The sequence below is a fragment of the Micromonospora sp. NPDC047134 genome, assembly GCF_040643455.1.
In the GTDB taxonomy this organism is placed as follows: domain Bacteria; phylum Actinomycetota; class Actinomycetes; order Mycobacteriales; family Micromonosporaceae; genus Micromonospora.
In genome coordinates this window covers 56,289-110,297 of the sequence record NZ_JBEYUI010000011.1, presented here as the reverse complement: position 1 = coordinate 110,297, position 54,009 = coordinate 56,289, and the positions used below count along the sequence as shown (strand labels likewise).

General features: G+C 72.4%; 58 protein-coding genes and 1 pseudogene (2 of these 59 running past the window's edge). 31 read left to right on the top strand and 28 right to left on the bottom strand.

Features of this window, described 5'->3' with window-relative positions; translation table 11 throughout:
* Positions 1–1,798: the 5' portion of a glycoside hydrolase family 9 protein gene (locus tag ABZ795_RS15730; RefSeq protein ID WP_327026881.1), read on the bottom strand. Its footprint begins 815 nt before the window's first position; 1,798 of the gene's 2,613 nt are visible here — the first part of the coding sequence; its start codon is at positions 1,796–1,798; its stop codon lies beyond the left edge, outside the window.
* A 213-nt stretch (positions 1,799–2,011) separates the two neighbouring features.
* Between ABZ795_RS15730 and ABZ795_RS15725 the strand changes: the two genes are divergently transcribed.
* Positions 2,012–2,740: a protein phosphatase 2C domain-containing protein gene (locus ABZ795_RS15725; protein WP_357530832.1), complete on the top strand. Its 729-nt coding sequence runs from the start codon at positions 2,012–2,014 to the stop codon at positions 2,738–2,740.
* A 133-nt stretch (positions 2,741–2,873) separates the two neighbouring features.
* Here ABZ795_RS15725 and ABZ795_RS15720 read toward each other — a convergent pair whose 3' ends face one another.
* Both ABZ795_RS15720 and ABZ795_RS15715 read right to left on the bottom strand, forming a co-directional pair.
* Positions 2,874–3,074 carry a DUF397 domain-containing protein gene (locus ABZ795_RS15720; RefSeq protein ID WP_357530831.1) on the bottom strand — a complete coding sequence of 67 codons (201 nt, stop codon included), beginning with the start codon at positions 3,072–3,074 and terminating at the stop codon, positions 2,874–2,876.
* Between the two features lie 43 nt (positions 3,075–3,117).
* A complete protein-coding gene (locus ABZ795_RS15715; RefSeq protein ID WP_357530830.1) occupies positions 3,118–3,960 on the bottom strand; it encodes a helix-turn-helix transcriptional regulator in 843 nt (280 codons plus the stop codon).
* Between the two features lie 143 nt (positions 3,961–4,103).
* Here ABZ795_RS15715 and ABZ795_RS15710 point away from each other — a divergent pair, with 143 nt between their 5' ends.
* From ABZ795_RS15710 to ABZ795_RS15700, 3 genes are read left to right on the top strand one after another with little or no spacing between them, the layout of a single operon-like run.
* Positions 4,104–4,730 carry a GPP34 family phosphoprotein gene (locus tag ABZ795_RS15710; RefSeq protein ID WP_327026877.1) on the top strand — a complete coding sequence of 209 codons (627 nt, stop codon included), beginning with the start codon at positions 4,104–4,106 and terminating at the stop codon, positions 4,728–4,730.
* Between the two features lie 40 nt (positions 4,731–4,770).
* Entirely contained in the window at positions 4,771–6,267 is a 1,497-nt protein-coding gene (locus tag ABZ795_RS15705; RefSeq protein WP_357530829.1) for an APC family permease, read from the top strand.
* Entirely contained in the window at positions 6,264–6,857 is a 594-nt protein-coding gene (locus ABZ795_RS15700) for a GNAT family N-acetyltransferase (RefSeq protein ID WP_357530828.1), read from the top strand. The genes ABZ795_RS15705 and ABZ795_RS15700 overlap by 4 nt, the downstream gene beginning before the upstream one ends.
* A gap of 55 nt (positions 6,858–6,912) precedes the next feature.
* On the opposite strand, the gene ABZ795_RS15695 is transcribed toward ABZ795_RS15700, so the two are convergent.
* The gene (locus ABZ795_RS15695) at positions 6,913–7,734 is read right to left on the bottom strand and encodes a SigB/SigF/SigG family RNA polymerase sigma factor (RefSeq protein ID WP_327026874.1); all 822 of its coding nucleotides are present in this window, start codon (positions 7,732–7,734) and stop codon (positions 6,913–6,915) included.
* Between the two features lie 312 nt (positions 7,735–8,046).
* On the opposite strand from ABZ795_RS15695, the gene ABZ795_RS15690 reads away from it, so the two are divergent.
* Positions 8,047–8,175 (top strand): hypothetical protein, encoded by a 129-nt coding sequence (locus tag ABZ795_RS15690; RefSeq protein WP_327026873.1) that lies wholly within the window; start codon positions 8,047–8,049, stop codon positions 8,173–8,175.
* A 55-nt stretch (positions 8,176–8,230) separates the two neighbouring features.
* Here ABZ795_RS15690 and ABZ795_RS15685 read toward each other — a convergent pair whose 3' ends face one another.
* The 4 genes from ABZ795_RS15685 to ABZ795_RS15670 all read right to left on the bottom strand — a co-directional run bounded on the left by ABZ795_RS15685 (position 8,231) and on the right by ABZ795_RS15670 (position 11,997).
* Positions 8,231–9,220 carry a pirin family protein gene (locus ABZ795_RS15685; protein WP_327026872.1) on the bottom strand — a complete coding sequence of 330 codons (990 nt, stop codon included), beginning with the start codon at positions 9,218–9,220 and terminating at the stop codon, positions 8,231–8,233.
* A gap of 11 nt (positions 9,221–9,231) precedes the next feature.
* On the bottom strand, positions 9,232–9,708 hold the full coding sequence (locus ABZ795_RS15680) for a MarR family transcriptional regulator (RefSeq protein WP_357530827.1): 477 nt from the start codon (positions 9,706–9,708) through the stop codon (positions 9,232–9,234).
* A gap of 187 nt (positions 9,709–9,895) precedes the next feature.
* On the bottom strand, positions 9,896–10,483 hold the full coding sequence (locus ABZ795_RS15675) for a general stress protein (RefSeq protein ID WP_357530826.1): 588 nt from the start codon (positions 10,481–10,483) through the stop codon (positions 9,896–9,898).
* Between the two features lie 137 nt (positions 10,484–10,620).
* Positions 10,621–11,997: a glycoside hydrolase family 6 protein gene (locus tag ABZ795_RS15670; RefSeq protein ID WP_357530825.1), complete on the bottom strand. Its 1,377-nt coding sequence runs from the start codon at positions 11,995–11,997 to the stop codon at positions 10,621–10,623.
* Positions 11,998–12,180: 183 nt separating this feature from the next.
* Here ABZ795_RS15670 and ABZ795_RS15665 point away from each other — a divergent pair, with 183 nt between their 5' ends.
* Positions 12,181–13,140: an FAD-dependent oxidoreductase gene (locus ABZ795_RS15665; RefSeq protein ID WP_357530824.1), complete on the top strand. Its 960-nt coding sequence runs from the start codon at positions 12,181–12,183 to the stop codon at positions 13,138–13,140.
* Positions 13,141–13,154: 14 nt separating this feature from the next.
* On the opposite strand, the gene ABZ795_RS15660 is transcribed toward ABZ795_RS15665, so the two are convergent.
* Positions 13,155–15,275, bottom strand: a complete 2,121-nt coding sequence (locus ABZ795_RS15660; protein ID WP_357530823.1) for a SpoIIE family protein phosphatase — start codon at positions 15,273–15,275, stop codon at positions 13,155–13,157.
* 189 nt (positions 15,276–15,464) lie between these two features.
* Between ABZ795_RS15660 and ABZ795_RS15655 the strand changes: the two genes are divergently transcribed.
* On the top strand, positions 15,465–16,307 hold the full coding sequence (locus tag ABZ795_RS15655; protein ID WP_357530822.1) for a hypothetical protein: 843 nt from the start codon (positions 15,465–15,467) through the stop codon (positions 16,305–16,307).
* Between the two features lie 52 nt (positions 16,308–16,359).
* Here ABZ795_RS15655 and ABZ795_RS15650 read toward each other — a convergent pair whose 3' ends face one another.
* The 6 genes from ABZ795_RS15650 to ABZ795_RS15625 form a co-directional block, all read right to left on the bottom strand.
* Complete coding sequence (locus ABZ795_RS15650) at positions 16,360–16,734, bottom strand: DUF6401 family natural product biosynthesis protein (protein ID WP_327026865.1); 375 nt, start codon at positions 16,732–16,734, stop codon at positions 16,360–16,362.
* 259 nt (positions 16,735–16,993) lie between these two features.
* Positions 16,994–17,209, bottom strand: coding sequence for a hypothetical protein (locus ABZ795_RS15645; protein WP_327026864.1), 216 nt, complete (start codon positions 17,207–17,209; stop codon positions 16,994–16,996).
* A 114-nt stretch (positions 17,210–17,323) separates the two neighbouring features.
* Entirely contained in the window at positions 17,324–17,581 is a 258-nt protein-coding gene (locus tag ABZ795_RS15640) for a hypothetical protein (RefSeq protein ID WP_327026863.1), read from the bottom strand.
* 106 nt (positions 17,582–17,687) lie between these two features.
* Positions 17,688–18,149: an SRPBCC family protein gene (locus ABZ795_RS15635; RefSeq protein ID WP_013732637.1), complete on the bottom strand. Its 462-nt coding sequence runs from the start codon at positions 18,147–18,149 to the stop codon at positions 17,688–17,690.
* A 49-nt stretch (positions 18,150–18,198) separates the two neighbouring features.
* Positions 18,199–18,615, bottom strand: coding sequence for a DUF2795 domain-containing protein (locus ABZ795_RS15630; protein ID WP_327026862.1), 417 nt, complete (start codon positions 18,613–18,615; stop codon positions 18,199–18,201).
* Positions 18,616–18,661: 46 nt separating this feature from the next.
* Entirely contained in the window at positions 18,662–19,642 is a 981-nt protein-coding gene (locus tag ABZ795_RS15625) for a YihY/virulence factor BrkB family protein (RefSeq protein WP_327026861.1), read from the bottom strand.
* 134 nt (positions 19,643–19,776) lie between these two features.
* Here ABZ795_RS15625 and ABZ795_RS15620 point away from each other — a divergent pair, with 134 nt between their 5' ends.
* The gene (locus ABZ795_RS15620; protein ID WP_327026860.1) at positions 19,777–20,178 is read left to right on the top strand and encodes a ChaB family protein; all 402 of its coding nucleotides are present in this window, start codon (positions 19,777–19,779) and stop codon (positions 20,176–20,178) included.
* Positions 20,179–20,246: 68 nt separating this feature from the next.
* Here ABZ795_RS15620 and ABZ795_RS15615 read toward each other — a convergent pair whose 3' ends face one another.
* Positions 20,247–21,680: an aldehyde dehydrogenase family protein gene (locus tag ABZ795_RS15615; protein ID WP_357530821.1), complete on the bottom strand. Its 1,434-nt coding sequence runs from the start codon at positions 21,678–21,680 to the stop codon at positions 20,247–20,249.
* 69 nt (positions 21,681–21,749) lie between these two features.
* On the opposite strand from ABZ795_RS15615, the gene ABZ795_RS15610 reads away from it, so the two are divergent.
* Positions 21,750–23,363 carry an NAD(P)/FAD-dependent oxidoreductase gene (locus ABZ795_RS15610; protein WP_357530820.1) on the top strand — a complete coding sequence of 538 codons (1,614 nt, stop codon included), beginning with the start codon at positions 21,750–21,752 and terminating at the stop codon, positions 23,361–23,363.
* A gap of 6 nt (positions 23,364–23,369) precedes the next feature.
* On the opposite strand, the gene ABZ795_RS15605 is transcribed toward ABZ795_RS15610, so the two are convergent.
* Together ABZ795_RS15605 and ABZ795_RS15600 are read right to left on the bottom strand one after the other, a co-directional pair.
* A complete protein-coding gene (locus ABZ795_RS15605) occupies positions 23,370–24,137 on the bottom strand; it encodes a polyprenol monophosphomannose synthase (protein WP_327026857.1) in 768 nt (255 codons plus the stop codon).
* Positions 24,138–24,262: 125 nt separating this feature from the next.
* On the bottom strand, positions 24,263–24,703 hold the full coding sequence (locus ABZ795_RS15600; RefSeq protein WP_327026856.1) for an SRPBCC family protein: 441 nt from the start codon (positions 24,701–24,703) through the stop codon (positions 24,263–24,265).
* A 264-nt stretch (positions 24,704–24,967) separates the two neighbouring features.
* On the opposite strand from ABZ795_RS15600, the gene ABZ795_RS15595 reads away from it, so the two are divergent.
* The 8 genes from ABZ795_RS15595 to ABZ795_RS15560 are packed head-to-tail and all read left to right on the top strand — an operon-like array spanning position 24,968 to position 33,463.
* Complete coding sequence (locus ABZ795_RS15595) at positions 24,968–26,539, top strand: HAD-IIIA family hydrolase (protein ID WP_357530885.1); 1,572 nt, start codon at positions 24,968–24,970, stop codon at positions 26,537–26,539.
* Positions 26,536–27,507: a glycosyltransferase gene (locus ABZ795_RS15590; protein WP_327026855.1), complete on the top strand. Its 972-nt coding sequence runs from the start codon at positions 26,536–26,538 to the stop codon at positions 27,505–27,507. The genes ABZ795_RS15595 and ABZ795_RS15590 overlap by 4 nt, the downstream gene beginning before the upstream one ends.
* Positions 27,498–28,715: a glycosyltransferase gene (locus ABZ795_RS15585; RefSeq protein ID WP_327026854.1), complete on the top strand. Its 1,218-nt coding sequence runs from the start codon at positions 27,498–27,500 to the stop codon at positions 28,713–28,715. The genes ABZ795_RS15590 and ABZ795_RS15585 overlap by 10 nt, the downstream gene beginning before the upstream one ends.
* On the top strand, positions 28,712–29,425 hold the full coding sequence (locus ABZ795_RS15580; RefSeq protein WP_357530884.1) for an SIS domain-containing protein: 714 nt from the start codon (positions 28,712–28,714) through the stop codon (positions 29,423–29,425). The genes ABZ795_RS15585 and ABZ795_RS15580 overlap by 4 nt, the downstream gene beginning before the upstream one ends.
* A gap of 10 nt (positions 29,426–29,435) precedes the next feature.
* Positions 29,436–30,857, top strand: coding sequence for a PfkB family carbohydrate kinase (locus ABZ795_RS15575; protein ID WP_327026853.1), 1,422 nt, complete (start codon positions 29,436–29,438; stop codon positions 30,855–30,857).
* Positions 30,854–31,549, top strand: a complete 696-nt coding sequence (locus tag ABZ795_RS15570; RefSeq protein ID WP_327026852.1) for an SDR family oxidoreductase — start codon at positions 30,854–30,856, stop codon at positions 31,547–31,549. Before ABZ795_RS15575 ends, ABZ795_RS15570 begins: the two co-directional genes overlap by 4 nt.
* Positions 31,546–32,496 (top strand): glycosyltransferase family 9 protein, encoded by a 951-nt coding sequence (locus ABZ795_RS15565; RefSeq protein WP_357530819.1) that lies wholly within the window; start codon positions 31,546–31,548, stop codon positions 32,494–32,496. Before ABZ795_RS15570 ends, ABZ795_RS15565 begins: the two co-directional genes overlap by 4 nt.
* Complete coding sequence (locus ABZ795_RS15560) at positions 32,480–33,463, top strand: DNA topoisomerase IB (protein WP_357530883.1); 984 nt, start codon at positions 32,480–32,482, stop codon at positions 33,461–33,463. The genes ABZ795_RS15565 and ABZ795_RS15560 overlap by 17 nt, the downstream gene beginning before the upstream one ends.
* A gap of 10 nt (positions 33,464–33,473) precedes the next feature.
* Here the strand turns inward: ABZ795_RS15560 and ABZ795_RS15555 are convergent, their stop codons facing one another.
* The gene (locus tag ABZ795_RS15555) at positions 33,474–34,223 is read right to left on the bottom strand and encodes a TetR/AcrR family transcriptional regulator (RefSeq protein WP_327026850.1); all 750 of its coding nucleotides are present in this window, start codon (positions 34,221–34,223) and stop codon (positions 33,474–33,476) included.
* 95 nt (positions 34,224–34,318) lie between these two features.
* On the opposite strand from ABZ795_RS15555, the gene ABZ795_RS15550 reads away from it, so the two are divergent.
* A complete protein-coding gene (locus tag ABZ795_RS15550) occupies positions 34,319–35,269 on the top strand; it encodes an ATP-binding cassette domain-containing protein (protein WP_357530818.1) in 951 nt (316 codons plus the stop codon).
* On the top strand, positions 35,262–36,026 hold the full coding sequence (locus tag ABZ795_RS15545; RefSeq protein ID WP_327026848.1) for an ABC transporter permease: 765 nt from the start codon (positions 35,262–35,264) through the stop codon (positions 36,024–36,026). The genes ABZ795_RS15550 and ABZ795_RS15545 overlap by 8 nt, the downstream gene beginning before the upstream one ends.
* 102 nt (positions 36,027–36,128) lie before the next feature.
* Here the strand turns inward: ABZ795_RS15545 and ABZ795_RS15540 are convergent, their stop codons facing one another.
* From ABZ795_RS15540 to ABZ795_RS15530, 3 genes are all read right to left on the bottom strand, one after another.
* Entirely contained in the window at positions 36,129–36,632 is a 504-nt protein-coding gene (locus tag ABZ795_RS15540) for a hypothetical protein (protein ID WP_327026847.1), read from the bottom strand.
* Between the two features lie 72 nt (positions 36,633–36,704).
* Positions 36,705–38,336, bottom strand: coding sequence for a RecQ family ATP-dependent DNA helicase (locus tag ABZ795_RS15535; RefSeq protein WP_357530817.1), 1,632 nt, complete (start codon positions 38,334–38,336; stop codon positions 36,705–36,707).
* A 75-nt stretch (positions 38,337–38,411) separates the two neighbouring features.
* Positions 38,412–38,534 carry a hypothetical protein gene (locus tag ABZ795_RS15530; RefSeq protein WP_327026845.1) on the bottom strand — a complete coding sequence of 41 codons (123 nt, stop codon included), beginning with the start codon at positions 38,532–38,534 and terminating at the stop codon, positions 38,412–38,414.
* 120 nt (positions 38,535–38,654) lie between these two features.
* Between ABZ795_RS15530 and ABZ795_RS15525 the strand changes: the two genes are divergently transcribed.
* From ABZ795_RS15525 to ABZ795_RS15490, 8 genes are all read left to right on the top strand, one after another.
* Positions 38,655–40,205, top strand: coding sequence for a glycoside hydrolase family 3 protein (locus ABZ795_RS15525; protein WP_357530816.1), 1,551 nt, complete (start codon positions 38,655–38,657; stop codon positions 40,203–40,205).
* Positions 40,206–40,258: 53 nt separating this feature from the next.
* Complete coding sequence (locus ABZ795_RS15520) at positions 40,259–40,624, top strand: hypothetical protein (protein WP_357530882.1); 366 nt, start codon at positions 40,259–40,261, stop codon at positions 40,622–40,624.
* 60 nt (positions 40,625–40,684) lie between these two features.
* Entirely contained in the window at positions 40,685–41,506 is an 822-nt protein-coding gene (locus ABZ795_RS15515) for a DUF1206 domain-containing protein (protein ID WP_327026843.1), read from the top strand.
* A gap of 105 nt (positions 41,507–41,611) precedes the next feature.
* Entirely contained in the window at positions 41,612–42,802 is a 1,191-nt protein-coding gene (locus tag ABZ795_RS15510) for a mechanosensitive ion channel domain-containing protein (RefSeq protein WP_357530815.1), read from the top strand.
* 243 nt (positions 42,803–43,045) lie between these two features.
* Positions 43,046–43,516 carry a phage holin family protein gene (locus ABZ795_RS15505; RefSeq protein WP_357530814.1) on the top strand — a complete coding sequence of 157 codons (471 nt, stop codon included), beginning with the start codon at positions 43,046–43,048 and terminating at the stop codon, positions 43,514–43,516.
* The gene (locus ABZ795_RS15500) at positions 43,513–43,833 is read left to right on the top strand and encodes a DUF3618 domain-containing protein (protein ID WP_357530813.1); all 321 of its coding nucleotides are present in this window, start codon (positions 43,513–43,515) and stop codon (positions 43,831–43,833) included. Before ABZ795_RS15505 ends, ABZ795_RS15500 begins: the two co-directional genes overlap by 4 nt.
* The gene (locus tag ABZ795_RS15495) at positions 43,830–44,102 is read left to right on the top strand and encodes a DUF4235 domain-containing protein (RefSeq protein WP_327026839.1); all 273 of its coding nucleotides are present in this window, start codon (positions 43,830–43,832) and stop codon (positions 44,100–44,102) included. The genes ABZ795_RS15500 and ABZ795_RS15495 overlap by 4 nt, the downstream gene beginning before the upstream one ends.
* Positions 44,103–44,365: 263 nt before the next feature.
* Positions 44,366–44,569, top strand: coding sequence for a cold-shock protein (locus ABZ795_RS15490; protein WP_007458127.1), 204 nt, complete (start codon positions 44,366–44,368; stop codon positions 44,567–44,569).
* A gap of 183 nt (positions 44,570–44,752) precedes the next feature.
* On the opposite strand, the gene ABZ795_RS15485 is transcribed toward ABZ795_RS15490, so the two are convergent.
* Together ABZ795_RS15485 and ABZ795_RS15480 are read right to left on the bottom strand one after the other, a co-directional pair.
* Entirely contained in the window at positions 44,753–44,947 is a 195-nt protein-coding gene (locus ABZ795_RS15485) for a hypothetical protein (protein ID WP_327027173.1), read from the bottom strand.
* Between the two features lie 50 nt (positions 44,948–44,997).
* Positions 44,998–45,981, bottom strand: a complete 984-nt coding sequence (locus tag ABZ795_RS15480; protein WP_357530812.1) for an aldo/keto reductase — start codon at positions 45,979–45,981, stop codon at positions 44,998–45,000.
* Between the two features lie 182 nt (positions 45,982–46,163).
* Between ABZ795_RS15480 and ABZ795_RS15475 the strand changes: the two are divergent.
* Positions 46,164–46,430 (top strand): annotated as a pseudogene (locus tag ABZ795_RS15475) (trans-aconitate 2-methyltransferase); the annotation flags it as partial.
* Positions 46,427–47,452 carry an adenosine deaminase gene (locus ABZ795_RS15470; RefSeq protein ID WP_357530811.1) on the top strand — a complete coding sequence of 342 codons (1,026 nt, stop codon included), beginning with the start codon at positions 46,427–46,429 and terminating at the stop codon, positions 47,450–47,452. The pseudogene ABZ795_RS15475 and the gene ABZ795_RS15470, both read left to right, overlap by 4 nt.
* Positions 47,453–47,692: 240 nt before the next feature.
* Here the strand turns inward: ABZ795_RS15470 and ABZ795_RS15465 are convergent, their stop codons facing one another.
* Positions 47,693–49,087 (bottom strand): HAMP domain-containing sensor histidine kinase, encoded by a 1,395-nt coding sequence (locus ABZ795_RS15465; RefSeq protein ID WP_357530810.1) that lies wholly within the window; start codon positions 49,085–49,087, stop codon positions 47,693–47,695.
* A 29-nt stretch (positions 49,088–49,116) separates the two neighbouring features.
* A complete protein-coding gene (locus tag ABZ795_RS15460) occupies positions 49,117–49,806 on the bottom strand; it encodes a response regulator transcription factor (RefSeq protein WP_357530809.1) in 690 nt (229 codons plus the stop codon).
* A 74-nt stretch (positions 49,807–49,880) separates the two neighbouring features.
* Between ABZ795_RS15460 and ABZ795_RS15455 the strand changes: the two genes are divergently transcribed.
* Positions 49,881–50,801: an ADP-ribosylglycohydrolase family protein gene (locus ABZ795_RS15455; RefSeq protein ID WP_357530808.1), complete on the top strand. Its 921-nt coding sequence runs from the start codon at positions 49,881–49,883 to the stop codon at positions 50,799–50,801.
* Positions 50,802–50,812: 11 nt separating this feature from the next.
* Here ABZ795_RS15455 and ABZ795_RS15450 read toward each other — a convergent pair whose 3' ends face one another.
* On the bottom strand, positions 50,813–51,637 hold the full coding sequence (locus ABZ795_RS15450) for a DUF1775 domain-containing protein (protein WP_357530807.1): 825 nt from the start codon (positions 51,635–51,637) through the stop codon (positions 50,813–50,815).
* Between the two features lie 217 nt (positions 51,638–51,854).
* Between ABZ795_RS15450 and thrS the strand changes: the two genes are divergently transcribed.
* Positions 51,855–53,855, top strand: coding sequence for a threonine--tRNA ligase (gene thrS, locus ABZ795_RS15445; protein WP_357530806.1), 2,001 nt, complete (start codon positions 51,855–51,857; stop codon positions 53,853–53,855).
* Positions 53,856–53,908: 53 nt separating this feature from the next.
* Here the strand turns inward: thrS and ABZ795_RS15440 are convergent, their stop codons facing one another.
* On the bottom strand, positions 53,909–54,009 hold the end of the coding sequence (locus ABZ795_RS15440) for a D-Ala-D-Ala carboxypeptidase family metallohydrolase (RefSeq protein WP_357530805.1). The gene runs 649 nt beyond the window's last position; 101 of the gene's 750 nt are visible here — the last part of the coding sequence; its start codon lies off the right edge, out of view; the stop codon is at positions 53,909–53,911.

The window sequence follows — 54,009 nt, the reverse complement described above, 5'->3', positions numbered from 1 at the left end:
TCTCGGCGAGGTAGCCGTCCGCGGCGTCGGTCACCGACTTGCGGATGCGGGTCAGCTCGGCCGCCGCCAGCCCGCTGGGCACGGTGGCCAGGTCGAGGCGGCCCAGGGCGGCCACGCTCTGCCAGCCGAAGCCCCGGGCGTCGAAGACGTCACCGGTGTGGTGCGGCGAGGCGGTCAGGTCGGCCAGGTAGGCGGCCTCACCGGTGGTCAGGTACAGCTCGGCCGCCGCCCAGTAGAACTCGTCGGTGACGTTGCTGTCGTCGTACGCGCCGCCGCCGTTGCCGTCGGTCGGGCTGGCGTAGCGGGTCGGGTTGGCCTTCGCCGCGGCGTAGGCGGTCTTGGCCGCGGTGCCGCAACGCTGCGCGAAGGCGGCGTCGTACGGGGCGAACAGCCGGGCGCACTGGGCCGTGACGGCGGCCAGGTTCAGGGTGGCGGCGGTGGACGGCGGGTGCAGCTCACGCAGCTCCGGGTCGTCCTCGGGCTGCAACGGCAGTCCGGTCCAGTTCTCGTCGTGGATCTTGTGGTGGGCCATCCCGGCGAGCGGCTTGCCGGCCGGCACCTGCATCCGCATCAGGAACTCCAGCTCCCAGCGGGCCTCGTCGAGGATGTCCGGTACCCCGTTGTCCCGCTCGGGCAGCCGCAGGGTGCCGTCGCCGAGGGCGGCACCGAACCCGGCGGTGGCCGCGTTCTTGGTCCGCTCGAAGGTGCTCAGCAACTGGTAGGTGGCGATGCCGCCGTTGACCACGTACTTGCCGTGGTCGCCCGCGTCGTACCAGCCGCCGCGCACGTCCAGCCGGTAGTCGCAGACCCCGGGCTGGCAGGGCACGTCGGTGTCGCCCTGGTTGGGGGCGACCCCCAGGTGGCCGGCCGGGCGGGCGTACTCCTCGCCGACCAGGTCACCGTCGATGGCGATGCCGCTGCGCTGGATGTAGAAGAACTGCAGGGCGTCGGAGCGCAGCTGCTCGTAGAGGGCGCCGGAGATGTCGAACGGGTGGCTGACCTCACCGTCCACCGTCAGGGTCAGGCCCTGTCCGGGGGTGCGGTACGAGGAGAAGTCCAGCGAGTGGACGTTCTGCGCCGAGGCCGGGTCGACCCCGCGGGGGGTGGTGTTGCCGCTGGCCACCACGGCACCGGAGGCGGACTTCAACTGCCAGGGCAGGGCCTCGGTGGCGTCGGTGACCACGGTGGCGTTCTTCGGCCCGTGCGGCAGGTAGCCGACCTGGTTGACCCGGACCCGGGGGCCGGTGTCCGGCTCGTACGGCTCGGGCGGGTTGCCGCCGCGCAGCGAGACGTTGTCCAGGCAGACGGTCTGCTGCTCGGCGGCCCCACCGACCTGGAAGATCAGCTGGGACCGGCTGTCGTCGGTCGGGGCCACGAAGGTCCGCTCGACCCGCTGCTGGGTGGGGGTGGCGGCCGCGATGACCGAGTAGTAGCCGGTGTAGGGGGCGCTGCCGAGTTGCAGCACCGCGGTCACCGAACCACCCGGGGTCGAGGTGACGTCGAAGCCCAGGGTGTATTCGGCGCCGGCGATCAGCGGCACTCCGTCGTGGCCGATGCCGGCGTCCCACGGGTTGGCCAGGCCACCGGCGACAGTGGTGCAGAGTTGGCCGTCGACCACGCCGAGGGGGCCGGTGCCGAAGGAGAACCAGGGCGAGGAGCCGTTGCTGAAGTCGCCGTTGGTGATTTGTTCGGGTGCGTCTGCCGGGGGGTCGGCGTAGGCGGTGCCGGCGGTGGTGCCGGCCAGCGCCACGGCGGTTGCCGCAGCGAGCACCGCTAGACGACGTCGGGGTGGCGTCACGGGGGATCCTTCCGACGAACAGGACGGGCAAATGGTGGGGGGAAACCTGGGAGCGCTCCCAGGTATCGGGCATGTTTCCAGGGACGGCCGATCGTGTCAATCGATCGCACCCGATCCTCATCGGGGCGTTCAGCAGTGAGATTTGCCGCGCCACGCCCGGTCGTCCCGATCTCCTAGAGACAACCCCGCCCTTCGCCTGGCAGGCTGCGTGCCATGACCCTGAAGCTGCGTTCTGCCGGAACGAGCGACTGTGGCCTGATCCGCAGTGGTAACCAGGACGCCCTGCACGCCGGCGCCTGGCTGGTGGCGGTCGCCGACGGCATGGGAGGCATGGCCGCGGGCGACCTGGCCAGCTCGATCGCCATCGAGGCGATGGCCCCACTGGACGTGGAGACTCCCGAGGATGCCCTGGTGGCCGCCCTGCAGAGCGGCATCCAGTCGGCCACCAGCCGGATCCGTCAGGCGGTCGCGGATGATCCGCAACGACAGGGGATGGGCACCACACTGACCGCGCTGCTGTTCGCGCGTACCGGCAGCTGCCTGGCCCTGGCGCATGTGGGCGACTCCCGGGCGTACCTGTTCCGCGAGGGGGTGCTCAAGCAGATCACCCGGGACGACACCTTCGTGCAGATGCTGGTCGACCAGGGCCTGATCACCCCCGACCAGGCCGGCAGCCATCCGCGCCGGGCCGTGGTCACCCAGGCGTTGCAGGGCGACGAGATCTCCCCGACGTACGCGACGATGCTGCCCTGGGCGGGGGACCGGTGGCTGCTGTGCAGCGACGGGTTGTCCAACGTCGTCAGCGCCGAGACCATGGCCGAGGTGCTGGCCGAGTACCCGGACCGTCAGCAGTGCGCGCGGCGGCTGATCGACCTGGCGTTGCGCGCCGGTGGGCCGGACAACATCACGGTCGTCATCGCGGACGTGGTCGAGGAGGACTGAGCCGCCTGCTCGCCGGGAGTACCGGCTGAGGTTGCGGCAAGGGGGCAGCCCTCGGGTGGAGGGCTGCCTCCTTGCCCGGCGATCGCGCCGTGCGGCGACGCCGGGTGCCGGCCAGACGGCGATGTCGGAGCGGTCAGCGGTTGTCGGCCTCGTGCAGGCCGACGACGAAGGCGCTCCAGGCCGATGGTGGAAACGTCAGCACCGGCCCGCCGCGATCCTTGCTGTCCCGCACCGCGACATGACCGTCGAGTGTGGCGACTTCCACGCAGTTGCCGTTACCCACACTGCGGGTGCTGGTGCGCCACTTCGCCCGGGACAGGTCGAGCGCGGTCATCGCGATCCCTTCATAAATACTGAGGGTGATCGCGCTGACGCGATCACGTAAAGTAGCGAGCAGCTTCTTTCAGGCGGATCAGAGATGCCGCCGGATCCAGCGCCAACCGGCGCAGCCGCTCGTGCACAAGGCTATACGAGCCCACCTGTCCGGCCTCTTCCAGTGCCAGGCCTGTCGTGAGGTTTTCCAGGTAGACCACGGCGGCGTCGGCGGCGTCGGCGAAGGTGAGGATCACGTACGGGGAGTTCATCGCCGGGTGCCCGCCCGCCTCGAAGGGCAGTACCTGGATCGTGACGTTCGGTAGTTGAGCGACCGTCTCCAGATGCGACAGTTGACCCGCCATTACGGCCCGGTCGCTGACAGGGCGTAACAGGACGGCCTCGTTCAACACCACCGACAGTTCGACCGGGGCGTCGCTGCGCAGCACGTCCTGTCGGCGGAGTCGGGCGGCGACCTTGCGGTCGAGATCCTCCTCGCCGGCGGTCAGCCGGTAGACCTCCCGGGCGTACGCCTCGGTCTGCAACAGGCCGGGCACCGCCTCGGCCTCGTAGGTGCGCAGAGTGGCGGCCTCGGCCTCCAGGCCGACATAGAACTCGAACCATTCCGGCAGTACATCGCTGTAGTGCTGCCACCAGCCGCGTTGCTGGGCACCACGGGCGATCTCGATGAGGGCCTCGGCGTCGTTTCCGGTCACTTGATACAGGGCCAACGCGGCGCGTACGTCGCGGGGCTTGATGCCGATCTGGGCGTTCTCGATACGGGAGAGGTTGCTTTTGGACATGTCCAGTTGCCGGGCGGCGACATCCAGCGTCATTCCGGCGCTTTCCCGCAGTTGACGGAGTTCCCGAGCGATGCGGCGGCGGCGAACAGTGGGGCTTGCGGTCACCCTCCGAGTCTGTCACGGGGAAATCCGCAGGTCGCATCAGCACGGAGTGCAACTGTCGAAAACGGGAGTTGCATTGCAGTGCATCGACGTGCATGCTTTCCCGGGTTCGCGATCACACAGGACGGCCATTCGGGGGAGGACCGTTGCTCATCGCCGACGAGTTCTTCCTGATCGCCCACAACGACATCCGTGGCAAGGCGAAACTGCACCCGGCCGCCACCGGTCTGGGCCTGGCCGGCGGGCTGCTCGGCGAGTTGATCCTTTATGGACACCTGACCGTCACCAACGGTCAGGTCAGCGTGATCGACCGCCGTCCGCCCGCGGACGCCCTGGCGCACACCGTGCTGGACCAGTTGATCGGTGAGGCCCAGCACCAGTCGGTACGCACCTGGCTCAGCTTCCTCGCCCAGACCTCGGTGACCTCGGTGGGGGAGCGGCTCTGTCGGGCCGGTGCGCTGCGTCGGCAGGAGAGCCGACGGCTGCTGCGCACCACGGTCAGCTACGTGCCGATCGATCCCAATGTGGCCGCCTGGCCGGCTACCCGGCTGCGTGCGGTGCTGGAACGTGCCGACCCGCCGAGCGTGCCGGACGCGCTGCTGCTGGGTCTGGTCGCCTCCGCCGGGTTGACCCGGGAAGTGCTGTGGAGCGCCGGCCCCCGTGCCCACCACCGACTCAATCTGATCATCCCCGCTCTGCCGGCCCCCCTCAAGGAACTCGTGGCGCACACCGAGGCCGCAGTGGGCGCGGCCGTGCTGCGCGGCACCTCCTGAGCCGGCGCCTAAACCCCCTCACACTCATCCGGAGTCATCCATGTCCTCCACACTGACACCACAGCGACCAAGCAACGTCTCCGAGGCGCTGGCCCGGGGCCGGCTCGGCGTACCCTCCGTGGTCTTCTTCGTGCTCTCCGCGGCAGCGCCGCTGACTGTGGTGGCCGGGGTGGTCACCACCGGCTACGGGGTCATCGGGGTGCTCGGTATCCCGCTGGCCTTCCTGGCGGTCGCCGCCGTGCTGGCGATCTTCTCCGCCGGGTACGTGGCGATGGCCCGTCGGATGGCCAACGCCGGGGCCTTCTACGCCTACGTCGCGCGGGGCCTGGGTCGCCCCGCCGGGGTGGGTACGGCCTGGGTGGCGCTGCTGGCCTACAACGCGCTTCAGGTGGGGCTCTACGGCACCATCGGCGCGGCGGCCACCCCGGTGCTGGACCGGCTGTTCGGCATCGCTCCCCAGTGGTGGGTGGTGGCACTGGTGGCCTGGGCCATGGTGGGGCTGCTGGGCCTGCTGCGGGTGGACATCAACGGCATGGTGCTGGCCGCCCTGCTCTGCGCCGAGATCGCCATCATCCTGCTGTTCGACCTGGGCCAGTTGAGCAACCCGGCCTCCGGCGGGGTCAGCTTCGCGGCCTTCTCCCCGGACAACTTCTTCGTGCCCGGGGTCGGTGCCGTGCTGGTGCTGGCGATCCTCGGCTTCGTCGGCTTCGAGGCCTCGGTGGTGTTCAGCGAGGAGAGCAAGGACCCCAAGCGCACCGTGCCGATGGCCACCTACCTGTCCGTGGCGATCATCGGTGTGGTCTACGCCCTGTCCTCGTGGAGCATGACGGTCGCCGTGGGACCGGACCGCATCGTCGAGGAGGCCAACGCCCAGAGCATCGACCTGATCTTCAACCTGGCGGGAGCGCACCTGGGTGACACCGTGCTCACCATCGGGCAGGCACTCTTCCTGACCTCGGTGCTGGCCGCGATGATCTCGTTCCACAACACGACCGCCCGGTACGCCTTCGCGCTGGGCCGGGAGCGGGTGTTGCCGGCGATCTTCGGCCGTACCTCCCCGGTCACCGGGGCCCCCCGGGCCGCCTCGCTGGCGCAGAGCACCCTGGGCCTGGCGGTCATCCTGCTGTACGCGATCAACGGCTGGGACCCGGTGCTCCAACTGTTCTTCTGGCTGGGCATCACCGGTGGCTTCGGGGTGCTGCTGCTGATCGCCACGACCGCCGTCGCGATCATCGCCTACTTCGCACGCAGCGGGGAGCAGGAGACCCTGTGGCGCCGGCTGATCGCCCCCGCCATCGCCGGGATCGCGTTGATCTCCATCATCGTGCTGGCCGTGCAGAACCTCGCCGACCTGCTCGGGGTGGAGCCCGACTCGCCGCTGCGCTGGCTCTTCCCGGCGGCATACCCGGTGGCCGCCGCACTCGGCGTGCTCTGGGGGCTGGTGCTGCGCAACAGCCGCCCGGACACCTACGCCCGGATCGGTCTGGGTGCGGAGAGCACCGCCGCGGTGCTGCCCACCACGGAGGTGGGGCGATGACCGAGGTGAGCATCGTACGGCTGGAACCGGCCGACGCCCGGTGGGTGGCCGAACGGATCGCGGAGGCCTTCCTGGTGCTGGACGCCACCCGGTGGCTGGTGCCGGACGAGGCCAAGCGGGAGGCGGTGCTGGCCGGCCAGTTCGAGATCGTGGTCTCCCACGCCCTGCGGCACGGGCTGGTCTTCGGCACCACCGACCGGGCCGGGGTGGCGGTCTGGCTGCCCTCGGTCGGCGACCCGCTGCCCGAACCGGAGGACTACGACGCCCGGCTGGCCGCCGCCTGTGGCGAGTGGACCCCCCGCTTCGCCCACCTGGACGAGCTGTTCGCCACCCACCATCCGCACGCCGATCACCACCACCTGGCGTTGCTGGCCGTGCGGCCGGATCGGCAGGGCACCGGGGTGGGCAGCGCCCTGCTGCGGCACCACCACGCCTGGCTGGACGCCAACGGGATACCGGCCTACCTGGAGGCCAGCAGCGAGAGCAACCGGGTCCTGTACGCCCGGCACGGCTACCAGGAGTCCGAGCCGTTCCGGCTGCCGGACGGCACCCCGTTCTGGCCGATGTGGCGCGAGCCGCGTACCGATTGATCGTGGACACGAAGGTGGCCGGGCCCGCCGGCCCGGCCACCTTCGCCACCCCCTCCTAGTACGTTCCGTCGAGCTGCCCCCGCAGCTTCGTCAGCGCCCGGGCCAGCAGCCGGGACACGTGCATCTGGGAGACCCCGATCTGCTCGGCGATCTGCGACTGGGTCAGGTTGCCGTAGAAGCGCAGGGTCAGGATCTTCTGCTCCCGCTCGTCCAGGGTGGCCAGGGCCGGCCCCAGCGCCACGCGCAGCTCGGCCAGCTCGAACTCGCTGTCCTCACCGCCGAGCATGTCACCGAGCTCGGTGGCCCGGTCGCCGTCGCCGGTGGGGGTGGACAGGGACACCGCGTTGTACGCGCGGGCGCCCTCCAGGCCCTCCAGGACCTCTTCCTCGGTGAGCTTGAGGTGGGCGGCGATGTCGGCCACGGTCGGCGAGCGGCCGAGGGTCTGCAGCAGCGAGCTGTTGGCGTCCGAGATGGCCAGGCGCAGTTCCTGCAACCGTCGGGGCACCCGGATGTCCCAGGTGCGGTCGCGGAAGTGGCGCTTGAGCTCGCCGATGATGGTGGGGATGGCGTAGCCGGCGAAGTCGACACCCCGGGAGGGGTCGAACTTGTCGATGGCCTTGATGAGGCCGACGGCCGCGGTCTGGGCCAGGTCGTCGGTCGGCTCGCCCCGCCCGCTGTAGCGGTGGGCCAGGTGGTTGGCCAGCGGCAGCCAGGCCTCGATGGCCCGGTCGCGCAGCGCGGCGCGGGACGGGTGTCCGGCGGGCAGCGCGGCCATCGCGTTGAGCAGGTCGGTGGCGCTGTCGGTGAGCGCTCGCGGGTCGAGCTTGGCCGCGGTCGTCGGCGCGGTAGCCGCCTCGCTAATCGTTGGCGCGGTCATGGTGGTCCTCCCTGCACCTCGTCCGCGGATAAAGACGTGACGCTTCGGTTGGGCACTGTTGGTACGTTCGGGAGTCACCATAGCCTGATAGGCCAACAGAAATCTAGCCGAACGGACGATGTGTTTAAGTGATTTAAACCGTGAAATCGGTTCAAATTGGCCATGGGTAACGGACATCGACCGGGCTTACTACTCTCCGCATGCGGTCGCCGGGCGGGTCGCGGTCGGGTGCGGCCAGCGGGTTTCCGGCGGCCCAGACGGGTTACTCAAGGGCCGGATCGGCACGCACCCCAAACTCGAGGAGGCCGCACCATGCCCGGCGAGACGACCAGCGCTGTGACCGAGCACCGCGAGCAGGCGGTGGAAGGGGAGCGGGGAGCGCTGTTGGCCGTACTGGTGATGGTGGTGCTCGGCTTGGCCGGCATCTTCGCCGTTTCCTGACCAGCGGGGGCGCCCCGGTCGCATCGGGCGCCCCCAACTCGTCGTCCTGCCTGACTCAGGGCCGGGAACCCTGGCCCTCGGTGTGCGCCAGCCGCTTCGCCGGAATGACCCCGAGCCGTCCGGCCTGGTAGTCCTCGAAAGCCTGGATCAGCTCGTCCCGGCTGTTCATCACGAACGGGCCGTACTGGGCCACCGGCTCCCGGATCGGCTGACCACCCATGATGTACAGATCCAGGGTGGGAGTCCGGCTGTCCTGCCGGGCGTTGGCCTTGATCCGCAGGGCGTCACCCGGGCCGTGCACCGCCAGCTGCCCGGTCCGGACCCCACGGCCGTTGGCACCGACCGTGCCACGCCCGCCCAGCACGTACACCAGGGCGTTGAAGTCCGGCCGCCAGGGCAGATCGACCTGGGCCCCCGGCTCGACGGTCACGTGGGTGACCGTGATCGGGGTGTACGTCGAGCCCGGTCCCCGGTGCCCGGCGATCTCACCGGCGATCACCCGGATCAGCGCACCGCCGTCCGGGGTGGTGAGCAGGGCGGCCTGGTTGCCCCGGATGTCCTGGTACTTCGGCGGGCTCATCTTCGCCACCTTGGGCAGGTTGACCCAGAGCTGGGTGCCGTGGAACAGCCCGCCGCTGACGACCAGGTGCTCCGGCGGGGCCTCGATGTGCAGCAGACCACTGCCGGCGGTCATCCACTGGGTGTCGCCGTTGGTGATCGTGCCGCCCCCGCCGTGGGTGTCCTGGTGCTCGAAGACCCCGTCGATGATGTAGGTGACGGTCTCGAAGCCCCGGTGCGGGTGCCAACTGGTGCCCTTCGGCTCGCCCGGGGCGTACTCCACCTCGCCCATCTGGTCGAGGTGCAGGAAGGGGTCCAGCTCGCTGACCGGTACCCCGGCGAAGGCCCGGCGCACCGGGAAGCCCTCGCCCTCGAAGCCGCTGGGCGCGGTGGTCAGCCGACGGACCGGGCGGATGGTGGTGGTGGACTCGTCCAGCCGGGGCAGGCGGGGCAGGACGAGGACGTTGTCGACCGTGATCGCGGGCATCGAAGGCTCCTTCAACTGTCGCTGTGGGCGGGGCTGGCGGTTGCCTGCAGCCGCTGGCCGAGTCGGGTGAAGATCCTGGTCAGGCAGGCGATCTCGGCGTCGTCGAGGTCGTCCATCAGGTGGGTACGTACGGAGTGCAGGTGCTGCGGTGCCGCCTCGCGCAGGGCCAGCAGGCCGGCGGCGGTGAGCACCGCCTCGCTGCCCCGGCCGTCCTGCGGACAAGGCTGCCGCACCACCAGGCCGCGCCGCTGCATCGAGGAGATCTGGTAGGTCAGCCGGCTGGGGGAGAAGACCAGTCGGCCGGCCAGCTCGCCCATCCGCAGCCGGTGCCCGGGGACCTCGCTGAGCAGCACGAGCACGTGGTAGTCGGCGAGGCTGAGGTCGCTGGTGGCCCGCAACTCCTCCTCCAGCCGGGTGAGTAACCGCTGGCTGGCCTCGATGTACGCCCGCCAAGCAGCTAGCCGCTCGGCGCTCATGCTCTCGGTCATGGCAACACAGTAGCTCAAAATTCAAATTTGAACAAACTCGCCGGACCACTGCGTAGGCTGCGTGAAGGGCGGGTTTCCGAAGGGAGATATTGAAGGTTTGAATGACCGCGACCGGACACGCGAATCCGCCCCCGACCGGTGCGGTCGGGGGCGGCCGGACGCCGGTCGGCGTCCGTCGATCGGGTGCTCAGCCCGCGGTCTGTCGGGTCCGCCCGCCCAGGTGCAGTCGACCCAGCACCTGACGGGCCTGTTCGGCCACCTCCGCGTCGACGATGACGGCGTACTGGTTGGCGCGCAGCGAACTGGCCGAGGTGAAGTCCCGCTTGCCGCCGGTCATGGCGTGTGCCACCGCCCCGAACACCGCGCCCCAGAGGGCCCCGATGACCAGGCCGGCCAGGATCACCGCGATCCAGTTGCCGACGGTGAAGATGCCGAACAGCAGGCCGATGAACAGACCGAACCAGGCACCGGTGCCGGCGCCGATCAGTCCGGCACGAGCGGTCGTCATCCGGCCCAGAACGGTCTCCACCAGGGTCAGATCGGTGCCCACGATCGCGCTGCGTTCCACCGGGAACCGGTTGTCGGCCAGGTGGTCCACCACCCGTTGGGCGGAGGGATAGTCCGGGTAGGCCCCGATCGTCACGGTCGGTGGACCGAACACCGGACTCTGCCCGTCGCCGCTGGGCGCCGCGGTCCGGCCACCCGGGCCCGACGGGAGGGTGCCGCCGCCGGTCACGCCCGGCTGCCAGGCCGGGGGATTCGACTGTGTGGTCATGGGTCTCCTCCTTCGTCGTACCAGGCGTTCCCGTGCGAGGGCAGCGGTAACGCGCCGGCGCCGGGGATGAGGAGAGGAGGAAGGCCCCCCGCCGGTGCCCGAAGGCGGTGGCGGGGGGCCTGTCCGGAGGGGGGTGATCAGGTGCAGTTGGTGCCGTTGAGGGTGAAACCACTCGGCGCCGGCAGGCTGCTACCGCTGTAGGTGCCCTGGAAGCCGGTGCTGAGGGTGCCCCCGCTGGGCAGGCTGCCGTTCCAGTCGGCGTTCCGCACCGAGATGCGGTCGCCGGACTGGCTCCAGGTGCCGTTCCAGCCGTTGCTCAGCCGTACCCCGGAGCCGGCGTTGAAGGACAGGGTCCAGCCGTTCACCGCGCTGCCGCGGTTGGTCACCCGGATCTCGGCGGTGAAGCCACCGGTCCAGGTGTTCGGGGTGAAGGTCACCGTGCACCCACCGGCCGGCGGCGGGGTGGTCGGCGGCGGCGGAGGAGTGGTGGGGGGCGGCGGGGGAGTGGTCGGGCCGGGGGTGGTGGGGGCCGGCGTGGTGGGCAGCGGCCCGGCCGCGATGGCCAGGTCGTACGCCCGCTGCGGCACGAACTGACCGGCGGCGGCGATGCAGCCGTCGGCCTCACCGGGCAGCTTGACCCAGAGGAAGGCGTCGATCGCCGAGTCGCCGGTGTTGGTGGTGCTCGGCGTGCCGATGGCCCGCCCCGGCGGGTCGCACCACTCCGAGCCGGCGGGACCGTTGCCGTTACGGCTGGTGTCGATGACCGCCTTCAGCCGGGAGATCCCGGTCGCCGCGATGATCGACTTGGCGTAGGAGACCTCACCGGCGGTGCTCCGGTAGTTCGACACGTTCACCGAGATGCCGTCGGCGCTGTTGGCGATGTCCGCGGCGAGCAGCCGGTTGGCGGCCTCGCCGGCAGAGAGCCAGCCGCCGTGGCCGATGTCGTAGTAGACCTTCGCCGCCGAGGAGGCACGCTTGAGGGCCTTGCCGGCGTACGCCATCGAGGCCCGGACCTCGGCCTGCTGGTTGCCGTCCATGCAGCTGGTCATGATGGGGAGCACGTCCGGCTCCAGGATGATGGTGGCCGGTCGGCCCTGCAGGCCGGCCGCCACCTGGTCCACCCATTGGCGGTAGGCGCTGTGGTTGGGGGCCCCGCCACCGCTGTGGTTGCTGCAGTCGCGGTTGGGGATGTTGTAGACCACCAGGATCGGGATCTTGCCCGCTGCGGCGGCGGCGCCGACGAACTGGCTGACCTCGCCCTGCACGGTCGAGGTGTTGGTGGTGGTGTACCAGCGGGGCTGCGGCACGTTGGCGATCCGGTCCCGGATCACGGCGGCCCGGGAGTCGCCGGGGTTGGCCGCCACCCAGCGGGCGGCGCTGGTCTGCGGGTCCACGTAGAAGGCGGAGTCGGCCGCTGCGGCGGGTGCTGCCAGCAGCGCGCCCACGCCGACGGTGGCGGCGACGGTGAGTGCCGTCACCGCGCCGACCACGGCGGACGTGCGTCGGGTTCTCATGGTCTGCTCCTCGGATATATCGAGCAAGTTGCGTGGAAGCGCTCCCACATGTCCGCCAAGGTACGGGCCCGTTGCGAAATTGTGAAGACCTTCCGGAAGCATCGACAGCTTTAGGTGTATCTCTCGGCCTGGTCAGCCCCCGGACGAACGGATTCGGGTCCGACCGGTACGTAGGATCACCGGATGACTACCGATCGGACCGGCGTCGTGGTGGTCGGTGCCGGCATCGCCGGAGTGGCCTGTGCGCAGGAACTGCGCCGGGCCGGGGTGCCGGTGGAGATCCACGAACGGGCCCGGGTGGTCGGTGGCCGGATGGCCAGCAAACGCTTCGACGGACGCCCGGCCGACCTCGGGGCGGCCTACTTCACGGTCAGCGATCCGGACTTCGCCGAGGTGGTGGCCCGGTGGCAGGGGGCCGGGCTGGCCCGGGAGTGGACCGACACCTTCCTCGCCTACGGCGAGCAGGGCAGGCGTACGGTCAGCGGCCCCCTGCGGTGGGCCGCCCCCGGTGGGCTGCGCTCGCTGGTCGAACACCTGGCCCGGGACCTGCCCGTGCGGGTGAACCGCCTGGTGCTCGGCGTCGCCCCGGGCCCCGCCGTGGACGGCCGCAGCTGCCAGGCGGTCGTGCTGGCGATGCCCGGGCCCCAGGCCGCGCTGCTGCTGGACCCCGCCCTGACCGCCGCCACCGAGGCGCTCGCCGCCCAGCGCTGGTCACCCGCCCTGGCGGCGGTGCTGCGGTTCCCGGCCCGACGCTGGCCGGACTTCCGGGGGGCCTTCGTCAACGACCACCCGGTGCTGCGGCTGGTCTGCGACGACGGGGACCGCCGGGGCGACCAGGCCCCCGTGCTCGTCGCGCACACCACCGGGCAGTTCGCCGAAGGTCACCTGGCCCAGCCCACCGCCGCCGCCCCGGCGGTCGAGGCGGCCGTACGCGACCTGCTGGCTCTGCCCGACCCGGCCGTGGCGGTGCACCTGCACCGGTGGCGCTACGCCCAGCCCATGGCTGGTGATCCCGCCACCTTCCACCTGGACGAGGCGGGCATCGGGCTGGCCGGCGACGCCTTCGGTGCCCAACCCCGGGTGCAGACCGCCTGGCGCTCCGGCCGGGACCTGGGGCAGGCCCTGGCGCAACGACTGGCCTGAGCCCGGCGACCGGGCTACTGCGGCGGGGTGAGGATCTCGAACCAGACCGTCGAACCCCGCACGGTGGGATCGGTGCCCCAGGCGTCGCTCAACTCCTCGATCAGGCCCAGTCCCCGGCCCCGGCTGCTCAGGGTGTCCGTCCGGGCCCGGGTCACCGTGCCACGTGAACCGGAGTCGGCCACCGACACGAGCAGCCGTTCCGGGCTCAGATCGATCTCCACCCGGGCCGCCGTGCCGGCGTGCAGCAGGGCGTTCGTGGTCAGCTCACTGGTGCACAGCACCGCCGCCCCGATCACCGACTCGGCCACCTGCCATTCGGTGAGCTGGGCGGTCAGCCAGTGCCGTACCCGGCTGGGGGCGGTCGGCTCGGCCGGCACCTCCATCCGGGCCGACCGGCTCGGCCGCAGGGCGTACTCGACCGCGAGCACGGCCACGTCGTCCTCGGTGGCGCCGGGTACCGAGGCGGTGGCGGTGGCACACAACGCGCGGGGGTCCCCGCTGTGCGCCGCGGCCACCGACTCGGCCAGTCGCGCCAGGCCGTGCGAGAGCCCGTGTCGCCGTCGTTCCACCACCCCGTCGCTGAACAGCAGCAGGGTGTCCCCGGGCGGGAAGGCGACCGTGCAGGTGGCCGGCCGGTAGCCGACCCCCAGCGGGGCGCCGACCGGCACCGGCACGTACTCGGCTCTGGGCTCCCCGTCGGCGGAGCAGCGCCGGATCAGCGGCGCGGGGTGACCCGCGCTGGCCAGGGTGAGCAGTTCACCGGCGACATCGATGACCCCGAAGGCCACCGTGACGAACAGCTCGTGGGTGCCGGCCTCCGCCCCCAGGCTGCTGACCAGTCGGTCCAGCCCGACGAGAACCTGGTCCGGACGGGGGTCGTTGAGGGCCAGGGCCCGCAGGGCGGCGCGTACCTGGCCCATCCGGGCGGCGGCCTGCACGTCGTGTCCGGCGACGTCGCCGAGCACCACCCCCAGGTCACCGGTGGGCAGCAGGAAGGCGTCGTAGAAGTCCCCACCGGCGGCGTTGCCGTCCACCCCCGGGTCGTAGCGCGCCGCGATCCGCAGCCGGGGCAGGCTGGGCAGGTTCTCCGGCAGCATGCTGCGCTGCAACAGTTGGGCGGTGCCGTGCTGGGTCTCGAAGCGGCGGGCCCGTTCGGTGGCCTGGCCGACCAGCTCGGCCGAGGCCTCCAGCAAGGCCCGCTCCTGGGCCGACCAGGCGTGCGCGGACCGGTAGCCGACCGTGAGGGCACCCCGTACCCCGACGGCCCGCAGGGGTACGGCCGCCAGGGCCCGGATCTTCTGGTCGTGCCGGTCGGCGGCTACCTCCCGCAGCGGCTCGCCGTCGGTGATGTAGTTGGCCCGCCCGGTGCGGGCGCTGACCGCCCCCGGGGCTGGCCACTCCGCCGGACCCCGCCGCCACAGCGGAGGAAGCCGTTCGTCGGCCTCGTCGACCAGTTCCCCCCGCACCCGCCGGGCCATTCGCCACCCACCGGCGTCGTCCACCGCGAAGGCGACCCGGTCGGCGTCGAAGGAGGTGATCGCGTAGCGCAGGGCTACCCGGGCCACGTCGTCCAGGGTGAGGGTGGCCGACAGGGCGGCGGCCAGATCGCTGATCCCCTGCAGCTGCCGGATGGCCGGGTTGGTCTCGGCGATCACGGACAGCACCCCGACGATGCGGCCCCGGCTGTCCCGGACCGGGGAGCAGGCCCGCACGTACTCGGCCTGGTCGAGCTGGCCGGGGGCCGGGCGCAGCGGCATGGTGGTCTCCCGTTCCAGGAACGGTTGACCGGTGCGGTAGGTGTGTTCCACGACGTCACCGATGCCCGGCATCGGCCACACCTCCGCGAAGACCTGCGGCGCGGGCTGCCCCAGGGCCTGGGGGTGTTTGTCGCCGATCAGGGCGGCGTACGCGTCGTTGTAGACCAGGAAGAACTCGTCGCCCAGGTGCAGCGCCATCGGGGCGGGGGAGGCGAGCACGATCTCGGCGGCGGCCCGAACCGCGGTGTCCCAGAACTCCGGGGGGCCGAGCCTGCTGCCGCTCCACTGATGGCGACCGACCAGGCCGGTGACGCCAGGCAGCCGAGCGCTCGACACGGGGCCTGCTGGCGTGGGGACTCGCCCGACCTTTCCTGGCATGACAGCAGCCTAGTCCGGACGGCCGAACAGTGTTTCGATCCTCCGTCCCGGTGCTCCGCAGCCGGGGCATAAGGGCAGGTAAGAGGCCCTCTCTGGCGACCTGTCGGGAAAAAGGAGGGCAACGGCGCGGCGTGTGGGCGCAGGGATGGGGTAAGCGCGCCGGGCAGACCATGCGACAGGAGGGACATCATGCCGGAAACCTTCGCGGCCAGGCAGGTCGATATCGGCACCGCCGTGGCCGACATGTGGAGGTCGGTGCTGCTGTTCGTACCGAGGGCCATCGCGTTCATCGCGATCCTGGTGGTCGGATGGCTCATCGCCAGAGCCGTACTCAAGATCGTTGACGCGGCCCTGGAACGGGTGGGGTTCGACCGGGCGGTCGAGCGGGGTGGCGTCAAACGGGCACTGGAACGAACGAAGTACGACGCCAGCGACATCCTGGCGAAGCTGGCGTACTACGCCGTGCTGCTGTTCACCTTGCAGTTCGCGTTCGGGGTCTGGGGGCCCAACGCGATCAGCAACCTGATCTCAGGAGTGGTGTCGTGGCTGCCACGAGCGTTCGTCGCGATCGTCATCGTGGTGATCGCCTTCGCCATCGCCAACGCCGTACGGGACATCGTCAGCGGTGCGCTGGGCGGCCTGTCCTACGGCAAGGTGCTGGCGGACCTGGCGGCGTTCTTCGTCATCGCCCTGGGTGTGATCGCGGCGCTGAACCAGGTGGGCATCGCCACCACGGTCACCACTCCGGTGCTGATCGCGGTACTCGCCACCGTGGCCGGCATCCTGATCGTCGGCGTGGGCGGTGGTCTCGTGAAGCCGATGCAGAACCGCTGGGAGGACTGGCTGCACCGCATCTCCGAGGAGTCGCGGGCCGTCCGCGAGCAGCGGCAGGGTGCGGCAGCCGGCCGCAGTGACATGCAACGGCAGATGGCCGACCGGGCCGGCGCCGAGCGCAGTCAGGCGATGGCCGGTGGCCGGGGGACCCACCAGTCCGGCGCCGCCGGCGACGAGACCCAGCAGTTTCGTACCTGAGCACGGCAGCAGCGCACAACGGGTGTCCGCTCTCGGCGGGCACCCGTTGCCGTCACAGCGGCGAGGGCTGCGCGGCCGGGGTGTCCAGGGCGGCCGTCAGGGCGCAGACGGCGAGCAGCCGCACCAGCACCCAGTCGGCCTCCGACCAGTCGACCGGGTCGGTGGGCGGCTGCCAGCCGTGTTCGGTCGCGGCGGCCTCGATCCCCTCGGCGTACCCGGCCAGGGCCGGGGCCGTCAGCGGACGCTGATCGCCGTGCAGGCTGTCGCGTACCGCGGCGGCGTGCTGGTCGACGGCCGCGAGCAGTCCCGGCAGCTGGTGTGCCGCGGCCAGTCCGTCGAGGCCTACGGCGTTGACGAGTCCCACCAGGGTGGTGCGCGTCGAGTCGACGGCGGTGGCGGCGGGAACCTGGTTCGGGGGCACCTGCATGGAAAAGAAATCTATCCAACCCGGACCGGGAGCGTCCTCGTCCGCTCGGCCGGTCGGCCCCTCCACGGTCGGAGTCACCCCTTCGGTCACCCGGTCCAACTCGGTGCGGACCGGGCAGGAGGGGACATCGGGAAGGGGACGACCGGAGCAGAACGCCCCGAACCGACCGCACTGCCCGGCGGCCGGGTGAGCAAACGCACAGCGGCCGGGAATCGGTGAGAAGGGGGCGATTCGGACCAGGCGGCGGTGCCCCGGTGGGTCAGTCCGGCGAGGGGCCGTCCGCGGAGGGACGCCGCCTTGCGGCGTCGTCGGCGATGATCACGGTGGCCACCATCAGCGCGACACAGAGGCTGAACAGCCAGGAGCTGTCCGCGACCAGCCGGGCGGAGACGGGTGCCTGCACGGCAGCGAGGAGGAAGCCGAGCCACGCCAGGCGACGCTGACGCGTGGTGAGGAAGCCGGAGCCCTGATGCATTCCGAAAGTCTTGCGCGCGATGCGGCCCTTGCCGTCAGCCGAACGGCCGATTCTGGCCGAGCTGTCCGATTTTCCGACCGTCCGGCCGGCACTTTCCGCATCGCGGGAGAACGATCACATCGTGTCGGGTCCGGTACGGCCGGTGGTGGAGGGGCGGTAGCCGCGCTCCGGGTCGGTCGGTTCCAGGTTGCTGCCGGGCACCTTCCGTCCCCGGTCGGCCGGCTCGGCCCCGTGCCCGAATTCGGCCTCCGCACCGGCGTCGTTGGCGGTCATGTCCTCGGCCTGCCCGTCCAGGGTGTTACGGGCCACGGCCCGGTCCAGTTCCTCCAGGGAGAGCCGTTCCTCTTCGCGCCAGGTCCTGTCGTCCGTCATGCCCTCAGCCGTACCCCGGCCCGGGTCCGGCAAACGGACGGCGACCATGGGCAGACAGGGGCGAGGGCCGCCGGTTGTCACCGGCGGCCCCTCGACCAGATCATGCTCAGGGCTGAGGTCGGTCGACCTTTCCGCGCCAGGCGCCGGTCTCCTGCCCGCGCCGCTCGATGAACTGCTTGAACCGTTGCAGGTCACCCTTGGCCCGCCGGTCGACCACGCCGAGCTTGTCCCCGGCCTGCTCGATCACCCCGTGCGGGTCGAACTCCAGTTGCAGGCTGACCCGGCTGCTGTGCTCGTCCAGCCGGTGGAAGGTCACCACCCCGGCGTGCTGGGTGCCGCCGGTGGAGCGCCAGGCCACCCGCTCGTCGGGCAGCTGCTCGGTGATCTCGGCGTCGAACTCCCGCTTGACCCCGGCGATCTCGACCGTCCAGTGGGTCATCGTGTCGGACAGCTGCCGTACGGACTCCACGCCCTCCATGAAGTGGGGGAACTCCTCGAACTGAGTCCACTGGTCGTACGCCGTCCGCACCGGGACGGCCACATCGACATGTTCGGTAACGCCACTCATCAGCATCCCTCCCTGCGCCGGCGAGGGCGGTGGACCTGGGTGGCCCACCTCACCAGCGCGTCGTCTCGTTCTTGTGCCCCAGCGCCGCCCAGACCTCGGAGACGGTCTGGTACCGGGTGCCCTCCGGCAGCCGCTCCAGTGCGGCCAGCACGTCGTCGGGCGCCTCGTTCTCCCGCGCGTTGGCGAGCAGGGCGGCCCGGTCGCCGGGCAGGGCGGTCATCGTGATGAATCGCCCTAGCCGGCTGCGCGCCTCGACGTCCTCGGAGGTCATCCCCTGCGGAGTCCCGCTGCGCTGATCACCGCCCACGGCGGTGGTCGTCTCCGGCTGATCCTCGCCGGCCGGTTCCGGTACCCGGGTCTCGTCGACCCGCGAGCCACCGGTCCCCGGCCCTTGGACCAGGCCGTTGACCTCCTGGCCCATCTGGTCGTCGACCCTGGGTGCGTGCTTGCTGTTGCCGCGATCCATGTCTTCTGCGCTACCCGGCAGGGCGGGTGGTAAACCCGGCAAGCGGTCACGAACCGGCCGGGGATCGCGGGGGCAGCACCGGTTCGCTGGGGTCTGCGGCACCGGACTGGAGCACCCGACCGCGCTGGAGTTCGGCGTTGATCTGGACCCCGAGCATCAGCGCCGAGTTGGACAGGTAGAGCCAGACCAGGAAGGCGATGACCGCCCCGAGGCTGCCGTAGGTGGCGTCGTAGGAGCCGAAGTTCGCCACGTACAGGCCGAAGCCGAAGGAGGCCAGCATCCAGGCCAGCAGGGCCACCGCGCCACCGGGGGTGAGCCAGCGGAACCGGGGCTGACGCACGTTCGGGGCCACCCAGAACAGCAGGGACAGCAGCAGCATGGCGATCATCGCCAGGGCCGGCCACTTGGCCACCGCCCAGGCGGTGCGGGCCGCCCCGCCGGCACCGATCAGATCACCGACCGCGTCCGCCACCGGGCCGCTGACGATCAGACCGGCGGCGACCGTGGCCAGCAGGACCAGGGACAGGGCGGCCAGCCCGATCTGCATCGGACGCAGCCGCCACACCGGCCGTCCCTCGGCCACTCCGTAGATCGCGTTCGAGGCCCGGGTGAAGGAGGCGATGAAGTTCGAGGCCGACCAGAGGGCACCCAGCAGGCCGAAACTCAGCAGGACCCCGGCGGAGCTGTTCTGGTCCACCACCGCCCGGACCACCCCGACGAAACCCTCGTTGCCCACCACCGCTCCGGCACCCACCCCCCGGGCCAGGTCCAGCACGGTGTCGACGGTGCGTTCGCCGTCGGAGACGAGACCGACCAGGGCGACCACCACCACGGTGGAGGGGAAGAGGGCGAGCACCCCGTAGTAGGTGAGGGCGGCGGCCCAGTCCGTGCAGTTGTCCCGCAGGTAGTTGCGGCCGCTGCGGAGCAGCACCCCGCGCCAGGTCGACAGGTGCAACTGGCGGATCCGCCGGGGCAGCGGCGAGGTCGGGGCCTCGGCCGGCGGGAGGTCGGGGTTCGTCGTGGTCATCACCGCTCCTAGCCGTACGCGACCCAGGCCCGGCCGGTACCCGGTGCGAAACGACGACAAACCGCCGCCCTGGTTTACCGGCGAGACCGACGGGAAGACGACCCGGAATCCCAGCCGACGAAGGAGGAACCGAGATGCCCGGGCGCGAGGTACTGCCCAGCACGCTGCGGCGCTCCCCGGAGAAGGCCCAGCGCACCTGGGAGAAGACACACGATTCCGCGGTGCAGACCTACGGCGAGGGGCAGCGGGCGCACCGTGCGGCCTTCGCCGCCGTGAAGCACCAGTTCGAGAAGGTGGGCGACCACTGGGAGCCGAAGGGCCGCAAGGGTCCCAGCGACCGGCAGGCCGAAGGTGGGGGTCCGGAGCGTCGCGCACCCACCGCCGGTGGGGTGGACGCCAACGCACCCAAGGAGCATCTCCTTGAGGTGGCCCGCAAACTCGACATCCGGGGCCGGTCCAGCATGGCCAAACCGGAACTGGTCAAGGCCATCGAGAAGGCCAACGACCGGCTGACCCGCAAGGCCCGCGGCGGCTGACCCGGCGGTAGACCCCTCGTAGGCGGTCCCGGTCGCAGCGGTACGCCCGCCACCGGGGCCGCACTGTCTCACCAGTGACCGCCGCCCGGGGCCTGAAGGTGCACCGCCTTCATGGCGGTGAACTCGTCGAGCAGTTCCGGCCCGTACCCGAAGCCCTGGCCGCTGCCCCGACGCGGATGGGCGGCACCGGCCGGGGCCCCGCCGAAGACCGCGTTCACCTTCACCGTGCCCACCGGCAACTCCCGCCAGGCCCGCTGGGCGTGACTCATCGACCTGGTCAACACCGTGGCGGCCAGCCCGTACGGCGAATCGGCGGCACAGCGCAGCGCCTCGCTGAACGAGTCGACCACCACCACCGGGGCCACCGGCCCGAAGGTCTCCTCCCGGACCAGGGTGAGGTCGTGCCGACAGTTGTCGACCACGGTGGCCGGATAGTAGGCGCCGGGCCCCTCGGGCAGGGTGCCGCCGACCCGGATCCGGGCCCCCTCGGCAGCCGCCGCGGTGACCTGCCCGTGCACCTGGTCCCGGTGGCGTCGGTCGACCAGCGGACCGAGGTCGGTCCGGGGGTCACGACCCGGCCCCACCCGCAGGGCGGCGGCCCGCTCCACCAGGGCGTCGACGAAGTCCTCCGCGATGTCCCGGTGGGCGTAGATCCGTTCCACCGCCACGCAGATCTGTCCCGCGTTGGCGAAGGCCCCCTGGGCCGCCTGCTCGGCCGCCCAGACCGGGTCGACCTCGGCGTCCACGATCAGCGGGTCGCTGCCGCCGTTCTCCAACAGCACCTTGGCGCCCCCGGCAGCGGCCGCCGCGGCGATCGCCCGGCCGGTGGCGGTGGAGCCGACATGCGCCACCACGTCCACCTCGGCGGCGGCCAGCGCGGCCCCCGTGGTCGGCCCGCCGGTGAGCAGGGACAGCACCCCGGCCGGCAGCGCGCTGTCCAGGGCCCGGGCCAGCAGCCACCCGGTGGCCGGAGTCCGTTCGCTCGGCTTGTGCAGCACCACGTTGCCGGTGACCAGGGCGGCCCCCAGCAGCCCACAGGCCACCGCCACGGGATCGTTCCAGGGGGTGAGGACGGCGACCACCCCGCGCGGCTCGGGGGTCATGAAGTCCAGGGCGGCGGGATCGCCGTGCAGGGTACGACCGCCGCGGGCCGGGGCCAGTTCGGCGTACTGGCGCAGGGTGGCGATGCCGGCCTCGACCCCGCCCCGGGCATCGGCCAGGGGCTTGCCCATCTCCGCGGTGGTGGCCTGGGCCAGTTCGTCGGCCATCTCGGCCACCGCCTCGGCGGCCCGCAGCAGGGCCGAGGCCCGCTCCGCCGCCGGGGTGGCGGCCCACTGGGCAGCCATCCCACGGGCCGCCGCCACGGCCTTGTCGACCTCGTCGGCCGGGGCGATCGGTGCGGTGCTCACCCGGTTGCCGTCCGAGGGGTCGCACACCACGAACTCGCCGTCGTCCCCGCCGGCCCCCCACACCCCACCGATCAGCTGCGTAACGGTGTACATGGGCGCTGCATGCCCCCGGTCGCGCCCGGCAAACGTTTCGCCCGGTTGGCCGCGGGGTAGCGTCCGTGGATGATTTCGCCGGGTTCCATCGGGGCCGAACGCGCCGACGCCCTCGTCATCGGAGCAGGGCACAACGGGCTGGTCGCCGCCAACCTGCTGGCCGACGCCGGTTGGGAGGTGCTGGTCCTGGAGGCCACCCAGGTGCCCGGCGGGGCGGTGCGTTCGGCCGAGGTCACCGCACCGGGTTACCTGAGCGACCTCTACAGCTCCTTCTACCCCCTGGGCTACGCCTCCCCGGTGCTGCGGGAACTGGAGCTGTCCCGTCACGGGCTGGCCTGGCGACACGCCCCGGACGTGCTGGCCCACCTGTTCCCCGACGGGCGGGCGGCGCTGCTCAACCGGGATCCGGCGGTCACGGCCGCCTCCCTGGAGGAGTTCGCCCCCGGTGACGGGCAGCGTTGGCTGACCGCGTACGACCAGTGGCGGCAGGTGTCCGACCCGATGATCGCCCTGATCACCAGACCCTTCCCGCCGGTACGCGGAGGGCTGGACCTGCTGCGTCGGTTGCGGGTCGGGGGTTCGTTGCGGCTGGCCCGGCGGATGGTGCTGCCGGTACGCCGCCTCGGCGCGGAACTGTTCGCCGGTGCCGGCGGCACCGCCCTGCTGGCCGGCTGTGCCCTGCACACCGACCTGTCTCCCGAGGAGGCCGGCTCCGGGGTGTACGGCTGGCTGCTGGCGATGCTGGGACAGCAGGTCGGCTGGCCGGTGCCGGTGGGCGGGGCCCAGAAGATCACCGACGCCCTGGTGGCCCGGCTGACCGAGCGGGGTGGTCGGATCCACTACGGGGCCCGGGCCGACCGGGTGCTGATCGCCCGGGGTCGGGCGGTGGGGGTACGCACGGCCGGTGGACGCCTCTGGCGGGCCCGGCGGGCGGTGCTGGCCGATGTGCCCGCCCCGGCCCTCTACCTGGACCTGGTCGGCGCCGCCGCGCTACCACCCAGGTTGGTGGCCGACCTGGAGCACTTCCGCTGGGACGGCTCCACCCTGAAGGTGGACTGGGCGCTGTCCGGGCCGATGCCGTGGCGCAACCGGAAACTGGCCACCGTCGGCACGGTGCACCTGGGCGCGGATCTCGACGGGCTGACCGGGTACTCCGCCGACCTGGCCCGGGGGAAACTGCCCCGTGATCCGTTCCTGCTGCTCGGGCAGATGTCCGTGGCCGACCCCAGCCACTCCCCGCCGGGCACGGAGTCCCTCTGGGCGTACACCCATCTGCCGTTCCGTCGGGACTGGCGGGCCGAGGAACTGATGACCCATGTCGAGCGGATGGAGGGGGTGCTGGAGGACGCCGCCCCCGGCTTCCGGAGCCTGGTCGTCGGGCGGCACGTCGCCGGGCCGGCCGAGTTGGAGCAGGCCAACCCGAGCCTGGTCGGTGGGGCCCTGGGCGGGGGCACGGCCGCGCCGTACCAGCAGCTGTTCCTGCGCCCGGTCCCCGGCCTGGGACGGGCGGACACCCCGGTCGACCGGCTCTTCCTGGCCAGTTCGTCGGCGCACCCCGGCGGCGGGGTGCACGGCGCACCGGGCGCGAACGCCGCCCGGGCCGCGCTGGCCCGCGACGGCGTTCTCACCGGCGAGGTCTACCACCGGGCGGTACGCACCGCCCACCGTGCGATCTACCGCTGAACCGCCTCAGCCGTCCAGGTGACGATGCCGGGTACGCAGCTTGAACGGCATCAGGGCGCTTTCGATCTTGGTGGCGGTGGTCATCTTCGAGGCACCGTCCCGCCGCTCCTCGAACCGGATCGGCACCTCCAGGATGGTGTGCCCCAGCTTGGTGGCCAGGTAGTGCATCTCCACCTGGAAGCTGTAGCCGTTGGACTGCACCCGCTCCAGACCGATGTCACGCAACGCGTCCGCCCGCCAGATCTTGAACCCGGCGGTCAGGTCCCGGATCCGCACCCGCAGCAGGGTGTGCACGTAGAGGTTGGCCCAGCCGCTGAGGGCCCGACGGTACAACGGCCAGTTCTCGTCCAGCTCGCCACCGGGGACGTACCGCGACCCGATCACCACCCCGGCCTGGGTGGAGAGCAGGGCACCCAGCATGCCGGGCAGCGCCTCCGGGGGGTGCGACAGGTCGGCGTCCATCTGGGCGACGTACTCCGCGCCGCCGGCCAGGGCCCGCCCGATCCCGTCCACGTAGGCCCGCCCGAGACCCTCCTTGCCGGGCCGGTGCACCACCTCGATGCGCTCGGGATGCTCGATGGCCAGCTTGTCGGCCACCTCGCCGGTGCCGTCCGGGGAGTTGTCGTCGGCGACCAGCACCTTCAGGCCGGGCAGCGGCAGAGCGAGGAGCCGCTCGACCAGGGTCGGCAGGTTGCCGGCCTCGTTGTAGGTCGGCACCACGACAGTCAGGCGCACGTCCCGCCACGGCGAGGGTAACTGGACGGGTTCGATCATGGGGGACATCCTCAATCTGCGAACAGGGTCCTTCAGAGAGTAGCCAGTTGCCCCTTCCGGGGCGAAATGGCTCCCCCGCCCGTTCTCCACCGCTACGTCGAGGTGGGCTTCCGTGCGCAGCGCGGTCAGTCCTTCTGCCGCCGGGCGATGTCGGCGAGCCGGTTGAGGGTCTCCCGGTTGCGCAGGTGCAGCACCAGATCGTTGAGTTTGGTACGGATCCAGCGCAGCGGACCGGCGGCGAAGTCCTCGCCGAGGGACACCCGGGTGGCCTCCGGCCCGACCGGTTCCAGGGTGAACACCACCACGGCCTCCCCGGCCGGCCAGAGCTTCACCCGCAGCACCAGCTTGCGTTCCGGCTCACACTCCAGCACCACGGAGGAGTCCTCCAGGGAGAAGGGCCAGGGCCCGGCCCGATGGTGCAGGCGGGTGCCGACCGCCGGCCAGCCGTCGTCCACGTCCCGCATGTGGGCGGTGCCGACCACCCAGTCGCTGTAGGTCCAGCCGTCCGCGAGCACCGCCCAGACCTGCCCGACCGGGGCCTCGATCACCCGCTGCACGATCGCCATCGGGTCTCCCTACCCAGCCCGCCGGGGCGGCTAACGGCAGGCGGGTTAGCTTCTCCGGGGCGACGGGTAAGGCCACCGCTGGCGGCGTCACCGGCCGCCGACGCGCCGGCCTCGTCTGCCGCGTCGCAGTCGACGTTTACTCCTCGGGGCGCCGGGAACCCGCCGCCCGTGCGAGGGGACCATGGGCAACCGGATCAGCGCAGGCCAGCCGAGGTGCCGGCCGGCGCGGGAGAGGCCGGTCGCGGGTCCGGACTGTTCGACGCGGTGCTGCTGGACCGCGACGGCACCCTGATCGAGGACGTGCCGTACAACGGTGATCCGGACAAGGTACGGGCCATGCCCGGCGCCCGCGCGGCGCTGGACCGGCTGCGGGCCGCCGGTCTGAGACTCGCCGTGGTGACCAACCAGTCCGGGCTGGCCCGGGGCCTGTTCACCCAGGGGCAACTGGAGCGGGTACACGACCGGGTCGAGGAGCTGTTGGGGCCCTTCGACAGTTGGCAGGTATGCCCGCACGACGACGGGGACGCCTGCGCCTGCCGCAAACCGGCCCCCGGTCTGGTGCACGCGGCAGCCCAGGCTCTGGGCACCGTGCCGGCCCGCTGCGTGCTGATCGGTGACATCGGACGGGACGTCACCGCGGCCCTGGCCGCCGGGGCGGCCGGTGTCCTGGTGCCCACCCCGGTCACCCGGGCCGAGGAGATCGCCGCGGCCCCCTGGGTGGCCGACGACCTGCCCTCGGCGGTAGGGGAGATCCTGCGCCGCCAGCAGGCCCTGCGACCCGCCCCCGCCGGGGCCCCGCCCGACCGGGGACGGACCGTGCTGGTGGTGCGGTCGGACTCGGCGGGCGACGTGCTGGTGACCGGGCCGGGAATCCGGGCGGTGGCCGCCGGAGCCGACCGGGTGGTGCTGCTCTGCGGCCCCCGCGGACGGGCCGCCGCCGACCTGCTGCCCGGTGTCGACGAGGTGGTGGAGCACCGGTTGCCGTGGATCGACCCGGCACCCGCACCGGTCGAGGCGGCGGAGATGACCGCCCTGGTGGCCCGGCTGGCCGCCGTAGGGGCCGAGGAGGCGGTGATCTTCACCTCCTTCCACCAGTCGCCGCTGCCGTTGGCCCTGCTGCTGCGGATGGCCGGGGTGGCCCGGATCGCCGCGATCAGCGACGACTACCCCGGGGCCCTGCTGGACGTGCGGCACCGGGTACCGCCCGGGGTGCCGGAGGCCGAACGCGCCCTGTCCCTGGCCGCAGCGGCGGGCTATCCCCTGCCCCCGGGCGACCAGCCCCGACTGCGGTTGCGTCCGGCCCCACCGCCGCCACCCGAGGCCGGTGCGCCCGGGTACGTGGTGCTGCATCCCGGGTCGGCGGCCCAGGCCCGGGGCTGCCCACCGGAGGTGGCCGAGCGGATCTGCCGGCACCTGGTGCACGCCGGGCACCGGGTGGTGGTCACCGGGGATGCCCGGGAACGCGACCTGACCGCCCGGGTGGCCGGTGCCCACGCGGTGGACCTGGGCGGGCGGACCGGGCTGGCCGAACTGTCCGGGGTGGTCGCGGCGGCCGGTGCGGTCGTGGTGGGAAACACCGGCCCGGCGCACCTGGCCGCCGCCCACGAGGTGCCGGTGGTCAGCCTCTTCGCCCCCACGGTCCCCTTCGGACAGTGGGGCCCCTGGCGGGTGCCGACCGTACGCCTGGGCGACGCCACCGCCCCCTGCCGCGACACCCGGGCCGCGCGCTGCCCGGTACCCGGACACCCCTGCCTGAGCCGGGTGGAACCGGACGCCGTCCTGGCCGCCCTGCGGTTGCTGGACGTGCCGGTAGCCAGCAGCGGGAACAGCCGATGAACATCCTGCTCTGGCACGTGCACGGCTCCTGGACCACCTCCTTCGTGCACGGCAAACACCGGTACCTGGTACCGGCCACCCCGGACCGAGGGCCGTACGGCCTGGGTCGGGCCCGCACCTACACCTGGCCGGACAGCGCGGCCGAGGTGAGCCCGGAGCAGTTGCGTACCGCCGAGGTGGACCTCGTCATCCTGCAACGCCCGGAGGAGTTGGACCTGGCCACCGAATGGCTGGGCCGCCGGCCCGGCGTGGACCTGCCGGCGATCTACGTGGAGCACAACACCCCCAAGGACGGCGAGGTCCCGCACAGCCGTCACCCCATGGCCGACCGGGACGACCTGCTGATCGCGCACGTCACCGCGTTCAACGAACTCTTCTGGGACACCGGGGCCACCCGGACCACGGTCATCGACCACGGCATCGTGCCACCGGCGGTGGAGTACACCGGGGAACTGGACCGGCTGGCGGTGGTGATCAACGAGCCGGTACGTCGGTGGCGGGTCACCGGGACCGACCTGCTGCCCCGGTTCGCCGAGATCGCCCCGCTGGACGTGTTCGGCATGAAGGTGGCCGGGCTGGCCGACCACCTGGGGCTGCCCGCCGACCGGCTGACCAGCCACGACGACGTCCCGCAGCACCGGATGCACGCCGAGTTGGCGCGCCGCCGGGCGTACCTGCACCTGTGCCGGTGGACCTCGCTCGGGCTGAGCCTGATCGAGGCGATGAGCATCGGCATGCCGGTGGTGGCGCTGGCCACCACGGAGGCGGCGATGGCGGTGCCGCCGCAGGCCGGTGCGCTCTCCACCCGGGTGGACACCCTGCTGGCGGCCGCCGCCGACCTCGTCGCCCAGCCGCAGCAGGCCCGCCGGGCGGGTCGGGCGGCCCGGGTCGCCGCCCGGGAGCGCTACGGCCTCGACCGTTTCCTCGCCGACTGGGACCGGCTGCTGGAGGAGGAAGTATGCGGATAGCGATGATCTCGGAGCACGCCAGCCCGCTAGCCATCCTGGGCAGCGAGGACGCCGGTGGTCAGAACACCCATGTCGCGGAGCTGTCCGCCGCGCTGGTCGCCGCCGGGCACGAGGTACGGGTCTACACCCGGCGCGACGCGGTCGACCTGCCGGTGACCGTACCCACCCCGGACGGCTACGAGGTGGTGCACGTACCGGCCGGGCCGGCCGAACCGGTGGCCAAGGACGCCCTGCTGCCGCACATGCGCCCCTTCGGGGCCTGGCTGGTGGAGCAGTGGCGCGGCGGGGACTGGACCCCCGAGGTGATCCACGCGCACTTCTGGATGAGTGGACTGGCCGCCCTCCAGGCCGGCCGGGCCCTCGGGATCCCGGTGGTGCAGACCTACCACGCCCTGGGCACGGTCAAGCGCCGTCACCAGGGGGTGCAGGACACCAGCCCGGCCCGCCGCATCGGCTACGAACTCCAGTTGGGCCGCTCCGTCGACCGGGTCGTCGCCCAGTGCCGGGACGAGGTCGGTGAGCTGGTCCGGATGGGAGTGCCCCGCTCGGCGATGACCGTCATCCCCTCCGGGGTGAACCTGGCCACCTTCGCCCCGCTGGGCCCGGCCGCCGAGCGGGAACCGGACCGGCCCCGGATCCTCACAGTCGGGCGGCTGGTGGAACGCAAGGGGTTCCAGACCGTGGTGCGGGCCATGGCCCACGTACCCGAGGCGGAGTGTGTGGTCGTGGGTGGGCCACCGGCCGGGTTGCTGGAGGCCGACCCGTACGCCCGGCGGTTGCGGGCCCTGGCCGGCAGTTGCGAGGTGGCCGACCGGGTCCGGCTGGTGGGGGCGGTGCCCCGGGAGGAGATGGGCCGCTGGTACCGGTCGGCGGACATCCTGGTCGCCGCCCCCTGGTACGAACCCTTCGGCCTGACCCCCCTGGAGGCGATGGCCTGCGGGGTACCCGTGGTGGCCACCGCCGTCGGGGGGCTGCGGGACACCGTGGTCGACGGGGTGACCGGGGATCTGGTGCCGGCCCGGGATCCCCGGTCGTTGGGCGAGGCGCTGCGGCGGCTGCTGGACGACCGGATCCGCCGGTTCGCCTACGCGGGCGCGGCCCGGGCCCGGGCCCGGCAGCACTACTCCTGGACGGTGACCGCCCAACGGCTGGTCGAGGTGTACGCCGAGGTGGTCGCCGTACGTCGGCCGACCCGGGTGGTGGCCTGATGCCGGCGACCACCCTGTTGGAGCGGCACCTGGCCAACCTGGCGGTGGCCCTGCCGCCGTATCGACGGTGCGAGCCGCTGCTCGCCAGGTGGGGGGCCACCCTGGCCCGGCGGCTCACCAACGGCGGTCGGCTGCTGGTGGCCGGCAACGGCGGCAGCGCCGCCGAGGCCCAACACCTGACGGCCGAACTGGTCGGCAAGTTGCGTGAGGACCGGCAGCCCCTGTCCGCGATCGCCCTGCACGCCGAAACCTCGGCGTTGACCGCGATCGGCAACGACTACGGCTACGACGAGGTCTTCGCCCGCCAGGTCCGAGCCCACGGCCGGCCGGAGGACGTACTGCTGCTGCTGTCCACCAGCGGCGGCAGCGGCAACCTGCTGGCCGCCGCCCGGGCCGGCCGGGAGACCGGGCTGAGCTGCTGGGCTCTCACCGGCCCGGCACCGAACCCCCTGGCCGAGGTCTGCCACGAGGTGCTGGCCGTGGAGTCGACGGACAGCCAGGTGGTGCAGGAACTGCACCTGGTCTCCAGCCACCTGCTCTGCGAGTACGTCGAACAGGCGCTGCCGGACTGCCTGCCGGTGCCGGAGCCGCCGACGGTCGCGCCGGCGGTGGTGCCGGAGCCGTCCACGGTCGCGCCGGCGGTGGGTCCGGTCCGGGCCGGTGTCGAGGTGGTGCTGGACGGCGACGTCGGGCGACCGGTCGAGGCGTGAGGAGGCAATCGTGACAGGACCCGTGGTGGTGCTCGGCGACACCCTGCTCGACCGCGACGTCGAGGGCGTGGTGAACCGGCTCTGTCCGGACTCGCCGGTGCCGGTGCTCGACGAGCTCACCCACCTGGACCGGCCGGGCGGGGCGGGGCTGGCCGCCGTCTTCGCGGCTGCCCAGGGCGCCGAGGTGGTGCTGATCACCGCGCTGGCCGAGGACGCCGGTGCGGCCCGCCTGGGGGTGCTGCTGGCCGCCGCCGGGGTGCAGGTGTATCCGTTGCCGCTGACCGGGGCCACCCCGGAGAAGATCCGGCTGCGGGCCGGTGGGCGGGTGCTGCTGCGCCACGACCGGGGTGGTGGCGCCGGCGAGCCGGGGGAGCCCGCAGCGGCCGTGCTGCGGGTGATCGAACGGGCCTCCGTGGTGCTGGTCAGCGACTACGGCCGGGGGGTGGCCCGGCAGCCGGCGCTGCGGGCGGCCCTGGCGGCCACCCGGGCCCCGGTGGTCTGGGATCCGCACCCACGCGGACCGGCGGCCGTGCCCGGGGTGCACCTGGCCACCCCGAACGAGGCCGAGGTGCGGCACCTGGTGGAGGCGCCGGTCGGGGCTACCCGGTTGGCCACCGCCGCCGAGGGGGCCGAGCGGCTGCGGCAGCGGTGGCGCTCGGGCGCGGTCGCGGTGACCCTGGGGGCCGAGGGCGCCCTGCTCAGTCAGGCCGACTCCACCCCCCTGATGGTGCCCGCTCCGGTCGCCGCCGAGGGGGACACCTGCGGCGCGGGAGACCGGTTCGCGGCCACCGCCAGCCTGGCCCTGGCCGGTGGGGCGGTGGTCTCCGAGGCGGTCCGGGAGGCCGTCACCGAGGCCTCGGCGTACGTGGCCGAGGGGGGAGTGGCCACCGCCCTGCCACCGCCGGTGCGGCGGGCCCCGCAGCCGGTGCACACCCCGGCCGCCGAGGACCGGGTGGGGGTGGCCGCGGCCGCCGCCGTGGTGGCCCGGGTCCGGGCCGCCGGGGGCACCGTGGTGGCCACCGGCGGCTGTTTCGACCTGCTGCACGCCGGTCACCTGGCCACCCTCCAGGCCGCCCGGCAACTCGGCGACTGCCTGGTGGTGTGCCTGAACTCCGACGCCAGCGTCACCGGGCTCAAGGGCCCGCAGCGGCCGGTCACCGGGCAGGTCGACCGGGCTCGGCTGCTGGCCGCGTTGAGCTGCGTCGACGCGGTGGTGATCTTCGAGGAGTCGACCCCGGCGGCGGCCCTGTCCTGGCTGCGGCCGGACATCTGGGTCAAGGGTGGCGACTACGCCACCGGTGGTGCCGAGGCCCTGCCCGAGGCGGAGATCCTGCGCCGCTGGGGCGGCCACAGCGTGGTGGTGCCCTACCTGGACGGCCGCTCCACCACCGGCCTGATCGCGGCCACCCGGGCCACCGGAGCACTGGCATGAGCACCCCGGAGATCGGCCGGACGGTGCTGGTCACCGGCGGTTCCAGCGGTCTGGGCGCGGCCGTGGTCGCCGCGGTGGCCCGATCCGGCGGCCGACCCCTGGTGCTCGACCGGCAGGCCCCCGCCGACGGGGTGCCGTGGATCGAATGCGACCTGGCCGACACCCGGGGGGCGGAGCAGGCCACCCGTCGGCTGGTCGAGCGGACCGGGGGACTGGACGCGGTGGTCACCGCGGCCGGCATCGACGTGCCCGGTCGACTGGCCGAGGTGCCCGGCGAGACCTGGGACCGGATCGTGGCCGTGGACCTGCTGGCCACCGCCGCGGTGATCCGGGCGGCGTTGCCCTTCCTGACGGCCTCCCGGGGCCACATCGTCACGGTGGCCTCCACCCTGGGGCTGAAGGCGGTCAGTGACGCCACCGCGTACTGCGCGGCCAAGTTCGGGGTGGTCGGGTTCACCCGGGCGCTCGCCGCCGAGCTGGCCGGGACGGTGGGGGTGACCCTGCTGATCCCGGGCGGGATGCGGACGGCCTTCTTCGACGACCGGGACCCGCAGTACCGGCCCGGCCCGGACGCCATCCTCAACGAGCCCGGGGACACCGCCGCCGCGATCATGTTCGCCCTGTCCCAGCCCGCCGGCTGCGCGGTCCGCGAGCTGGTGGTCTGCGCCGAGCAGGAAACCTCCTACCCGTGATCCTGGCCCTGCGTGCCCTGGGCGTCGGCGACCTGGCCACGGCGGTCCCGGCGCTGCGGGGGTTGCGGGCGGCGTACCCCGATTCGGAGTTGGTGCTGGCCGCGCCGGCCTGGCTGGCGCCGCTGGTCGAGCTGGTCGGCGGGGTCGACCGGCTGCTGCCGACCGCCGGGCTGAACCGGCTGGACCGACCCGGGACGGCGGTCGAGGTGGCGGTCAACCTGCACGGCCGGGGACCGGACTCGCATCGGCTGCTGGCCACCGTGGACCCCGGCCGGTTGCTGGCCTTCGCCAACCCGGAGGCCGGACATCTGGACGGGCCGGGGTGGGCCGACGAGGAGCACGAGGTGGCGCGGTGGTGCCGGCTGCTGGCCGACCACGGCATCCCGGCCGACCCCACCGACCTGGAGCTGCGCCGACCGCCGCGGTCGCACCTGGCCGGGGTGACCGTGCTGCATCCCGGGTCCAAGGTGGCGGCCAAGCGGTGGCCACCCGACCGGTACGCGGCCCTGGCCCGGCGGCTGAGCGAGCAGGGACACCGGGTGGTGCTGACCGGCAGTGCCCGGGAACGCTCGACGGTGGCCCGGATCGCGGCGCGGGCCGGCCTGCCCCCGGAGGCGGTGCTGGCCGGGGGGACCGACCTGGCCGGGCTGGCGGCCCTGGTGGCCGACGCCCGCCTGGTGGTCAGCGGGGACACCGGGGTGGCGCACCTGGCCACCGGCTACCGCACCCCCTCGGTGGTGCTCTTCGGCCCGGTCCCGCCCAGCCGGTGGGGGCCGCCGCCGGAGCGGCGACGGCACCGGGTGCTCTGGGCCGGGCCGGGGGCATGGCCGGACTGGGACGGGGTAGGTAGTCACCCCACGATGGCCGCGCTCGATCTCGATCGGGTGCTGGGGGCCGTCGACGAGGTGGAACGGGCGGTGCGTGCGGACCGTGCGGTTGCGGCGTAGCGATCCGGGTCGGCCGGGGTACGGACGCCGCCGGCGCGGCCAGGGCTGGTCGTACCTGGGGCCGGACGGCACCCCGGTGGGCGATCCCGACGAGCTGGCCCGGTTGCGGGCCCTGGTCATCCCGCCGGCCTGGCGGCAGGTCTGGATCTCGCCGTACCCCAACGGGCACATCCAGGCCACCGGGATCGACGCCGCCGGCCGCAAGCAGTACCTCTATCACCCCCTCTGGCGGCAGCGTCAGGATCAGGCGAAGTTCGACCACGTTCTGGAGGTGGCCCGGCGGCTGCCGGTGCTGCGGGAGCGGGTGGGCCGGGATCTGGCCGGGCGGGGGCTGCGCCGGGAACGGGTGCTGGCCACGGTGACCCGTCTGTTGGACATGGGCACCTTCCGGGTCGGCGGGGACCAGTACGCCGCCGGTGAGGACCCGACCTTCGGGGTGGCCACCCTGCGTCCGGAGCACGCCCGGCTGCGGCAGGGCTGTGTGGTCTTCGCCTTCCCCGCCAAGGGGGGTGTGGAGCAGGTGCGGTCGGTCTCCGACCCGCAGCTCTGCCAGGTGCTGGTCGACCTGCGTAGACGGCGCCGCTCGGCCCAGCGGCTGTTCGGCTACTGGGACGGGCGGGACTGGCGGGACGTGCGGGCCGACGAGGTCAACGACTATCTGCGTGCGGCCAGCGGCGGGGAGATGACCGCCAAGGACTTCCGGACCTGGCACGCGACCGTACGGGCGGCCACCGAACTGGCCGCGCTTGGGGCACCCCGGTCGGTGACGGCCCGCCGTCGGGCGGTGACGGGGGTGATGCGGGAGGTGGCCCAGCTGCTGGGCAACACCCCGACGGTGGCCCGTACCTCCTATGTGGATCCCCGGGTGGTCGACCTGTTCCACGACGGGGTGCTGGCGCCGGTACGCCCGGACACCCCTCGTGACCAGGCCGAGCGGGCGGTGCTGACCCTGTTGGAGCGGGCCTGAGGGGGCCTGCTCAGGCCGGGCCCGAGGCGCGGTTGCGGATCAGCACCTCGACCCCGTCGAGCATCCGTTCCAGGCCGAAGCGCCAGTCCTCGTCGGGGTGCTCCTCCTCGTCGAAGGTCTCGGCCAGCAGTTCGTGGATGGCGGGGTACGGGCCGGGGGCGGTGAGCACGGCCAGGTTGCGCCAGTAGCGCAGGCCCACCTCCTCGGGGGTCTGCCCGGACCGGGCGGCGGCCTCGGCGAGATCCACACTGATCATGGCCCAGCTGCGCGCGTACCCGCTGACCAGCATGATGGTGGAGATCCGCTCGGTGGCCCGCAGCCCGGTGCCGCGCAGGGCTACCAGCCCGTACTCGAACCAGCGGACCTGGTTCGGGTTGATCGGGGGGCCGCTGATCGCCACATGTCGCATCCAGGGCTGTCGGCGCAGCGCCACGAGGTTGCCCTCACCCCAGCGGGCCAGGGCGGATCGCCAGCCCTCCTCGGGGCCGCGAGGTGGCGGCGGCGGGCCGAAGGCGGTGTCGACCATGAGGTCCAGCAGGTCGTGTTTGGTCGGTACGTACCGGTACAGCGACATGGTCGACACCCCCAGCTCGCTGGCGACCCGGCTCATCGACACCGCGGGCAGCCCCTCGGCCTGGGCGACCTGGATGCCGGTGGCGACCACCTGTTCCAGGCTGAGACTGCGCTTGGGGCCCCGACTGGACCGGTCGCGCAGCCCCCACGCGAGCGCGATGTTCTCGGGCAGTTCGACCTCGCCCACCCCACCTCCCAGTAACGGCTTGACCGCCATCCTATCTTCTGCGTACGGTCTACGCATTAAAGCGTATGCCGTACGCAGATCAACGGAGGTGGATCATGACCAACGGACCCCCGGCGGTGGAGCTGGAGGACCTGCGCAAGACCTACGGCAGGCTCGTGGTGCTGGACGGGCTGACCATGCGGGTGGCCACCGGCGGGGTGCACGCCCTGCTGGGCCCCAACGGGGCCGGCAAGACCACCACGGTGCGGATCCTGGCCACCCTGACCCGCCCGGACTCCGGCACCGCCCGGGTGGCCGGGCACGACGTGCGGCACCACCGGCGGCAGGTCCGGCGGGTGATCAGCCTCGCCGGCCAGCACGCCGCCCTGGACGACGGGCAGACCGGGGTGGAGAACCTGACCATGCTGGCCCGGCTGACCGGGCTCTCCGGACCGGCCGCCCGCCGCCGGGCCGCCACCCTGCTGGAACGGTTCGACCTCGTCGAGGCCGCCGGTCGGCGGGTGCGGACCTACTCCGGGGGGATGCGCCGTCGGCTGGACCTGGCGGCCAGCGTGGTCGGCACCCCCTCGGTGATCTTCCTGGACGAGCCGACCACCGGGCTGGACCCCCGCAGTCGGCAGGGCCTGTGGGAGGTGATCGGTGAACTCGCCCAGGCCGGGGTCACCGTGCTGCTGACCACCCAGTACCTGGAGGAGGCGGACCGGCTGGCCGACCGGATCACCGTGCTGCACCAGGGCCGGCTGGCCGCCGAGGGCACCGCCACCGAACTCAAGCGACGGTTCGGGGCCCAGCGACTGGAGCTGATCTGGCGGGACCCGGCCGGATTCGCGCAGGTGGCGCAGCGCTTGGGCGACCGGGTCCTGGGCCAGGATCCGGCCCGGCTGGCCCTGGCGGTCAGCACGGACGGCAGCGCACCGCAGGTACGCCGACTGCTCGACGAGATCGACCCGGACCGGCACGGGGTGGTCCGGTTCACCGTCCGCGAGGCGACCCTGGACGACGTCTTCCTGACCCTCACCGGCCGACCGGAGGTTACCCATGTCTGAGCTGGCGCTGCGGGGTGCCCAGACCGGGGTGATGATCGGGCGCTGCGTCCGACTCTCCCGGCGCAACATCGACGCCCTGCTCACCTCGCTGGTGTTGCCGGTGCTGCTGATGCTGCTCTTCGTCTACCTCTTCGGCGGGGCGATCGACACCGGCTCGGCCTACGTGACCTACGTGGTACCCGGGGTGCTGCTGCTCTGCGCCGGGTTCGGGGCGGCGGGTACCGCGGTCAGCGTGACCACCGACCTGACCGAGGGGATGATCGAGCGGCTGCGCACGATGGACGTGGGAGCCACCTCGATCCTCGGCGGGCACGTGGTGGCCAGCGTGGCCCGCAACCTGGTGGCCACCAGCCTGGTGCTGACGGTGGCCGTGGCCATCGGGTTCCGGCCGGCCGTGACGCCGGTGCGCTGGCTGGCCGCCGCCGGGCTGCTGGTGTTGTTCCTGCTGGCGGTCTCCTGGGTGTCCGCGGCCTTCGGGCTGCTGGCCCGTACCCCGGAGGCGGCCAACGGCTACACCTTCCTGGTGATGTTCCTGCCCTATCCGAGCAGCGCCTTCGTACCGGTGGAGACCATGCCCGGTTGGCTGCGCGGCTTCGCGGAGCACCAGCCGGTCACCCCGGTCATCGAGTCCCTGCGCGGCCTGCTGCTGGACACCCCGGTCGGGTCGGCACCCGCCCGAGCGTTGGCCTGGTCCCTAGCCATCCTGACCCTAGGCATGCTGCTCTCCGCAGTGCTCTTCCGCCACCGGGTCACCTGACCCCCGCCCCGCACGTGTCGATCATGACGTTAGCGGTAGTTCGAAGATCGACAACTGCCGCTAACGTCATGATCCACGGGGTGTTTTGGGTGGGGGTGGGGGTCAGTCGTTGAGGACCTGCTGCAGGCGGTCGCGGAAGCGGCGCTCCGAGGCGCTGACCACGCTGCCGCCCAGGCCCAGGACCCCGCCGCTGCTGGCCGCGCCGACCACCTGGTCGGCGATCTCCACCAGCCAGTGCCGGTACGCCCCGGCCTCCCCCTCGTCGACCTTGGCCGCCAACAGTTCCATGGCCGCCTTGGCCCGGGCCAGCACGTCCTCCGCGTAGCCGCGCGGGTCGGCGGGGGCGATGGCGGGCAGTTCCTCGCCGGCCTCCGGGTCGCCCACCCGGGTAACCAGTTCACCGGCGACCGCGGCCACCAGGGGACTGGCGGACTCCCGGCCGGCGGAGATGCTCTCCAGCCCGGCGGCGCTCTCGGCCATCGTCGCCTTGGTGCCGTCGGACTCGGCCGCGCTGGCCGCGGTGAGCACCGACTGCGGCAGACCGACGAGCAGCCCCCACTCCTCGTCGGTGAAACCGAAACCGGTGTACGCCGGCTGTTCGATCATGTGCCTCTCCCGCTCGTCGTCGGTCTTTCCCTCGGCCGGACCCGGGTCGGTGCGGCCGACGGCTGGCCCAGGTTAATCCAGCGACAGCAGCCCTTGTTCGGACACCACGCTGACCGACAGGGTCTTGTACCCGACCTCGTCGAACAGCACCGTCATCCGGCCCTCCTCGTAGCTGAGCACCAGGCCGGGCCCCCACTCCGGATGCCGGACCTGGCTGTGCACCGGGAAGGGACCCACCGCACCGTCGTCGGCGACACTGGTGCCGGCGTGGCAGTTGTCGCAGTGCCCGCAGATCTCGCTCATCTGTTCCCCGAAGTACGCCAGCAGGGTCTGTCCCCGGCAGGCGCTGGTCTCGGCGAAGGCACGCATCATGTCGGTACGCGAACGGGTCAGGTTCTGTTGCCGTTCGGCCTCGGCCAGGGCGGCCTCGGCGGCCTGGACGGGGGTGGGGGAGTAGCGGGGTGCCCCGATCCGCTGCCCCGCCCGGGGTTGGGCGGCCCCCACCTGTTCCAGCAGCGCCAGGTACTGGCCGAGCTTGCGGGGGCCCAGGCCGGTGGTCTCGCGCAGTTCCTTGCGGGTGCTCGGGCCACTGCGCAGCAAGGCGGCCAGGTCGCGCAGCTCGGTGAGATCCGGCAGGCCACCGCTGAAGTACCGCTGCAACCCGATGTCCTCGGCCTGCCAGAGCAGCAGGACCCGGGCGGGCTGGCCGTCGCGTCCGGCGCGACCGATCTCCTGGAAGTAGCTGTCCGGCGAGTCGGGCAGGGCCATGTGCACCACCCAGGCGATGTTGGGCTTGTCGATACCCATGCCGAACGCCGAGGTCGCCACCATGATCGGCACCTGGTCGGCGAGGAAGGCCTCGTGCAGGCGGGCCCGGGCACCCCCGGCCATCCCGCCGTGGTAGTACTGCGCCGGGAAACCGGTCGAGGTGAGTCGCTCGGCCAACTCCTCGGCGGCGCGCCGGGTGGGCAGGTAGATGATGCCGGGCCGCTCGTCCTGCTCCAGCAGGGCGATCAGCCGCCGCCACCGGTAGTCCTCGGTCGGGCAGTGCGCCACCTCCAGGAAGAGGTTCGGCCGGTCCAACCCGGAGACCACGATCTCCGGGTCGCGCAGCCGGAGCCGGGCGACGATGTCCTCGCGTACCGGTGGGGAGGCGGTAGCGGTCAGCGCCACCACCGGCGGGCGGCCCAGGCCCTCGATGAGCTGCCCCAGGGCCAGGTAGTCCGGGCGGAAGTCGTGTCCCCAGGCGGAGATGCAGTGTGCCTCGTCGATGGCGACCAGGGCGGGCTTCAGCTCCCGCACCTCGGCCAGTCGCTCGGGGTTGGCCAGCTGCTCCGGGGTGATGAACAGGAACTCCGCCCGGCCGTCGCGGATCTCCGCGATCGCCTCGGCCTGCTGGCTGGGCGACTCGTCCGAGCTGATCCGTACCGCCCGCAGCTCCGGTCGCTGGCGCTCGTTGAGCGCGGCGATCTGGTCCTGTTGCAGGGCCAGCAGGGGCGAGATCACCACGGTGGGGCCGGGGATCAGGCTGGCCGGGATCTGGTAGATCGCCGACTTGCCGGCGCCGGTGGGCAGGACCACCAGGGCGTCGCGGCGCTTCATCACGGCCCGCATGGCGGCGAGCTGGTTGGGCCGCAGGGTGCTCCAACCGAACAGGCTGCGAGCCGCGCGGCGCAACGACATCGAGTGCGTGGTCAGTTTCATCGAGGGCCGCAGGTACCCGGGCGACCTGATGCCGAAACCGGACCGGCTCCCGGGTCGGGCCACCTCACCGGCGGTTCAGCGCCGGAACATCGCCCGGATCGCCAGCAGCAACAGCAGGCCGCCGACCACCAGGCCGAGCAGGCGTACGCCGGGGATGTCGGCCGGGCTGGTCGCGTCGCTCAGCAGCAGCAGCTCCATCCCCGCACTCTCGCCGGGCAGCGCTCCCAAGGCAACTGTAAGGTTTATTGACTATTCCCGGGTGCGAGTGTGACCATGGCTGAACCGTCGGGTGACGGTACGAAGTGGAGGAGAGCAGGCATGAGGGCGTCCAACGGAAACCTGGCGGCGCTGGCGAACGCGGTGCTGCAGCCCGGTTTCGTCGGGACGGTCCCGCCCGACTGGGTCCGTCGCCTCCTCGGCGAGGGGCTCGGCTCGGTCGTCCTGTTCAGCCGCAACGTCGTAGACCCGGAACAGGTCAGCGCGCTGACCGCGGCCCTGCGGGCGGAACGCCCGGAGGTGATCGTCGCGATCGACGAGGAGGCCGGCGACGTCACCCGGATCGAGTGGGTACGGGGCAGTTCCCGGCCGGGTAACCTGGCCCTCGGCATGGTGGACGACCCGGCGCTGACCGAGGAGGTGGCCCGTGATCTCGGCGCCGAACTCGCCGCCGCCGGAGTGACCCTGAACTACGCCCCGGACGCCGACGTGAACTCCAACCCGGACAATCCGGTGATCGGGGTGCGCTCCTTCGGCGCCGACGCCGCCCTGGTGTCCCGGCACACCACCGCCTGGGTACGCGGCCTGCAGTCCAGCGGGGTCGCCGCCTGCGCCAAGCACTTCCCGGGCCACGGCGACACCCATGTCGACTCCCACCACGATCTGCCCCGGATTACCGCCGACCGGGCCCGCCTGGCGGCCGTCGAGCTGGCCCCCTTCCGGGCCGCGGTCGCCGCCGGGGTGCAGGCCGTGATGACCGGTCACCTGCTGGTGCCGGCGCTGGACCCGCAGCTCCCGGCCACCCTGAGCAGTCGGATCCTCGGTGGCCTGCTCCGGGAGGAGTTGGGCTTCCAGGGGGTGGTGGTGACCGACGGGATGGAGATGCGGGCGGTGTCCGGCCGGTACGGCCTGCCCGGGGCGGTGGTCCGGGCCCTGGCCGCCGGAGCGGACGCGATCTGTGTCGGCGGCGAACACGCCGACGAGCAGGTCGTCGACCAGCTGCGGGAGGCCATCGTCGGCGCGGTCGTCTCCGGGGAACTGCCGGAGGAACGACTGGCCGAGGCGGCCAAGCGGGTCGGCCAACTGGCCGCCTGGACGGTGGCCGCCCGAACCGCGACGGTCGACGGCCGGAACGGGTCGGTCGAGGGCCGGACCGGGTCGGGCGACGGCTGGGCCGAGGGGGCCGGTTCGCGGGTCGGGCTGGCCGCCGCCCGCCGGGCGGTCCGGGTCACCCACACCGACGGGCAGCGGACCCTGCCCCTGGACGGCGCCGCGCATGTGGTGGAGTTCGCCCCACCCCACCACCTGGCGATCGGTACGGACACCCCCTGGGGGGTGGCCACCCCCCTGGCCGAGTTGCTGCCGGGCACCACCGGAGTCCGCTACACCGAGGAGGCCACCCCGGCCGATCCCAGCGCCGGGGCCGCCGGTCGCCCCCTGGTCCTGGTCGTGCGGGACCTGCACCGGCACTCCTGGATGCGGGCCGCGGTCGACCGGGCCCTGACCACCCGACCCGACGCGGTGGTGGTGGAACTGGGGGTCCCCGCCCTGGTCACCGGGCCGGTGCACATCGCCACCCACGGCGCCACCCGGGCCTGCGGGCGGGCCGCGGCCGAGGTGCTCAGCGGGGTCGCCGGCACCCCCGGCTGGTGATCAGGTCGCGTACCGATGGGGATTCGCGGGTCTTGCGTACCCTTGGCGGCGTGATGAACCGACCCTCCGCCGGTAAGACTTCCCCCACCTTTCCCCGTAGGCTCGCCGGCCTGCTGGCCGGGCTGGCCCTGGGCACCGCCCTGCTGGCCGGTTGCAGCTCCGAAGGGGCCAGCACCGACTGCGGACTGGACGCCTGCACGGTGACCTTCGACCGTGGGGTCGAGGCCAACGCCAACATTCTCGGTGTCGAGGCCAAGCTGGTCGGCGTCCAGAACGACCAGGTCACCCTCGACATCGCCGGTGAACAGTTGACCCTCACCGTCGGCCAGCAGGCCACCGAGGTCGGTGGTCTCGCGGTCACCCTGGACAGCGTCACCGATTCCCAGGTCGCGGTGCGAATCTCCCGCAACCCGAGCTGACGGTCACGACGGGCGGCGGCGCCACGTTTGGAAATCTTCGCGTCCGGTGATTGAGAGCCCATGTCTCTCACCCGGAACGCCGAAGCCACCGCCGCCCGTACGGCCGACAGCCGGTGGCTGGAACTCCTCGCCCGGGCCGGTTTCATCGGCTACGGGATCGTCCACCTGTTGTTCGGCTGGCTGGTCCTCCAGCTCGCGTTCGGCAAGTCTGCCGACGACGGCGACCAGTCCGGCGCGCTGCGCACCCTCGCGGCGCAACCCATGGGCAAGTTCCTTGTAGTCGCGATCGCCGTCGGGATGCTTGCCATGGCGATCTGGCAGGCCCTGGAGGCGGCCGTCGGGCACCACGCCGCCCAGGGCAACGACCGGACCAAGGAGCGGGTAGTCTCCGCCGCCCGGACGGTCATCTATCTCTGGCTGGCCTGGACGGCCTGGAAGGTCTTCTCCAACGCCAACTCCGACAGCGCCTCCCAGCAGGAGGAGCTCACCGCCCGGATGATGGAGTCCACCGGTGGCCGCTGGCTGGTCGGCCTGGCCGGCCTGGTCCTCGCCGGGATCGGTGTCGGCATGGTCATCTACGGGGCCAAGAAGAAGTTCATGAAGCGGCTGAAGACCGGCGAGATGAACGCCCGGACCACCCAGCTCGCCCGCCGTCTGGGCATGGCCGGCTACATCTCCCGAGGCAGCGCCTTCGCGGTCACCGGTCTGCTGGTCGTGCTGGCCGCGGTCAACTACGACCCGGAGAAGGCCCGAGGGCTCGACGCCGCTCTGCGTACCCTGCGTGACCAGCCCTTCGGCACCATTCTGCTGCTCCTGATCGGCCTGGGCATCGCCGCCTTCGGCGTCTACTGCTTCCTCCAGTCCCGCTACCGCAAGGTCTGATCCTCCGGCCGGCCACCGCCTCCCAGCGGTGGCCGGCGGCGGCGATCCGAGGCACGATAGCCCCTTTGTGCGGATCTTGCCGTCGGCTCGGAGGAGGAGCAACACGTGCACAGCTATCTGGTTACGGTCGTCGCCGCGCTCGCTGCGGCGGCGACCGCCGTCGTCGTCGTAGAGGTGGTGCATCGGCTGATCAAACGATGGGGCCGCCGTTCGGTGCTGCTGACCGAGTTGGCCGAGCACGCCCACCGGGCCGCCCAGGTGGCCGCGACCGTGTTGGCGGTGCAGTTCGCCATCCGGTTCAGCACCGGGTACGCCGTCGGCACCGCCTGGCGTCAGGTGCTGCTGCATCTGCTGGTGCTCGCGGTCATCGCCGCCACCGCCTGGCTGGTCACCTCCCTGCTGGTGGTGGTCGAGGACACCGCCCTGGCCCGGTTCCGGGTAGACGTGCCGGACAACCGCCAGGCCCGCCGGGTGCGTACCCAGGTGGTCATGCTCCGCCGGGTCACCATCGTGGTGATCGTGATCCTCACGGTCGGCGTGATGCTGATGACCTTCCCGGCCGTACGCGGCATCGGCGCCGGGGTCCTGACCAGCGCCGGTGTGGTCGGTATCGTCGCCGCCCTGGCCGCCCAGAGTCTGCTCGGCAACCTCTTCGCCGGGCTGCAACTGGCCTTCAGCGACGCAGTCCGGCTGGACGATGTGGTGGTGGTCGAGGGGGAGTGGGGTCGCATCGAGGAGCTGACCCTCACCTACGTGGTCGTGCAGATCTGGGACGACCGGCGGCTGATCCTGCCCACCTCCTACTTCATCAGCACCCCCTTCCAGAACTGGACCCGGACCGAGGCCGCCGTGCTGGGCACGGCCGAGTTCGAGGTCGACTGGTCGGTCCCGGTGCAGGCCATGCGGGAGGAGTTGCGTCGCCTGGTGGAGGGCACCGAGCTGTGGGACGGCCGGGTCTGCGTACTCCAGGTGACGGACGCCACCGGCGGCATGATCAAGATTCGGGCGTTGGTGAGCGCCGGCAGCGCCGGGGCCCTGTGGGACCTGCGCTGTCTGGTCCGGGAACACCTGGTGGCGTGGGTACGCGACCACCGGCCCACCGCGATGCCCCGGCTGCGCGCCGAGGTCGGCGACGGTGCCGGCACCCTGCCCTGGCAGTGGGTACGACCCGCACGGGCGCCCCGCCGGCACGCCGAGGTGCCGGACGACGCGCGCCTGTTCGGCGGCAGTGACGACGGCGAGGCCCGCAGCGAGGCCTTCGTCGGCCCGGAGGAGCCCGCACAGACCCGCCACTGACCCCCCGCCCGGCCGGGCCGCGCCGCTGGGTCCCCGGCTGCTCGGGGCAGAGAAACCGCCCTGATCCGGAGGGAAACCACCGGAGGCCGGGTTTGTCGCCGGGTTTTCCGGGGACCTGCTGCGGGACGCTTCTGTCCCATCTCTCGGTGCCTGCCGCCGGGCGGAAAGTCGACCATCCGCAGGCAGGATTGACCGGCGCCGAGTTCGGGCATACAGCGCGAAGATGAACGAGAGGGGGACAGCATGGCCGACGTGGCGAACATCCGGGCATCCCACAACGGGAGGACATCCCACAATGGGCGGACGCCCCACGGTGGGGGCGAACCGTCCACCGCCGAGTTGGTCCAGCGGGCGGCCGAGCAGGTCTCCCGCCTGGTACGCGACGAACTGACGCTGGCCCGCGCCGAGGTGACGGAGAAGGGCAAGCGGGCCGGCATAGGGGTCGGTCTGCTGGCCGGGGGCGGGGTCTTCGCGTTCTTCGGTCTCACCGCGCTGATCACCACCGCGATCCTGCTGCTGGCCCTGGTGCTGCCGGCGTGGGCCGCCGCCCTGATCGTGGGGGTGGTCATGTTCCCGATCGCCGGGGTGCTCGCCCTGATCGGACGACGGGAGCTTCGTCGGGCGGTGCCGCCGGTGCCGCAGGCCACCGTGCGCAGCCTGCGCGCCGACGTCGACGTGGTCAGCGCCGCCGTCCGGGACAGGGGGCGGGCATGACACGCAACGGCAGCGGTGACACCGAGGCGCTGCGGGAGGAGATCCAGCGCACCCGGGTCGAGCTGGGCGAGACGATGGAGGCGCTGGCCGCCAAGGCGGACATCAAGAAGCGGCTGAAGTCCTCTGCGGACCAGACCCGGGAACGGGTACGGGACCAGGCCGCGGTGACGGTGGCGCGGATGCGCGCGCAGACCGGGATGCGGCGCGACGCCACCACCGGCAGCGCCCGCAGTGGTCCGGCACCCTTCGTGGCGCTGGCCGCCGGGGCGGTCGTCGCCGCGGTGATTCTGGCCATCATCCAGGGGAGGCGTGGATGAGCAACACAATCGGCAAGGCGGCCTACCGGCCGGTCGGCGTGCTGATGGGGCTGGCCGCCGGTGCCCTCGCCGGCGTCATCTTCCGTCAGGTGTGGAAGATGACCGCCGGGGATGGTGAGGCGCCCAACCCCACCGACGAGGACCGCCGGTGGGCCGAGATCCTGGCCGCCGCCGCCTTGCAGGGTGCCATCTTCTCGGTGGTACGGGCCGCTGTGGACCGGGGTGGAGCGGTCGGGGTACGCCGGTTGACCGGCAGTTGGCCCGATTAGACCCGCCCGGTAAGGGGCCCTTCGACTCATGCGCGGCCACCACCTAGTGGGCCTGACCTATCCGTCAGGTCACATGTCGGAGAATTTCGTCCGGTAGGCTGTGCAGAGTTTTTGCGTACGTGGTTTGCTATTCCACGCTGTTGAGAGATGGCGTGGGTTGAGAGAAGTCTCCTTCACCGGGGGCCGCCTCAGGCGCCGCTGCTCGAAAACGGCCAACCGGCCGCACCGGCGTGCTTGGCCGCCAGTTTTAGAAGGAGATTCAGATGGCGCAGGGAACCGTGAAGTGGTTCAACGCAGACAAGGGCTTCGGCTTCATCACCGTCGATGGCGGGGGTGCTGACGTGTTCGTCCACTTCTCGGCCATCCAGACCAGCGGCTACCGCTCGCTGGAGGAGAACCAGCGGGTGGAGTTCGAGATCGCCCAGGGCCAGAAGGGTCCGCAGGCCGAGCAGGTCCGCCCCCTCTGACAACACCGGTCGGCGGCTGCCGGCCAGTGGCGAGGCCGCCCCAGACATCGGTGTGAAGCCCCGCGTTCCTACCGGACGCGGGGCTTTCCCGTGCGCGGGGCCCTTTCGTGCTTGGCCCGGGGCGAATCCACCTCCGACCGTGCCGGCCGCATCCCGTACCGGACCCTGAGGTCCGGTACGGGATCAGCGGCGGTTGCGGGCCCGTACCCCCAGCCAGAGCAGGACCAGGCCGGCCACCATCAGCACCGGGCCGATCACGGCCCAGATCCGCTGGCCGGCCATCACACTGCCCTCGACATAGCCCAGCCCCTGCACCGTGCAGGCCGCGCCAAGGACCACCCCCAGCAGGCCGAGGGTCAGCCGGAACCAGCCGCTCATCACGACCTGTTTGTCCTCGGGCCGGTCGGTGACCCCGCCGGACGGTTCGTTCACCATCGGTGATGCACCTGCGGTCGGATCAGCTCGTCGTAGACCGAGGTCACCTCGGCCAGTTCCGATGTCGACAGTGGCGGCTGACCGGCTGCGGCGACATTGGCGCGGGCCTGTGCCCCGTCCCGGGCCCCCGGGATGACCACGGTGACCCCCGGCTGGTCGAGCACCCAGCGCAGGGCGAACTGGGCCATCGTCCGGTCGTCGCCGACCAGGGGGGCCAGCCGGCGTACGGCGGCCAGGCCGGTGGCGAAGTCGACACCGGAGAAGGTCTCCCCGACATCGAAGGCCTCCCCGTGCCGGTTGAACGACCGGTGGTCGTCCGCGGCGAAGGTGGTGTGCTCGTCGTAGCGGCCGGAGAGCAGCCCACTGGCCAGCGGAACGCGGGCGATGATGCCGACCCCGGCGCTGGCGGCGGCCGGCAGCACCCGCTCGATCGGCTTGTGGCGCAGCGCGTTGAGGATGATCTGGACGCTGGCCACCCCCGGCCGGGCGATCGCGGTCAGGGCCTCCTCGCAGGTCTCCACACTGACCCCGTACCCGGCGATGCGCTTCTCCTCGACCAGGGTGTCCAGGGCGTCGAAGACCGCGTCGTCGGCGAATACCACCGTCGGGGGGCAGTGCAACTGCACCAGATCCAGAGTGTCCATTCCGAGGTTCGCCCGGGACCGGTCGGTCCAGGCCCGGAAATTGTCCAGGGTGTACGCCTCGGGGGCCTGCGGTACCCGGCGGCCCATCTTGGTGGCCACCGTCAGTGCGGCCTCCGGGTGGGCGGCGCGGAACCGCCCGATCAGCTGCTCGCTGCGTCCGTCGCCGTACACGTCCGCGGTGTCCAGGAAGGTGACCCCGGCCTCGACGGCGGCGCTGAGCACCTGCATCGCGTCGTCCTCGCTGACCGTGCCCCAGTCGGCGCCGAGCTGCCAGGCGCCCAGGCCCACCACGCCGGCCTGCCGGCCGAGTCGGGGGAAGGTGCGTTGCTCCATGGGGGGAGCCTAGTGGCCACGGTTGCCACCGGCCGGGTCGGGCCATAATCTAGCAAGACGTACGTACGGTTTTTATTTGTGTGGGGTCTGGATGTGGGCCCGAAGGTCTGTCGGCCTGGCAGGCCGACCTGCTCCCGTGGCCGCCCGCCGAGCCGGTCTCCGAGTCGCTGGTCGCCGCCGACTGCACCGTGGACGCCTGGGAGACTATCTATGTGCACCTGCTGGCGGCCCCGCCCGACGCGGACCATCCGGTGTTGACCTGGATGGAGGGCACCGCCCTGCGCCCGGTCCGGGCCGCGCTGGACCCCGCCCGCTGGTCGGCCTTCCGGGCCGCCCTGGGGGTACGCCTGACCGAGGCGTACCCGGTGCGGCAGGGGCAGGTGTACTTCCCGTTCCGCCGGATCTTCGTCGTCGCCCGGACCGGCGCCAGCGCCCAGGAGAGTCTGTGACCGATCTGCCTACCTTCATCGCCGGACTGCCCAAGGTGGAGCTGCACGTGCACCACGTCGGCTCCGCCCTACCCCGGATCGTGGCCGAGCTGGCCGCCCGGCACGAGGGACGCACCCCGGTCCCGGCGGATCCGCAACTGCTGGCGGACTACTTCGTGTTCCGCGACTTCGCACACTTCATCGAGCTGTACCTCAGCGTCGTGGATCTGATCCGCGACCAGGAGGACGTCTGGACCCTCACCCACGAGGTGGCCCGGGAGTTGGCCCGCCAGCAGGTCCGCTACGCCGAGCTGACGGTGACCCCGTACTCGCACGTGCACCGGGGCATCCCCGCTGAGGCCTTCTGCGAGGCCATCGAGGACGCCCGCAAGCGGGCCGCCGCCGACTTCGGCATCGAGCTGCGCTGGTGCTTCGACATCCCGGGGGAGGCAGGCCTGGCCGCCGCCGAGGAGACCCTGCGGATCTGTCTGGAGCAGCGACCGGAGGGGCTGGTCAGCTTCGGTCTGGGCGGGCCGGAGATCGGGGTGCCCCGCCCGCAGTTCAAGCCCTACTTCGACCAGGCCCGGGCGGCCGGGCTGCGGTCGGTGCCGCACGCCGGGGAGACCACCGGCCCGCAGACCGTCTGGGACGCCCTGCGCGAGCTGGGGGCCGAGCGGATCGGGCACGGCATCTCCGCCGCCGGAGACCCCAAGCTGCTGGAACACCTGGCCGAGCGGCAGATCCCGATGGAGGTGTGCCCGACCTCCAACGTGCGGACCCGGGCGGTGCCGCGCATCGAGGAGCACCCCCTGCCCCGGCTGGTCGAGGCCGGGCTGCTGGTGACCATCAACTCCGACGACCCGCCGATGTTCGGCACCACCCTCAACGACGAGTACGCCGTGGCGGCCCGCCTGCTGGAGGCCGGTCCGGCGCAGGTGGCGCAGTTGGCCCGCAACGCGGTGACCGCGTCCTTCCTGGACGGGACCGGCAAGCGGCGGATCCTCGAGGAGATCGACGCCTACCTGGCCACCGCGTCGGCCTGAGAGACCCGAGCCGATCGAGGGGCGCGCGGCGGAAGAGAAGGTATGTGGGGGGACCGTGTCTCCCGCCGCGCGCACGGCTCCACCGGCCGATGCGCTGGGAGCGGAAGGCCGGGGGAACTGCTGGTTTCGCCCCGAATCCTGACAGTGCTCGGCCGGTGCCGGGTGGGGATTAATCCGGATCTAAGGAAGACTTGCGCCGGGGCACAAACCGAACGGTCATCCCCGGATCTTCCGGGCGATTCAGCTGTCCGTAGGACGCTGCCGGGGCCACCGGCGTCCACTGCTCTTCTGCTCCCGGGCCATCCGGCCCACCAGGCCGAACCGGCTGACCTGCCGGGGGGTCGCCTCCGGGTCGGCCAGCAGCATCACCACGCTGGCCCCGCCCAGCCGCGCCCGGTCGATGCTCACCGAACCGTTGGCCTGCAAGGCCACCCGCTTGGCGATGTCCAACCCCAGACCGGTGGAACCCTGGTCGCTGGCACCCCGGCGCAGGGCCCGGTCCGCGTCGGCGATGCCCGGCCCGGCGTCATCGATCCGGATGGCCACGTACCCGTCGCGCCGGGAGACCGCCACCTCGAAGGCGGTGCCCTGCGGGGTGTAGCGGAACACGTTGCCGATCACCGCGTCCAGGGCGGCGGCCAGCTCCGCCCGGGGCACCGGCGCGGGGATCCGCAACTGGGCCCCGATCACCCGGTACGGGCGGTTCTGGTCACCGGCCAGGGCGGCCCAGAAGACCATCCGCTCCCGGACCACCTCGCTCACATCACACATGGCCGGACCGGCCTCGGTGGCCACCGCTTTGCGGGTGGTCTTGATCAGGGTGTCGATCTCACCCTCCAGGGTGACGATCGCCTGCCGGATCCGCCGGATCCCCCGCCGGTGATCCAGCTCCGCCTGGCTGAACGATCCCACGCTGGTGTCGTCGGACTCCAGGGCCTCGGCATCCAGGCGCAACACCGTCAGGGGGGTACGCAGCCGGTGCGACAGATCCGCCACGAGTTCCCGTTCCTCCGTGCGGGCCGCGACGAAACGCTCCGCCATCCGGTTGAAGGCGTGGCCCGCCTCGGCTAGCTCCCGGGGGCCGCTGGGTTCGACCCGTACCCCCAGGTCGCCGTCGCTCACCGCCAGGGCCGCCTTGACCAGATCCCGGGTGGCGTCCACCGCCCGGGCGGCCACCCGGTCCACCACCAGCACGGCGGCGCCCACCAGGGCCACGGCCACCCCGGCCAGCAGCAGCCACCGGTTGCCGGCGCCCTCGTCCAGGGCGGAGTCGGAGACGAAGACCTCCACCACGGCGGTACGGTCGGCCAGCACCACCGGATCCAGCCGCAGCACGCCCCCGTCGACCTCCAGCACCAGGGACCGCCGCTCGGAGCGGGCCTGCGCCAACTGCCCGGCCTCGGCGCGTCCGGCCGAGGGGACGTCTTCCAGGCCGTGCACGACCGGGCGGGTCGCCGGATCGTCGCCACTGGCGTCGATCGCCCGGGCCACCACCTCGGGTTTCGTGCTCACCGCCAGGGCCCCGGTCACCAGGGCGCTGCGTCGGGCCGCGTCGGCGATCGCCTCCTCCCGGGCCTGCGCGCCCAGGGTCAGCCCCAGCGGCACCAGGAAGGTCAGCGCCAGCAGGGCCCCCATCCCGGCCGTCAGCAGGGCCAGCGACCGCCTCAGTCCGGGGCGACCAGCCGAAAGCCCACCCCCCGCACGGTGCGCAGGTAGCGCGGTCTCGCCGCGGACTCGCCCATTTTGCGCCGTAGCCAGTACAGGTGAACGTCGATTGTCTGATCCTCGCCGACCGATGGCTGCCGCCATACCTCCTCCAAGAGCTCCCGCCGGGACACTACCCGGCCCGGGCGGGCGGCGAGATACGCCAGCAGGTCGAATTCCTTTCGGGTCAGCGCCAGGGCCACCCCGTCCAGCTGCGCGCTGCGTTCGCCGAGGTCAACCCGCAGGCCACCGACGGTCAGCACCACCGGCTGCTCCGCCCGGCTGGCCCGCCCCACCCGGCGCAGCACGCTGGTGATCCGGGCGTCCAGGTGGGCCCCGGTGAAGGGCTTGACCATGTAGTCGTCCGCCCCGGCGCGCAACAGCCGCACCACGGACTGCTCGTCGTCTCGGGCGGTGGCGATGATGACCGGCACGTCCGTGATGCCGCGCAACATCCGCAGGGCGTCCGAGCCGTCCAGATCCGGCAGCCCCAGATCCAGCACGACGAGGTCAGGTGCCTCCGCGGCGACCCGACGCAGGGCGTCCAGGGCGGTGCCCACCGCGTGCACCGCGTGGCCCCGATCGGTGAGGGAACGAAGCATCGCGCCGCGTACGACGTGATCGTCTTCGACCAGGAGGACGGTGGCCACCCCAGCACGGTACTCGGCGCGACGCACCGGGCGTTGTTGCGGCCCACCCCGGAACCCGCCAAGCTGGTCCAACGATGACCTTCACCCTCTATCCGGACACCCGACTGATGCTGGCCCGGGACAGTCTCGCCGGCCTGTCGGTCGGCGACGCCCTGGGCTCCCAGTTCTTCGTACCCGGCCGGGCCCCCGGGGACCTGGCGGCCGGTCTGCTCCCGCCACCGCCCTGGCAGTGGACCGACGACACCGAGATGGCCTGCTCGGTACTGACGGCACTGGCCCAGGCCGGCACCATCGACCGGGACACCCTGGCGGTCGACTTCGCCCAGCGGTGCGAACCGTACCGGGGTTACGGCCCGGGTGCGGTGCGCATCCTGCGGTTGATCCGTACCGGCACCCCCTGGCCGGTCGCCGCCGCCTCCGCCTTCGACGGGCAGGGCTCCTGCGGCAACGGCGCGGCGATGCGGGTAGCCCCCCTGGGGGCCTGGTTCGCCGACTCCACCCACCGGGCCGCCGCCCAGGCGCGGGCCTCCGCCGAGGTGACCCACGCCCACCCGGAGGGCATCGCCGGTGCGGTGGCGGTGGCCGTGGCCGCCTCGTTGGCCGCCCGGGCCCGCCTGGACGGGGACCGCCCCGCCCCGGCCCGGTTGCTGGCCGCGGTGGCCGCCGCCCTGGACCCGGCGACCGAGGTGCACCAGGGGGTACGCCGGGCGGTTGGGCTGCTCGGCCGTCCCCTGGCCGAGGTGGTGGCGGCCCTCGGCAACGGCGCCCGGGTCACCGCCCAGGACACCGTGGCCTTCACCCTCTGGGTGGCCGCCACCCACCTGGCGGACTACCCCTCGGCGGTGCGGGCCTGTGTCGAGGCGGGCGGGGACGTGGACACCACGGCCGCCATCGTCGGCGGGGTGGTGGCCGGATACACCTCCGTGGGTACCCCCGGCGGGGTTCCCAACGACTGGCTGGCGGCCCGGGAACCGCTACCCGACTGGGTCGACTGACCCGGGTCGGCTCAGTGCCCGGCGCGGGCCGGCTGCTCCCGCTCGGCGGCCGGTGCCGTCGCCTGCTCCGGGCCTTCCCGCTCGGCGGCCGGTGCCGCCGGGTCCTCGGAGAGCACCGAGCGGTCGATGGTGTCGCCGCGACGGCGCCGGCTGATCAGCCAGCCCACCACCGCGCCGCCACCCAGACCGGCGACCAGACCGGCGGCGAGCAGACTGTTGGCGTTCGGACCGGTGTCGCCCGGGGCGGCCGACCCTGCGGTCGGGGCGGCACCGTGTCCACCGTGCGCGGGGTAGGCCGGATCGCCCGGGGTCAGGGTCAGCGGCGGCAGCGGACGCTGACCGGGCCCGGCACCCCAGTGCACCTGGATCCCGTCGGCGTAGGTCTGGGTCAGCTCGAAGGTCACCTGCTCGGCCTGGGGCAGGGGAGCCATCGAGAAGGCCAGCCGGGCCGGCCCGGCCTCCGCCGGACCGGGGGCCCGGGTCCAGGTCAGGGCGGCCGTGACGACATCGGTGGGCGGACCGTGCAGGCCGGCCACCGGCACCTGGAGCCTGCGGGGGGTGATGGTCGGCGCCCAGCCGGGCACCGACAGCGGATACACCTCCGCGATCGGCGGGTCCACCGGCATCCGGATCTCGATGCGCTCGGTACGCACCCCCGGCCGTTCGTCCGGCACGGTGAACTCCATCTTCACGGAGTTGCCCTGCTGCGCCTCGGTCGGGGTGAAGCTCACCCCGTCGGCCCAGGCCGCCGTCGGCCAGAGCAGCACCAGGGCGGTGACCAGTACGGCGACCGGCCCGCCCCGGCGTCGACGGCCTCCACCGCACGTCCTCGCCATCCGGGTCCCCATCCCTGTCCCAGGACCGGAACCGACTCCGGTCACATCAGGTAGTTCGGATGCCGGGCCGGAAAGGTTCAACGACGGCCGGCCCCGGTTCCGGCCGGGGCAACGGGCCCCCGGCCGGTATCGGCGGCGCTCGCCTGCGGGGCGACCGATAGCATCACAGGGAGCCGAGATCGGCACCTACCGTCACATCTGCTGCGAGGAGTCTCCCGTGTCCGCACCCCGTAACCCCGCCGTGGCCGACCCCGTCGTCGTCGCCGCCGGGACGACGGCGGCCGACGCGGTGGCCGCCGCCGAACTGCCCACCAGCGGGCCCAAGGCGATCGTGGTGGTCCGCGACCCCCAGGGGACGCTGCGCGACCTGGACTGGAGCCCGGCCGAGGACACCGTCGTCGAGCCGGTGGCCCTCAACTCCCCGGACGGGCTGAACGTGCTGCGGCACTCGACCGCGCATGTGCTGGCCCAGGCGGTGCAGGACATCTTCCCGGAGGCCAAGCTCGGCATCGGCCCGCCGATCGACAACGGCTTCTACTACGACTTCTCGGTCGACAAGCCGTTCCAGCCGGACGACCTGGCCAAGCTCGAGAAGCGGATGCAGGAGATCATCAAGTCCGGGCAGCGGTTCCGCCGCCGCCGGTTCGACAGCCTGGACGAGGCCAAGACCGAGCTGGCCGCCGAGCCGTTCAAGCTGGAACTGATCGACGTCAAGGGTGAGGGGCTGGACTCCTCCGAGGTGATGGAGGTCGGCGGCGGCGAGCTGACCATCTACGACAACCTGGCCGCCAACGAGGACAAGGTCTGCTGGTCGGACCTGTGCCGGGGCCCGCACCTGCCGAACACCCGGCTGATCGGTGCGTTCAAGCTGATGCGTTCGGCCGCCGCGTACTGGCGGGGCAGTGAGAAGAATCCGCAGTTGCAGCGGGTGTACGGCACCGCCTGGCCGACCCGCGACGAGCTGAAGGCGTACCTGAAGCTGCTGGAGGAGGCCGCCCGGCGCGACCACCGCAAGCTCGGCGCGGACCTGGACCTGTTCAGCTTCCCGGACGAGCTGGGCTCCGGCCTGGCGGTCTTCCACCCCAAGGGCGGCGTCATCCGCCGGGAGATGGAGAACTACTCGCGGCTCAAGCACGAGCAGGCCGGGTACGAGTTCGTCAACACCCCGCACATCACCAAGGGCCACCTGTACGAGGTCTCCGGGCACCTGGACTGGTACGCCGACGGCATGTTCCCCCCCATGGAGATGGAGGGGGTCAGCTACTACCTCAAGCCGATGAACTGCCCGATGCACGACCTGATCTTCCGCTCCCGGGGGCGCTCCTACCGGGAACTGCCGCTGCGGATGTTCGAGTTCGGCACGGTCTACCGGTACGAGAAGTCCGGGGTGGTGCACGGCCTGACCCGGGTACGCGGCATGACCCAGGACGACGCGCACATCTTCTGCACCGAGGAGCAGATGGCCGGCGAGCTGAAGTCGCTGCTGGCCTTCGTGCTGGAACTGCTGCGTGACTACGGCCTGGACGACTTCTACCTGGAGTTGTCCACCCGTAACCCGGAGAAGTCGGTCGGCACGGACGAGAACTGGGACCGGGCCACCGAGGCCCTGCGCTCGGCCGCCGAGGAGTCCGGCCTGGCCCTGGTGCCGGACCCGGGCGGGGCGGCCTTCTACGGCCCGAAGATCTCCGTGCAGGTCAAGGACGCCATCGGCCGGACCTGGCAGATGTCCACCATCCAGGTCGACTTCAACCTGCCGGAGCGCTTCAACCTGGAGTACCAGGCGGCTGACGGCACCCGGCAGCGGCCGGTGATGATCCACCGGGCCCTGTTCGGCTCGATCGAGCGGTTCTTCGGGGTGCTCACCGAGCACTACGCCGGTGCCTTCCCGGCCTGGCTGGCCCCGGTGCAGGTGGTCGGCATCCCGATCCGTGACGACCACGCGGACTACCTGCACGGCTTCGTCGCCGCGCTGCGCGCCGAGGGCATCCGGGCCCAGGTCGACGCCGGTGACGACCGGATGCAGAAGAAGATCCGTACCGCCCAGCAGCAGAAGATCCCCTTCATGGTGATCGCCGGGGACGACGACGTGGCCGCCGGCACGGTCTCCTTCCGCTACCGGGACGGCTCGCAGCGCAACGGGGTGCCGTTGGCCGAGGCGGTGACCCACGTCCTGGACGTGGTCAAGTCCCGCACCAACGTCGGCCCCTCGGCCGCCTGACCCGCCACGACGGCGGCCCCCTCCTTCGGTGGGGCCGCCGTCGCGTGGGTGCCTCAGATCCCGCAGCTCGGTGCCGACCAGGACCGGCTGGGCGACGTGCCCAGGTGGGTGTGGTCGTTGTGTCCGGGGTATCCCGGGCCGAGGATGTTGGTGA

Bases quoted from the DNA above. Each gene is read 5' to 3' on its own strand.
- ABZ795_RS15725 (WP_357530832.1), top strand. From the start codon at position 2,012: ATGACCCTGAAGCTGCGTTCTGCCGGAACGAGCGACTGTGGCCTGATC.
- ABZ795_RS15720 (WP_357530831.1), bottom strand. From the start codon at position 3,074: ATGACCGCGCTCGACCTGTCCCGGGCGAAGTGGCGCACCAGCACCCGC.
- ABZ795_RS15705 (WP_357530829.1), top strand. From the start codon at position 4,771: ATGTCCTCCACACTGACACCACAGCGACCAAGCAACGTCTCCGAGGCG.
- ABZ795_RS15700 (WP_357530828.1), top strand. From the start codon at position 6,264: ATGACCGAGGTGAGCATCGTACGGCTGGAACCGGCCGACGCCCGGTGG.
- ABZ795_RS15695 (WP_327026874.1), bottom strand. From the start codon at position 7,734: ATGACCGCGCCAACGATTAGCGAGGCGGCTACCGCGCCGACGACCGCG.
- ABZ795_RS15690 (WP_327026873.1), top strand. From the start codon at position 8,047: ATGCCCGGCGAGACGACCAGCGCTGTGACCGAGCACCGCGAGCAGGCG.
- ABZ795_RS15685 (WP_327026872.1), bottom strand. From the start codon at position 9,220: ATGCCCGCGATCACGGTCGACAACGTCCTCGTCCTGCCCCGCCTGCCC.
- ABZ795_RS15680 (WP_357530827.1), bottom strand. From the start codon at position 9,708: ATGACCGAGAGCATGAGCGCCGAGCGGCTAGCTGCTTGGCGGGCGTAC.
- ABZ795_RS15675 (WP_357530826.1), bottom strand. From the start codon at position 10,483: ATGACCACACAGTCGAATCCCCCGGCCTGGCAGCCGGGCGTGACCGGC.
- ABZ795_RS15670 (WP_357530825.1), bottom strand. From the start codon at position 11,997: ATGAGAACCCGACGCACGTCCGCCGTGGTCGGCGCGGTGACGGCACTC.
- ABZ795_RS15665 (WP_357530824.1), top strand. From the start codon at position 12,181: ATGACTACCGATCGGACCGGCGTCGTGGTGGTCGGTGCCGGCATCGCC.
- ABZ795_RS15660 (WP_357530823.1), bottom strand. From the start codon at position 15,275: ATGCCAGGAAAGGTCGGGCGAGTCCCCACGCCAGCAGGCCCCGTGTCG.
- ABZ795_RS15655 (WP_357530822.1), top strand. From the start codon at position 15,465: ATGCCGGAAACCTTCGCGGCCAGGCAGGTCGATATCGGCACCGCCGTG.
- ABZ795_RS15650 (WP_327026865.1), bottom strand. From the start codon at position 16,734: ATGCAGGTGCCCCCGAACCAGGTTCCCGCCGCCACCGCCGTCGACTCG.
- ABZ795_RS15645 (WP_327026864.1), bottom strand. From the start codon at position 17,209: ATGCATCAGGGCTCCGGCTTCCTCACCACGCGTCAGCGTCGCCTGGCG.
- ABZ795_RS15640 (WP_327026863.1), bottom strand. From the start codon at position 17,581: ATGACGGACGACAGGACCTGGCGCGAAGAGGAACGGCTCTCCCTGGAG.
- ABZ795_RS15635 (WP_013732637.1), bottom strand. From the start codon at position 18,149: ATGAGTGGCGTTACCGAACATGTCGATGTGGCCGTCCCGGTGCGGACG.
- ABZ795_RS15630 (WP_327026862.1), bottom strand. From the start codon at position 18,615: ATGGATCGCGGCAACAGCAAGCACGCACCCAGGGTCGACGACCAGATG.
- ABZ795_RS15625 (WP_327026861.1), bottom strand. From the start codon at position 19,642: ATGACCACGACGAACCCCGACCTCCCGCCGGCCGAGGCCCCGACCTCG.
- ABZ795_RS15620 (WP_327026860.1), top strand. From the start codon at position 19,777: ATGCCCGGGCGCGAGGTACTGCCCAGCACGCTGCGGCGCTCCCCGGAG.
- ABZ795_RS15615 (WP_357530821.1), bottom strand. From the start codon at position 21,680: ATGTACACCGTTACGCAGCTGATCGGTGGGGTGTGGGGGGCCGGCGGG.
- ABZ795_RS15610 (WP_357530820.1), top strand. From the start codon at position 21,750: ATGATTTCGCCGGGTTCCATCGGGGCCGAACGCGCCGACGCCCTCGTC.
- ABZ795_RS15605 (WP_327026857.1), bottom strand. From the start codon at position 24,137: ATGATCGAACCCGTCCAGTTACCCTCGCCGTGGCGGGACGTGCGCCTG.
- ABZ795_RS15600 (WP_327026856.1), bottom strand. From the start codon at position 24,703: ATGGCGATCGTGCAGCGGGTGATCGAGGCCCCGGTCGGGCAGGTCTGG.
- ABZ795_RS15590 (WP_327026855.1), top strand. From the start codon at position 26,536: ATGAACATCCTGCTCTGGCACGTGCACGGCTCCTGGACCACCTCCTTC.
- ABZ795_RS15585 (WP_327026854.1), top strand. From the start codon at position 27,498: ATGCGGATAGCGATGATCTCGGAGCACGCCAGCCCGCTAGCCATCCTG.
- ABZ795_RS15570 (WP_327026852.1), top strand. From the start codon at position 30,854: ATGAGCACCCCGGAGATCGGCCGGACGGTGCTGGTCACCGGCGGTTCC.
- ABZ795_RS15550 (WP_357530818.1), top strand. From the start codon at position 34,319: ATGACCAACGGACCCCCGGCGGTGGAGCTGGAGGACCTGCGCAAGACC.
- ABZ795_RS15545 (WP_327026848.1), top strand. From the start codon at position 35,262: ATGTCTGAGCTGGCGCTGCGGGGTGCCCAGACCGGGGTGATGATCGGG.
- ABZ795_RS15540 (WP_327026847.1), bottom strand. From the start codon at position 36,632: ATGATCGAACAGCCGGCGTACACCGGTTTCGGTTTCACCGACGAGGAG.
- ABZ795_RS15535 (WP_357530817.1), bottom strand. From the start codon at position 38,336: ATGAAACTGACCACGCACTCGATGTCGTTGCGCCGCGCGGCTCGCAGC.
- ABZ795_RS15530 (WP_327026845.1), bottom strand. From the start codon at position 38,534: ATGGAGCTGCTGCTGCTGAGCGACGCGACCAGCCCGGCCGACATCCCC.
- ABZ795_RS15525 (WP_357530816.1), top strand. From the start codon at position 38,655: ATGAGGGCGTCCAACGGAAACCTGGCGGCGCTGGCGAACGCGGTGCTG.
- ABZ795_RS15520 (WP_357530882.1), top strand. From the start codon at position 40,259: ATGAACCGACCCTCCGCCGGTAAGACTTCCCCCACCTTTCCCCGTAGG.
- ABZ795_RS15515 (WP_327026843.1), top strand. From the start codon at position 40,685: ATGTCTCTCACCCGGAACGCCGAAGCCACCGCCGCCCGTACGGCCGAC.
- ABZ795_RS15505 (WP_357530814.1), top strand. From the start codon at position 43,046: ATGGCCGACGTGGCGAACATCCGGGCATCCCACAACGGGAGGACATCC.
- ABZ795_RS15500 (WP_357530813.1), top strand. From the start codon at position 43,513: ATGACACGCAACGGCAGCGGTGACACCGAGGCGCTGCGGGAGGAGATC.
- ABZ795_RS15495 (WP_327026839.1), top strand. From the start codon at position 43,830: ATGAGCAACACAATCGGCAAGGCGGCCTACCGGCCGGTCGGCGTGCTG.
- ABZ795_RS15490 (WP_007458127.1), top strand. From the start codon at position 44,366: ATGGCGCAGGGAACCGTGAAGTGGTTCAACGCAGACAAGGGCTTCGGC.
- ABZ795_RS15485 (WP_327027173.1), bottom strand. From the start codon at position 44,947: ATGAGCGGCTGGTTCCGGCTGACCCTCGGCCTGCTGGGGGTGGTCCTT.
- ABZ795_RS15480 (WP_357530812.1), bottom strand. From the start codon at position 45,981: ATGGAGCAACGCACCTTCCCCCGACTCGGCCGGCAGGCCGGCGTGGTG.
- ABZ795_RS15465 (WP_357530810.1), bottom strand. From the start codon at position 49,087: ATGGGGGCCCTGCTGGCGCTGACCTTCCTGGTGCCGCTGGGGCTGACC.
- ABZ795_RS15455 (WP_357530808.1), top strand. From the start codon at position 49,881: ATGACCTTCACCCTCTATCCGGACACCCGACTGATGCTGGCCCGGGAC.
- ABZ795_RS15450 (WP_357530807.1), bottom strand. From the start codon at position 51,637: ATGGCGAGGACGTGCGGTGGAGGCCGTCGACGCCGGGGCGGGCCGGTC.